Genomic DNA, 46,594 nt, shown 5'->3' with positions numbered 1-46,594 from the left:
GCCGTTAGCTGAATATTTGAAGGGCATGACGACCAGAACCGCGAACCCAGCGCCGACCGACCCGAACAAGCCCAACAGCCGGCCGACGCCAAATGACGAAAAGTTCAGACCGTCGCGGTGACCGCCACAGCCGCCAGCTCACTGGAGTGACTGCCGAACACCCCCACCGTGGAAGGACGCGGAACAAAGCCCGGCAACCCGTCCAGCCCGTCGCTGCCGTCCACCAGCCGCAGCTGCATCGGCCCGCTGCCCGACAGGACCAGGGTGACCTCGATGCCGTCGGTGGGTGGGCCGTGGAAGACGACGCCGAAGCGGTCCTGGCCGGTGAGGAACGGCACGGCGTCGCGGCCTTCTACGGTGGCCTGCTGGACGCGGTGCGAGCCGACCTCGCCGTAGAAGGAGACGAAGCGGACCGGGCGCTGCGAGGCGAGGCGGAAGCGGACGGTGCGGCGGTCGCCGGCGGTGGTGTCGGACAGGACGGTCACCGTCGGAGCGGGCAGCGAAGCCGCCGCCGCGGGGCCGACGGACAGCTTGCCGGCGGGCAGGACCGGGAAGAGGCGGTCGAGGGACTGGTGGTTGCGGACGTACTGCGAGGTCCAGGCGCCCGGCGATTGTTCGAGGCTGACCCATTCGGCGGTGTTGGTGTCGCGGTCCAGGGCATACATGAGGTGGGTCGGCTCGGGGTGCCCGGCGTCCCAGCGGTCGACGACCATGCCGGTGGTGGTGCAGACCAGCGCGACCGCGAGGGCCGCGGCTGCGGGGGCGGCGCCGAGCGGCCGGTGCCGGGTGGCGGAGGCGGGGCGGAACAGGGGCTCGAGCGCGGGCAGGGCGGCGAGGCCGAGCAGCGCGGCGAACAGGGCGGGGGCGGCGCCGGTGGCGAGGCCCAGGGCCGGGAAGAACAGGGCGACGGTCGGGGCGAGGATCAGCACGGCGACACCGGCGCCGGCGGTGAGGAGGGCGGTCGCGAGCCAGGGGCGCGGCACGGAGAGCGCGGCGATGCCGGCCAGGGCGCCGGCCAGGGCGGGCAGCGCGACGAGGTAGGAACCGCCGGGGATGGCGGCGGCGAAGACCAGGCCGAGGACCGCGAGGAGGCCCAGGGCGCCGGTGGCGAGCGGGACCGGGCCGAGCCGGCGGCGGGTCAGGGCATACCAGGTGAGCAGGACGGCGGCGGTGAGGGCGACGACGCCGAAGCGGAACCAGGTGGGCCGGGCCGGGTCGAGCAGCTCCCCATAGCCGGGGCGCAGCGCGACCAGCAGCGCCCACAGCAGCTGGGCGGCGACGGCGACGGCGATGAGCGGCACGAGGGCCAGGCCGAGGCCGGCGAGGGTGCGCGGGACGGAGGTCAGGCCGCGGCGGCGGGCCAGGAACACCAGGGCGGCGACGGCGAGCAGGGCGAGGGCGGCGATCGGCCAGGTGAGCGCGGACGGGTAGCGCAGCAGGAAACCGGCGAACGGGAAGTAGACGGCGTCGCCGGAGGCGGGGCGCAGCAGCGGCGGGAGGTCGGCGCCGCCGAACTCGCGGGCGAGGGCGAGGGCGTTGTCGCCGTGGTGCTGCAGGCTGGCCCGGTCCATCGTCGAGGGCCGGTCGAACGGGCTGTGGTAGACGCTGGACCCGTCGATGTAGGCGGTGTTGAGGCCGGTGAAGCGGGGCTGCGCGAGGAACGGGGTGAAGTCGGTGTCGTTGGACAGCAGCCGGTAGACCTCGACGGCGAGGCTGGTGCCGACGGGGTGCGGGGTGCGGGCATAGACGTCGATGAGGTCGGCGTTGCCGACGGACGTCTGGAACATGACGGCGGGGCCGCTGCTGCCGCGGGCCTCGAAGTTGAGCACGACGGACGGTTTCTGGCCGAGGGGGTGCCGGCTGACGAACGCCTCGGCGCCGCAGAGGCAGGCCTCCTCGGCGTCGGTGAACAGGAACACGATGTCGTTGCGGGGTTGCGCGCCGGTGGTCAGGGCGCGGGCGACCTCGAGCAGGGTGCTGGTGCCGGCGCCGTCGTCGTTGGCGCCGTAGCTGACCTGGACGGAGTCGTAGTGCGCCATCAGGACGACCTGGCCGGTGGAGGCGGAACCGGGCAGGACGGCGACGACGTTGCGGACGTGGGCCATGCCGCCGTCGCCGAACTTGCCCGCGTTGACCCCGACGGTGTCCTGGACCTCGGGCCGCAGCCCGTAGCCGGTGAGGGTGGCCGTGATGTGCTCGCGGACCCGGTCGGCGGCGGGGCTGCCGGTGACGTGGACCTCCTGGCCGATCCGCTCCACGTGGGTGAACGCGCGGGCGGCGGAGAAGTCGCCGGCGGGCGCCGAGGCGGGGCGCGGCGCCGGCGGCTGCACGTCGAAGACGCCGAGGAACGCGAGCACGGCGAGGGCCGCGAGTGCCGCAAGGGCCGCGAGGGGTCGCCGCGGCGGTGCGGCGAAGCTTCGGCCGGACTGAGGGTCGGACAAGGTGTGCCTCCTGTGGGGTGCCCACATTCTGCACGGACCCACCGACAGAAAAGTTCGGGGCCGGAACAGGAAATGTCCCCCGGACGGAGTGCAGTGGGTCATGAACGGGTGCCGGATGGTTGTTGGGGGTCCCACAACCCCCCGGACTGCCTAGCGTCATCGGACATGAGCAACGAACGCACCCCCGCCGCCCAGTCCGTCAACGCCTTCGACGCGAGCTACCTCGCCACCGCCGAGCTCGACGCCCGGTTCTACCTGGACCAGGTCATGGCCATGGTCGGCGTCGACGGCCTGGTCGAGGCCCTCGCGCAGCCGTTCCTGCTGGCGAAGGTCGACCAGCACGCCGCCGCGGTCCGGCAGAGCATCACCGCGGCCGGGAAGGCGATCGACTCGATCTCCCTCGCCGGATACGCCCGCAGCGTCATCGCCGTCCACCAGCGTCACGGCCGGCCGCTGCCGACCCCGGACAGCATCGACTGGACGGACGCGGACTGGACGGTCCTGCGCCTGGTGTCGGTCTGCTCCCTCGCCGACGCGGCCGACGCGTTCTGAGGACAACCGGATGGGCGGCACGCGCGTCGATATCCCATGACCCGTCTGTCGCTGCTCGTCCCGGTCGTCCTGCTCGCCGGCTGCGCCCCGGTCTCCTCAGGGAGCGAGCCACAAACGGCGACAAACACGAGCAAAAGCACAAACACGAGCACAAGCGCATCCGGTACGGCGACAACCCCGGGCTGGACCGTCCCCACGCGGAAGGTCAGCGTCTCGCACGACCCCGCCGTCCCCCCGGTGCCGGTCCTGGTCGAGGTCCGCGCCGGCGACCACGCCGATGAGGGCTACGAGCGGGTCACGTTCGCGTTCCAGGGGCCGCTGCCGTCGTACACCTTCCAAATCGTGCCGCAGGTGACGCGGGACGGCTCCGGAGACCCCGTCACGCTGCCCGGCACGACGTTTCTGAGCATCGTGTTCACGCCCGCCCGGAGTCAGGCCGGCACGGGCCCGCGCGCTGTCGGCTACCGCCGGGTGCGGGGCTACGAGCAGGCCGGCGACTATGAGGGCTACGTCAGCTACGGCATCGGCCTGAACGGCCCGGACGGCGCCACGGTGCAGGTCCGCACCGGTGAGAGCACCCGCGCGGACGGGACGAACGTGGTCGCACTGGACATCAGGGTCTAGCGGCGGCCGCGGCCCGCGGACTCGTTCCAGCGGAAGTGCACGAACAGGCGGCCGAAGTTGTCGGAGTCCTTCTCGACCCGGTGGTAGAGCGCCTTGATCTCACGCTGGTCCAGGAACCGCAGGACCCGCTTCTTGAGCGCTCCCGACCCCTTCCCCGGGATGATCTCCACGAGGGTGGCGCGTTTCGCCACGGCCTCGTTGATGATCCCCTTCAGCGCGCGGTCGATGTCGCCGTTGCGGTTGAAGATGTCGTGGAGGTCGAGCTTCAGCTTCACGCGTCCAGTTTGACACTTCCGGCGACCGGCAGCCCGGCCCGCTTCCAGGCCTGGAAGCCGCCGGCCAGGTCGGTGGCCCGGTGCAGGCCGAGGTCCTGCAGTGCGGCGGCGGCGAGGGAGGACGTGTAGCCCTCGGAACAGAAGACGACGACGGGCAGGTCGTAGCGGTCGGCGATGGGCAGCCGGGCGTCGCTGCGCGGGTCGAACCGCCACTCCAGGACGTTGCGCTCCACGATCAGCGCGCCCGGGATCTCGCCCTCCGCCGCGCGTTGCGCGGCCGGCCGGATGTCGACGAGCACGGCGTCACCGGGCACCTCGTCGGGCGTCAGCCGGACCAGGCGGGCCCGGGCGGCCGCGAGGATGTCGTCGATCGAGCGACCTGTCACCAGTCGGCTCCCGCCTGCTGAATGGACTCGACGCTGAGGCGTCCCTCGTGCAGACGGTAGCGGGTCATGACGGTCAGTGCGGGACCGTACACGTGCACGGTGATGGCGGGGCGGGTGCCGGCGTTGACGACGCGGTGCACGTGGTGGGCACCGAAGCGACGGGCGCTACCCTCCGCCATCGTGGTGTTGCGCAGCGAGCCGTCGTGCACGGTCTGCTCGATGATCTCGCCGGACACGACGGTGAACGCGCCGGCCGAGCCGCCGTGGTCGTGCAGGTCGGTGGCCTGGCCCGGGAGCCAGGTGAGCAGCCACACCTCGTGGTCGTCGGCGGTGTGCAGCTTGCCGTACCAGCGGGTCCGCGGGTTGAAGCGGGGCTCGAACGGCCAGGCCGCGGGGTCCGAGGCGTGCCAGCGGGCGACGGAGAGCAGGTCCGTCCGGGTTGCAACAGTCATCGCAGATTCTCCAGTATTCGCATCTACTTAGTAGGAATTACTATCACACCCGGCCGCCGGGTGCGACGAGGACAGGCGGATGTGCGTGAAATGACAGCGGCGTGCGCCACCCTGGCTGACGACAGATCAAAGGGGGAACGCACCATGAGCTTCGCTTTCCAGGCCACCGGCCTGGTCAAGCGGTTCGGCAGGACCACCGCCCTGGCGGGCGTGGATCTCGCCGCCGAGCCCGGCACCGTGCTCGGGGTTCTCGGACCCAACGGCGCCGGCAAGACGACCGCCGTGCGCATCCTCGCCACCCTGCTGCGCCCCGACGCGGGCACCGCGGTCGTCGGCGGGTACGACGTCGTCAAGCATCCCGCCGCGGTCCGCCGCATCAGCGGGCTGACCGGGCAGTTCGCCTCCGTGGACGAGGACCTGACCGGCACCGAGAACCTGGTCCTCATCGGCCAGCTGCTCGACCTGCGCCGCGGCGAGGCGAAGTCCCGGGCGGCGGGGCTGCTCGCCGACTTCGACCTCACCGAGGCCGCCGACCGGCCGGTCAAGACCTACTCCGGCGGCATGCGGCGGCGCCTCGACCTGGCCGCGAGCCTCGTCGGGCGGCCCGCGATCGTCTACCTCGACGAGCCCACCACCGGCCTGGACCCCGCGAAACGCGAGGACGTCTGGAACATGGTCCGGGCCCAGGTGCGGGAGGGCACCACGGTCCTGCTGACCACGCAGTACCTGGAGGAGGCCGACGCCCTCGCCGACAAGATCTCCGTGATCGACCACGGCAAGGTGATCGCGCACGGCACGCCGGCGCAGCTCAAGCACATCGTCGGTGGCCAGACGATCAGCGTGCGGCCGGCCGACCCGGCGCACCTGGACGCCGTCTCGGTGATCCTGGCCGGCACCACCAAGGGCCAGGTCGAGTCCCGCGGACGCGGGGTGCTCTCGGTGCCGGTCGACGACGCGAAGGTGCTCGGGACCGTGATCCGCCAGCTGGAGCAGGCCGGCATCGACGTCATCGAGCTGTCGCTGCACCTGCCGAGCCTCGACGAGGTGTTCTTCACCCTGACCCGCGGCACCGAGAAGAAGCAGGAGGTGGCGGCGTGACCACGATCACCACGGAGACGCCGATCATCGCGGTGGTGCCGGGCCGGCCGTTCGGCCTGGTCAGGCACAGCCTGGTGATGGCCAGGCGCAGCCTCATCAAGACCATGCGCACCCCCGAGCAGCTGCTGGACGTGACACTGCAGCCGATCATCTTCATCGTGCTGTTCGTGTATCTGCTGGGCGGCGCCATCGCCGGCTCCCGGCACGACTACCTGCAGTTCCTGCTGCCGGCGCTGCTCGTGCAGAACGTGCTGTTCGCGTCGGCGCCGACCGGGGTCAGCCTCAACACCGACATCAAGACGGGGGTCTTCGACCGGTTCCGCAGCCTGCCGATCGGCCGGTCCGCGCCGCTCATCGGCGGCGTGCTCGGCGACATGATCCGCTTCGTGGTGGCGATCGTGGTGATGCTCGGCTTCGGGTACGCCCTGGGGTTCCGCTTCGGCACGAACCCCCTGGCCGTCGTCGCGGCGTGCCTGCTGGTGATGTTCCTGGCGTTCAGCTTCAGCTGGATGTTCGTGCTGCTCGGCATGCTGGTCCGGGAGCCCGGCGCGGTGCAGGGCCTCGGCTTCGTGATCATGTTCCCGTTGACGTTCGGCACCAACGTGCTCGTCCCGACGAACACGCTGCCGGGCTGGCTGCAGGCGTGGGTGAAGGTCAACCCGGTCGCCGACGCGATGCAGGCCGCGCGCGGGCTGATGGTCGGCGGGCCGGTGCTCGACGCGGTGGTCAAGACCCTGCTGTGGTCCGTGGGCATCCTGGCGGTCTTCGCGCCGCTCGCCGTCCGGGCGTACCGCCGCAAGACCTGAGCTCCTAAGGCTGGATGAGCGACATCGCCGCGGCGCGGTCCAGGGCCGCGCCGCGGCGCACGGCGTCGGTGAAGGCGGCGGCGCCGAGGGTGTCCCGCAGCGCCGCGGACTGCGCGAGCAGGTCCGAGTTGGACCGGTCGTCTCCCCCGGCGAACTGCCGGGCCACGCCGAGGATCTCCGCGGCGGTCACCGGCGCGCCGGCGGCCGCCGCGAGCGCCGCCGAGCCGATCGCGACCTGCGCCACGACCGGCATGTCCCGCACCGGCAGGGCCAGGTCGAGGGCCTGGACCAGCCGCCCCCGGGCCGCCTCGGCGTCGCCGCGCCGCAGGTCCAGCTGCGCCATGCCGACCTGGACGATCGCCCGGTACTGCGGCGCGACGAGCGGCGTCTCGGCCTGCCGCCGCCACGCCTCCAGGTAGCAGCGCTCCGCCTCGTCGAGGTCACCGGCGTGCCGGGCCAGCTGGCCGAGCTCCAGCATCGCGTGGGACACGTCCCGCGGCAGCGAGGCCGGGTCGTCGGCGAAGCGGCGCAGCTCGGCCCGGGCGGCCTCGGGGCCGTCGGTGTGGCGGCGCAGGGCCGCGAGGCGGATCCGCTGGTACGCGTCGTTGGTGCGGACCCCCAGCTGCTGATACAGGTCGATCGACTCGGCGAACAGCGCGGTGGCGGTGGTGAAGTCGCCGCGGCGGGCCCGCGCGTCGGCGATCGAGGCGAGCGTCATCGACAGCCCCCACCGCTCGCCGACCTCCCGGAACGCGGCCGCGGCCGCCTCCTGGGCGCGCATCATGCCGTCGAGGTCGCCGTCGTTCTCCCGCAGGTAGCCGAGGATCGCCAGCAGCATCCCCCGCGACCACGGCTCGACCGGCTCGGCGAGCCGGCGCTCGATCGCGGCGGCGCCGCTGGCGCTGTCGTCGCGGAACATCATCACGGCCGGTTCGACCAGCTCGACGAACGGGTGGCCGGTGCCCGGCGGCACCTGCGCGGCGAGGGCGAGGACGTCCTCGAGCATCCCCTCGGCGAACTGGAAGTCGCCGGCGAAGCCGCTGTTGATGACGTAGACGGCCATGACGACCGTGCGCACGTCCAGCGGCACGTCACCGGGGACCGCCAGGATCCGCCCGAGCAGGCCGGCGGCCTCCGCGTGGTTGTCCTCGAACGTCCAGAACCACGCGGACGCGGCCCCGAGCCGGAACGCGGTCACGGTGTCGCCGGTGTCGCAGGCGTGCGCGACCGCGGCGTGCAGGTTCGCCCGCTCCGGGCGCAGGCGGGCCAGCCACTCGACCTGCGCGCCGGTGCGCAGGTGCGGCTCGGCCCGCTCGACGAGGGCCAGGAAGTGCGCCGCGTGCCCGGACCTGACCAGCTCGACCCGGCCGGCGCGGACGAGCTCCTCCAGCGCGAACTCGCGGATCGTCTCCAGCATCCGGTACCGGACGGTGTCCCCGGCGACCACCTGCAGCAGCGAACGGTCGACCAGCAGGTCCAGGAGCGGTTCGACGTCCCGTACACCTGCCACCGCCGCGGCCGCATCGGCGTCGAAGGTGCCCGGGAACACCGCGATGGCCGCGCCGAAGTCCCGCTCCGGCGGCTCGAGCAGGTCCCAGCTCCAGGCCACGACCGCGTGCAGGGTCCGGTGCCGGGGCAGGGCGGTGCGGCTGCCGCCGGTGAGCAGGCGGAACCGGTCGTCGAGGCGGTCCACGAGCTGCTCCGCGGTGAACGAGCGCAGCCTGGCCGCGGCCAGTTCGATGGCCAGGGGCAGCCCGTCGAGGCGGCGGCAGATCTCCGCGGCGGCCGGGGTGACCCGGAACCCGGGCCGCACCGCCTCGGCCCGGTCCCGCAGCAGCTGGACCGCCGGCTCCGGGGCCAGGGGCCCGACCGGGAACAGGCGTTCGCCGAGGATGCCGAGCGGCTCCCGGCTGGTCGCCAGGATGCGCAGCTTCGGGCAGCGGCCCAGCAGGTCCTCGCTGAGCTTCGCGGCGGCCTCGACGACGTGCTCGCAGTTGTCGAGCAGCAGCAGCACGTCGGTGGGGGCGAGGATCTCGGCGAGGCGGCCGGTGACGTCGAGGCGGCGGATCCCGGGCGGCGTCTCGAGCTGCCCGCCGGCGTCCAGGGCGCGCAGGACGGCGGCGGGCACGTCGGCGGCCTCGGTGACCGGGGCGAGCTCGACCAGCCAGGCCGCGTGCGGGTCGCGGGCGGCGACGGTCGTGGCGAGCCGGGTCTTGCCGGCGCCGCCGGGCCCGACGAGGGTGACCAGGCGGCCGTCCAGGACCTGCGTGGCGAGCCGTTCGACGTCCTCGTCGCGGCCGACGAAGCTCGTCAGCGCAGTGCGCAGGTTCCCCCAGGGCCGGCCGGTGGTCGCCAGGTCGGTGAGTGCCAGCAGGTGCGCCTGGCGCAGCTGTGGCGACGGGTCGACGCCGAGCTCCTCGGCGAGCCGGTGCCGGCACTCCTCGAACGCGGCGAGGGCCTCGGCCCGCCGGCCCTCCGCGTGCAGCGCCATGACCAGGTGGGCGGTGAGCCGTTCGCGCAGCGGGTGCGCGGCGGTGAGCTCCCGCAGCCGGGCCACCAGGCCGGGAGCGCGCGGGCCGACGGCCTCGACGTGGTCCTCGACGGCGCCGAGCCGCAGCTCCTCCCAGCGGGCCGCGAGGGCGTCGTCGACGTCGGGGGTCCCCCGCCACAGGTCCAGGGCCGCGGTGAGGAGGGTCGCGGCGCGGGCCGGGTCGCCGTCGCGCAGTGCCCGCCGGCCCTCGCCGGCGAGCCGCTCGAACCGGTGCGCGTCGACGTCGTCGGGGGCGACACCGAGGCGGTACCCGCCGGCGCCGGACTCCAGCGCCGGGTGCCCGTCGAGGGTCTTGCGCAGCCGCGAGACGAGGGACTGCACGGCGTTCGCCGGGTCGGTGGGGGTGGCGTCCGGCCACAGGGCCTCGGCGAGCCGCTCCACGGGGACCAGCCGGCCGGGTTCGCAGGCGAGCCGGACCAGCAGGGTGCGCAGCCGGGCACCGGCGACCTCGACGGGCCGGCCGTCGACGACGACCGTCAACGGCCCCAGGATCCCCACCCGCATGCGCACCACTGTGCCACCCGTCTCGCGACGGGTGGCACAGGTGGGGCACTTGTCAGTACACGCTGACGCCTTAGTACACGCTGACGCCGTAGACGCTGAGCGCCTCGGTGACCGGCTGGAAGTACGTGACGCCGCCGCTGCTGCAGTTGCCGCTGCCGCCGGAGGTCAGGCCCAGCGCCGTGGAGCCGGCGAAGAGCGAGCCGCCGCTGTCACCGGGCTCGGCGCAGACCGTGGTGCGGATCAGGCCGGTGACCTGCCCCTGCGAGTAGGTGACGGTCGCGCCGGTCTGGGTGACCGAGCCGCTGCGCACGCCGGTGGTGGAGCCGCTGCGGCGCACCGACTGCCCGACGGTCGCGTTGGCCGCGCCGGTGATGTCCTGGAACGAGCCGTTGTACAGCGACACGTTGCCGGGGTGCGCGACGCCGGCGGCGTAGCGCACGATGCCGTAGTCGTTGCCGGGGAAGCTCGTGCCGGCCCGGGTGCCGAGGACCGAGCCGCTGCTGGTCGTCCACGTCGAGCCGATGTTGGTACAGTGCCCGGCGGTCAGGAAGTAGTACGTGCTGCCGCTGACCACGTTGAAGCCGAGCGAGCACCGGGAGCCGCCGGAGTAGATGGCCTGCCCGCCGGAGATGGTCGGCTGGAGCGCGCCGGGGAGCCGCTCCAGGCGCGCGGCGCTGCCGAAGGCCGCGACGGTCGCCTCGATGGTCTTGACGTGCTCGGGCGCGACCGTCGGGTCGATGGAGACGACCACCTGGTTGAGCACCGGGTCGACGGCCCAGGCGGTGCCCGGGACGGAGACCTTCGCGCTCAGCGCCGAGGTGACGCGGGCCAGCTCGGCGCCGCTGTGCTTGACCTTGCGGGCGACGGCACCGGTCGACTCGACGCTCTTGGCGGTGTTCGCGTCGGTGACGGTGACGACCATCCGGCCGAGCTGGGCGTCCCAGTAGGAGCCGGCGGTGGCGAGTCCGAGCTGCTCGACGAGCGCGTCGGTGCTGCCGATCGGTGCGGCCTGAGCCGGCGACGGCGTGAGGACCGAACCGGCGACGAGCGTGGTGCCGGCGGCGATGACCACGGCACGACGGAGTATGGACCTTGTGAGTCTCACGTGAGCCTCCCCTATATCGGAGCCGATAAATATCGGCCGCGACCGATGCTGTCATCGGACGGGGGAGGCTCACAAGGCGCCGGGTCCAAATTGCCCCATAGCACCCGTGTCATATCACTAAGCGGCTATCCCTTCTAGGAGGTATGCGCTGATCGGCCGGTACAGGTGCGGCTGGACGTTGTCGTCGATCGGCACCGTGACCGCGACCCGGCCCTCGGCCTCGCCGACGAACAGCGCCGGGTCGTTGCTGTCCGCGAACGACACCACGTCCAGACCCGCCGCGGCCGCCGCACCCGCGAACCCGTGGTCGGCGAAGACCAGGTCCGGCATGGCCGCGTCGTGCGCCTCGAGCTCGTCGAGGATCGCCCGCGTGCCGTCCGGTGTGTGCGTGTGCCACAGCGCGATGCCCCGCTCGGCGGCCATGGCGACGCCGCCGACGTAGCGCAGCGCGAGGGGGAACTCCCGGCCGTCGTAGCGGCCCGGATGCGCGAACGGCACCCCGGCCGCCGGCGTCAGGATCTCGCACCCGGCCGCCCGCAACGCCGCGACGACCGCCAGGTGCACCTCGACGATCCCGGCCGGATGACCGGACGCCACCAGGACCCGCTCCCGCCGCCGCGCCGCGACCCGCAGCCGGTCCCGCATCCGATCGAGGGCCGCCACGGTCTTGTACGGGTCGATCACATCGGTGCCCGTCGACCGCTGCGGGTCGGGGTCGATGCCGACCCGCTCCGCCATCACACCCAGCACCTGCGCCAGTGTCCACGTCTTCAGCGGTGCCAGGCCGAACAGGTAACCCTCGTCGCCCGCGGCGAACGCCGCGGCGTTGCCATGGTTGGAGTCCCGCGTGGTCTCGACATCGCCGGCGAGGAGTGCTTCACGAAGATAACTCACAAGCTCAGGCATGTGACCCATGGTATGCAAGCACCTCTGCGGCGCCGAGGAAAGCGGCCTAAGGTCACAGTCATGGCCGACGTGTATCTCGAGGTGACGGACAAGAAGGTGTTCGCGGCCAGCCTGGACTGGCCGGGCTGGGGCCGCTTCGCGAAGTCCGAGGACGACGCGCTCGCCGCCCTCGCCGACTACGGCACACGGTTCGCGCCGATCGCCGCCGCCGCCGGCTACAGCTTCCCCGCCGCCCCGACGTTCAAGGTCGTCGAACGCCTCCCGGGGACCGCCTCCACCCAGTTCGGCGTCCCCGACGCCCACCCCGACGCCGACCACCGCGCCGTGACGAAGGCCGTCGCCGACCGGCAGAAGAAGCTGCTCACCGCCGCGTGGGAGGCGTTCGCCGGGTTCGCCGCGACCGCGCCCGCGTCGCTGCGCAAGGGTCCGCGCGGCGGCGGCCGGGACCGCGACAAGATGATCGACCACGTCTACGGCGCCGAGGCCGGCTACGGCCGCAAGATCGGGTTCAAGCTCCCCGCGCCGGCGATCGACGACACCGCGGCGATCACCGCCGTGCACGACGAGGTCCTCGCCGTCCTCGGCCGGCCGCACGACGGCGGCCCCCTGGTCGACAACGGCTGGACGTCCCGCTACGCCGCCCGCCGCTACGCGTGGCACGTCCTGGACCACCTGTGGGAGATGCAGGACCGCGCGGAGTAGCCACCTCCCCGTGATCCGGAAGACCTCGGGCACCCCTGGGTACACAGGGTCTTCCGGATCACGGGACAGCGACGGTCAGCCCCGGAGGCCGCGCAGGAGCAGGGCGGTCAGGGTGTCGATGGCCTCGTCGTCGGGGAGGCGCGGCTCCGGCGCGGTCAGGTGCGCGTAGGCGAACATCGCCAGCATCGCCCCCATCGCGTCGGCCACGACCGCCGGGCGGCCCGGCAGCCGGTGCCCGCGGGCCTCCAGGAGCTCCAGGTGCTCGCGGAGGATGCCCGTGTCCTCGGCGAGGCGCGCGCGGGCCTGGCCGCTGAACGGCGCCTCCAGCATCGAGGACTGGAAGAGCGCGACCATCACCGGCAGGTGGGTCCGAAACGTGTGCCAGGCGGCGGCGACGTGGAAGCGCAGCTGCGCCTCGTCGGACAGGTCGTGGTCCGGGTCGTGGTCGGGCAGCGCCTCGTCGGCGGTGTCCTGCATGTCCGCGAAGAGGGCCTGCAGCAGCTCCTCCTTGCTCGCGAAGTGGTCGTAGAACGAGCCGACCGCGCGACCGGCCTCCGCCGTGATGTCACTGATCTTGGTGTTGAGGTAGCCGCGGGTGGCGAACAGATGACGGGCCGCGTCCTTGAGGGCGGCGGACGTCTGGGCCGCCTTCTCCTTGCGCGTTGCCATCGAAATCGCGACCCCCCTCTTGACGTCCGACGGTAGCGCCCGTAAAACTGAATCACAATTCACCGAATGCAGATTCAGTAAAGAGGTGTGGGCATGGAAGCCATGGTCATCGGTGGTGGGGTCGCGGGGCCGGTCGCGGCGATCGCGCTGCGGCGGATCGGCTGGGACGTGACGGTGCACGAGGCATGCCCGGACCCGGCCGGGGACGTCGGGTCGTTCGTGAGCCTCGGCGACAACGGGCTGCGGGCCCTGGAGGCGATCGGGTGCCGCGACGCCGTCGCCGCCCGCGGCACCGAGCTGCCGCTGTTGCGGCTCTGGAGCGGCCGGGGCAGGCAGCTCGGCGAGGCACGCCGGGGGCGGGTCACCCTCATGCGCGGGCACCTGGTCGAGACGCTGCGCGACCTGGCGCAGGAGGCGGGCGCGACCATCGTCACCGGGCGCCGCCTCGTCGACGTCGGCGCCGGCCGCACGGCCACGTTCGCCGACGGGGGCAGCGCGAGCGCCGACCTGGTCATCGGCGCCGACGGCATCCACTCGCGGCTGCGCGGCGTCATCGACCCGGCGGCGCCGGTCGCGGGATACGCGGGCCTGTGGACCGTCGGCGGGCGCTCGGCGCACCAGGTGGCACCCGGCACGTTCCACATCATGTTCGGCGCGAAGGCCACGATGGTCTACGCCCCGACCCCCGGCGGCACCCTGTGGGCCGCCCAGGTGCCGGCACCGAAGCCGCCCGCGCGGACGCCGGAGCGGGACGAGCTCGCGGCGCTGTTCGCCGGGGACCGCGGGCCGGCGGCGGAGCTGATCCGGCGGACCGGGCAGTGGCATCCGCGCACCGTGATGCAGGCGATGCCGGGTGGCGTGCCGCGCTGGCACCGCGACGGCATGGTCCTGCTCGGCGACGCCGCCCACCCGATGGGCGCCGGCCAGGGCGCCAACCTCGCCGTCGAGGACGCCGTGGTCCTCGCCAGATGCCTGCGGGACAACCCGGAAACAGCGCTGGAGCGCTACGAGGAGCTGCGCCGCCCCCGCACCGACCAGATGCTGAAGGTCGCCGGCGCGAACCGGGACGCGAAGGTCTCAGGACCCGTCGCGGCCCGGGTGCGCGACGTCATGATGCCGTTCTTCTTCAAGCGGTTCGCCGAGAAGGGCGGCGCCTGGATGCACGACTACGACGTCGAATGGAACTCGGTCAGCGCGCCGGCCTCCGCGTCGACCTGACGGCGCACCGACGCCGGCAGCGTCTCGAACGGCTCCCAGGACACCACGCCGGCCTTGCTCACCGTCCAGGTGCCGGCGACCTGGCCGTCGACGAGGAACGTGCCGATCGACTGCGGCATCCGCGTGTGGAACACCTTCGTGCGGTGCTCCTCGGGCAGGATCAGGGTCCGCCGGGCGTGCACCAGGAGGGTCGCGTCGTAGGTCGGCAGGAACCGCACCGGTGCCGGGGTCTGCGGGTCGGGCAGCGGCTGGTCCGGCAGGTCGACGAGCTCCCGTCCGCGTTCGTCGCGGAAGCGGCGCAGCTCCATCGTGGACAGGACCTCGGCGATGTCGGTGACGCTCAGGCCGGCCCAGTCGGCGATCTCGGCGCGGTGGGCCGGCCCGAACCCGCCGAGGTAACGGCGCACGAGCAGCTCGCGGCCGGCCTCGACGGTGACGTCCGGCGCGCCGACCCAGTCCTCCGCCAGGCCGAAGAGGTCGGCGCGGCGGCGGGCCCACGTGCCGGACGGCGGCACGCGGACCATGTCGAGATACATGCCGATGCCGCCGCGGACGCCCGCACCGTAGAGCTGGTCGATCTCGGCCCGCCGGACCGGCCGCTGCAGCAGGAGCTCGCGCAGGCCGGCGGCGGCCGCGCTCAGCTCGGCGGGGCCGATGTTGCCGCGGTCGACGCGGTGATACCAGTCGCGCCGGGCGTCCCGGATCCCGATCAGGAACGGCCAGAAGTCCGCCCGGGACACGAGGTGGATGGTGGCCCGCAGGATGGTGGCCTGGACGACCTCGCGGGCCTCCAGGAGCCGGGTCAGCGACTCCCGCTCGAAGCCCTCGATCCGGGTCCACAGCCCGATGTACATGGAGGGCGCATACTGCGCCTGCAGTCCCGCCATCCGCTCCAGCACCGTCGCGGGATCATCCGGCACCCGGGCGATGAGGGCCTGCCGGGCCAGCAGCGCGCGATTGAGGTCCCGCCAGGTCAGTGTCCGCTCCATGCCGACACTCAAGCACAGGGGTACGACACGAATCAGGCGACGTTGCGCAGCGCGGCCTTGACCAGCTCCATGGTGCGGTCGTGGGTCATGCCCCGCTCGCGCAGCAGCCGCCCGCCGGTGCCGCGCTCGTCACGCAGGACGCCCAGCAGGAGGTGCTCGGTGCCGATGTAGTTGTGCTTCATCGACAGCGCCACCCGCAGCGACAGCTCCAGGGCCTTCTTCGCGTCGTTGCCGAACCGGTTGGACAGCTTGGTGCGGCGGAACAGGAACCCGCCGCGGCGGGGTGGCTCGGCCCGCTCCAGGGCGCCCGGCCCGAACGTCTGCTCGACGCTCTCGCGCACCGCGTCCAGGTCGATGCCGATGGAGCGCAGCGCGGCCGCGTCGTCGCCGGCGGCGAGCGTCGCGCGGAGCTCCCCGGCCTCGATGCCGCAGGCACGCAGCACGTCGGCGGCGATCCCGCCGGCACTGAACATCGCCAGCACGAGGTGCTCGGTGCCGACCGTGCGGTGGCCGAGGGCGTCGGCCTCCTCGTGCGCCGTGTGGACCACGGTGCGGGCCCGAGTGGTGAACCGTTCGAACATCACTGCTCTCCCATCTCTGGTATCACGGGGGTCCGGCCGGCGTGCTTCTTGTGCACCGCCTGGCGCGTCACGTCGAGGGCGTCCGCGATCTCCTGCCACGACCAGCCGTGCCGGCGCGCGTTGTCGACCTGGAGGTTCTCGAGTGCGTCGGCGAGGCGGCGCAGCGCGACCGCCGCCCGCAGGCCGATCCGGGGATCGGGGCTGGCCGCGGCGTCCGCGAGATCGCCTGCTTCCGTCATGTGTCAACCGTAGTTGACAGCCTGGCGGGTGTCAACGTTGGTTGACAGTTAGTCTCCGTCGCATGGACGCGCTGCCGGTCATCGACATCTCCGACCCCGCCGTTGCCGCACCCCAGATCGAGGCGGCCTGCCGCCGCAGCGGCTTCTTCTACGTGACCGGCCACGGCGTGCCGGCCGAGCTGACCGGCCGGCTCGACGCCGCCGCCCGCGCCTTCTTCGCGCTGCCCGAGCCGGACAAGCTCGAGATCGCGATGGCCCGCGGCGGGCGGGCCTGGCGCGGGTTCTTCCCGGTCGGCGCCGAGCTGACCTCCGGCGTCCCGGACCGCAAGGAGGGCGTCTACTTCGGCACCGAGCTGGGTCCCGACGCCCCGCAGGTGCGCGCCGGGCTGCCGCTGCACGGCGCCAACCTCTTCCCCCGGCAGGTGCCCGACCTGCGGCCCGCCGTCCTGGAGTACCTGGACCGGCTCACCGGCGTGGCGCAGGCCGTGCTGCGGGGCGTCGCGCTGAGCCTGGGGCTGCCCGGAGACTACTTCGCGACCTCCTACACCGCCGACCCGACGATCCTGTTCCGGATCTTCCACTACCCGCCCGACGACCCGGGCAAGGGCGGCGAGTGGGGCGTCGGCGAGCACACCGACTACGGCCTGCTGACGCTGCTGCTGCAGGACGGCAACGGCGGGCTGCAGGTGCGCACCCCGGACGGCTGGCTCGACGCGCCGCCGATCCCCGGCACCTTCGTGTGCAACATCGGCGACATGCTCGACCGGATGACCGGCGGCTGGTACCGCTCGACCCCGCACCGGGTCCGCAACCTCAGCGGCAACGAGCGGCTGTCGTTCCCGTTCTTCTTCGACCCCGACTTCAACCAGGAGGTCCCGCCGCTGCCCGCGACCGGTCACGCCGGCGGGCAGCGCTGGGACGGACAGGATCTGCGGGCGTTCACCGGCACGTACGGCGAGTATCTGGTCGGAAAGGTGGGCAAGGTGTTTCCTGAGCTCATTGCCGAGACCCGTCACCAAGAGGCACCGAACCTCGGTTAGACCAGGTCAGGGTGCTGGCACGATGACGGGAGCAAACCCGCGGGCGGTGAACTTACCGTTGTTCTCACCACCACCACCGCACCAGGAGGCCCCCGATGACCACCCAGACGCAGACCACGACCCGCAAGCTCACCAACCTCGACAGCGAGCAGGGCATGCTCGTCCTCCTCGCTGTTATCGTGCTGCTCAGCGTCATCGGCGTGATCCTGGTCGGCGGCTGAGCCGGCAACCGAACTCCCAGGTGACTGCGAGGAAACTCCCAAGTGCAATCACGGGCCCCCCTCATACCGTCATGGGGGTATGACCTCCGACGCCTCGCTCGAACAGGAGCTGCGGGACGTGTTCCAACGCCACGAGCATCTCGCCGAGGACCTGAGCCTCGACGACCGGCCGGCCGACGACCCATCGTCGCGCCGGCCGCAGTCGTCTCCACCGGGCACCGGGTCCACGACCCCCAAGAAGGCCAAGACGCTGCGGCGTAGCCGCAAGGACCCGCGATGGGCGCGCGCGCTGGTGGTGCTCGGCGCGCTCATGATGGTGGCGGCGGGCAGCGTGTTCGTGGTGAAGGACGCGGTCATGGGCTACGCCACGCGCAACGTCAAGCAGGAGGACCTGATCGTCCCCGCGGCCGAGCAGCAGGGCAAGCACGTCACGATCAGCGGCGCGAAGAACATCCTGCTCATGGGCATCGACCCGCGACCCGGCCAGGACCCGTCCGAGGCGATCCGCTCCGACTCGATCATCATCCTGCACATCCCGGCGGGCCACGACTCGGCGTACCTGATCTCGATCCCCCGCGACACCTGGGTGAAGATCCCCAGGTTCGACAACGGCAAGAACCGCTACGCGGGCGGCCACGACAAGATCAACGGCGCGTTCGCGATCGGCGGCCTCGGGACCACGGGCAAGGACCAGCGCAAGTTCGGCGTCACGCTGCTCGCCGACACCATCGAGGAGAACTGGGGCATCACCTTCGACGCCGCGGCGATCATCGACTTCACCGGCTTCCAGAACGTGGTCAACGTGCTCGGCGGCGTGGACATGTACGTCGACCAGGAGGTCAAGTCGGTCCACGTCGGCTTCAACGCCAAGGGCGAGGTCAAGACCCCCTACCTCCAGCGCGACAACGGCAGCGGCGGCACCACCCTCATCCCGATCTCCGGCGTCACCCCGCAGACCTACCACGTCGGCTTCCAGCACCTCGAGCCGTGGCAGGCCCTGGACTACGTCCGCCAGCGCGAGACCCTGCCCAACAGCGACTACGACCGGCAGCGGCACCAGCAGCAGTTCATCAAGGCGCTGTTCAAGCAGATCCTGAGCAAGGACGTCCTCACCGACCCCGGCAAGCTCAAGAAGGTCCTCGACGTCATCGGCCAGTCCATGACGATCGACTCCGGTGGCATCGGCCTCGACGACTGGATCTTCGCGATGAAGGGCATCAACGGCGACAACCTGCTCACCGTCAAGACCAACAACGGGACCTTCTACTCCTCCCACGAGAATCCGGGAGCGGAGGCGCTCGACCCGACAACCCTGGAGCTTCTGGCGTCGGTCAAGGCCAACGCCGTGGAAGACTTCATGGCTCAGCACACCAGCCTGATCTCGAGTTAGGACCCGCATGGCCCGCATCGTCGTCACCGGGGCGCACGGCAAGACCGGGCGGGCGGTCGTCACCGACCTGCTCGCCCACGGCCACCACGTCGTCGCGACCGACGCGGTGGGCCGGGCCGGGCACCTCAGCGAGCTCGGCACGCCCATGCTGGTCGCCGACCTGACCGACCACGGCCAGGCGGTCGAGGTCCTGCAGGACGCCGACGCGGTGGTGCACCTGGCCAACATCCCGGCGCCCGGCATGTATCCGCCGGCGGTCACGTTCAACCGGAACTCGACGATGAACTTCAACGTGTTCCACGCCGCGCAGCAGGCCGGGGTCGGGCGGGTCGTGTGGTCCTCCAGCGAGACGACCCTCGGCCTGCCGTTCGACACTCCCCCGCGGTACGCGCCGGTGGACGAGGAGCACTTCCCGTTCCCGACGACGACCTACGCGCTGTCCAAGGTCGTCGGGGAGACCCTGGCCCGGGAGATCTCCGCGTGGAGCGGGATCCCGTTCGTCGGCCTGCGGCTGTCCAACGTGCACACGCCCGAGGAGTACGCCGCGGTCCCCGGGTACTGGGGCGACCCGCACCTGCGCAAGTGGAACCTGTGGGGATACGTCGACGTGCGGGACGTGGCCGCCGCGTGCCGCCTGGCCCTCGACGCCCCGGTGAGCGGGGCGAGCTCGTACGTGATCGCCGCCGCGGACACGATCATGGACCGGCCGTCGGCGGAGCTGATGCGGGAGGTCTTCCCGGACGTGCCGCTGACCCGCGAGCTCGGCGAGTTCGAGACGTTGCTCGGCATCGACCGGGCCCGCGAGGTCCTCGGGTACGCCCCACAGCACTCGTGGCGCACCGAACTGCGGCGCTGACGGTTACACCGGGCTCTCCAGGAGGGCCCGGAGATCGGCGAGGGCGGTCGGGGACGTCGCGACGCCGTGCAGGTCGCACCCGACCCCGGATTCCGACACCAGGACGCCGGGGGTGGCCGGGTGGACCCGGCGCCAGCCGCGTGAGGTCAGCGCCGCCTCCATCACCACGACCACGGACGGGGTCGCGTCGAGATCCTCGGGTTCCGTCGGCGGCTCGGGGTGGGCCGGCCAGTTCGCCGCGACCAGCTCGTCCAGGCGGGTCAGCAGCACCTCCACGACCTCGCCGGGCCCGACCGGCTCGCGGCCCAGGAGCGTGGCGACCTGGTCGTGCACGGCGCGGGCCTGCCGGACGACCCAGCCGGGCCAGGCGGTGGCCGGCACCGCGGCGAACGTGGTCCACTCCGCCGGCGAGCGGCGCAGGACGTGCCGGGCCAGGGTGCGCTCGTCGGCCGCCGTGAGTGGGTCGACGGGCACCAGGTCCGCGGCCCGCAGCGCGAAGTGCCCGGCCGCCAGGGGGGCGATGGCGCCGGCGAGGTTGGGGTGCCGGCTCATCAGCGTGGTCCGCGTGTCCTCGTCGAGGGAGGCCCTGACGGCGCCGGCCCGGATCGCGGCCCGCCAGCCGTCGTGGACGTCCTGGATGGCGGCGGAGGCGTGCTGCCAGACCTGCTCCTCCAGGTCGAAGGCGAGATCGGCGAACTCGAACTCGGCCAGGTCGGCCTTGACCACCGCACGGGCGGCGGTGTGCAGCCCGGACGCGCTGCTGGCGGCCTGGTCGGCCTTGCGTTCCAGGGCGGTGGCGAACTCGCGGGTGGCGCGCAGCACGGCCGCCGCGCGTGGCGGCAGCTCGACCCGGGACGGGTCGGCGGCCTCCTCGTACAGGTCACGCAGCCGCGCCACGAGGTGTGCCCGGCGGTGGTCGACGACGGCGAGCTCGTGCGCGACCAGGGCACGGATCTCGTCGACGGTCAGGCAGTACAGCAGCGGCAGCCCGACGATCAGCAGCCGCCGGCGCCGGCTGGCCCAGGAGCGGACGACGCCGTGGCCGGTCAGCACGACCGCGTCCGGGGCGGCCACGCCGACCCTCGCGGCGACCTCGGTGACCAGGGCGAGCAGATGTCCGGTGACGACGACTCCCTGCGGTGGGGGTTCTGGGGGACGTCCGTAGCGCATCAGGACCCATCTGGCGCGCCACACACTGATCTTGCCGGGCAACGGATCTTCGACGACGGCAACCGACACAGCGAACGATCCTCATGACTGCGGCGGGGCACGTCAACGAGCGCCGTCCATCCGGCCGGGGTGAATCCCGAAAGTCACCCGGATCGGTGCCGATGATGCGGTTGAGGACTCGGGGGTGAGATGTACCAGACGTTCAGTCCGTTGCTGGACGCGCTGAAGGAACGTGGGGCGGATCCGGAAGCGGTCGACCGGGCGGCCGCGGAGGCGGAGGCCACCGGCAGGTCGATCCGGGCCGTGCTCATCAACGACCACATCGTCACCGAGGACCAGCTGACCGAGGCGTCCGCCGACGCGTACGGGATCCAGACGCTGGACCTGGTCGGCTACCCGATCGACCCGGCCGCGATCACCAAGATCCCGATGGCGCTCGTCCTGAAGCACCGGGTGCTCGGTATCGCCCTCAACGAGAGTGAGATCACCGTCGGCATCACCGACCCGGGTGATGTCCTGGCGCTGGATGACGTCCGGGCGGCGACCGGTCTCACGGTGCGGCCGGTGGTGGTGGCCCGCTCCGAACTGCGCAAGATCATCGACCGGTTGAAGCGCGAGGAGAACGACCTCGGCGAGGTCGCGGAGAGCCTGCGGGCGGAGGCGACGCCGACCACCTCGGCCCTGACGACGATCAACGAGGACGCGCCGATCGTCCGGTACGTCAACTCGCTCATCGAACAGGCGATCGTGAACCGCGCGTCCGACCTGCACCTGGAGCCGGGCGAGCACAACATGCGGGTGCGGTACCGCATCGACGGCGTCCTGCACGAGGTGGACACCGTGCCCAGGCACGTGCAGTCGGCGCTCATCTCCCGGCTCAAGATCATGTCGAACGTCGACATCACCGAGCGGCGCGTCCCGCAGAACGGCCGGATCACCGTCGAGATCAACCAGCGGGCGGTGGACCTGCGCACGGCGACCCTGCCGACGGTGTGGGGCGAGAAGATCGTGCTGCGGGTCCTGGACACCAGCGGGATGGATCTGAAGCTGGCCAAGCTCGGCTTCAGCAAGGCCAACGCGGAGCGGTTCGCACACTCCTACAACAAACCGCACGGCATGCTGCTGGTGACCGGACCGACCGGCTCGGGCAAGTCGACGACGCTGTACGCGACGCTCGCCGAGATCAGCAAGCCCACGGTCAACATCATCACCGTCGAGGACCCGGTGGAGTACCGGCTGCCCGGCGTCAACCAGGTGCAGGTGGACCACAAGGCGGGCCTGACGTTCGCGGCGGTGCTGCCGGCGATCCTGCGCTCCGACCCGGACGTGGTGCTCATCGGTGAGGTCCGGGACCGCACGACCGCGCAGCTGGCGGTCGAGGCGGCGCTCACCGGCCACCTGGTGCTGTCGACCCTGCACACCAACGACGCGCCGAGCGCCGTCACCCGGCTCGTCGAGATGGGCATCGAGCCGTTCCTGGTCGGCTCGTCGGTGGACTGCGTCCTCGCCCAGCGCCTCGCCCGCCGGCTGTGCGACTGGTGCCGCACCGAGTACACGCCGAGCGAAGCGGAACTGGTCGGGGCGCGCTGGCCGTTCGACCTGCTCGGCCCGCCCGCCCACCTGTGGCGCCCGGTCGGCTGCCGGTCCTGCGCCAACACCGGCTACCGGGGCCGGATCGCGCTGCACGAGGTCATGCCGGTCTCCGCCGAGATCGAGAAACTGGCGATCGACCGGGCCTCCGCGCACGAGATCCAGGCCGTCGCCCGCACCGAGGGCCTGGTCGACCTGCGCCTGGACGGCCTGGCGAAGGCCGCCGAGGGGCAGACCTCGATCCCCGAAGTGGTCCGCGTGGCGGTGTAACCCTCAACACACCGCAGCGGCTGCCGATGGGCCGCGTGTGGAGACCATGGTGACCAGCGACGAGCGTGCCTCGCTCGACGCGATGCTGGTGTCGCTCGTCCGCGTCGGCGGCTCCGACCTGCACCTCACCGTCGGGGCGCCGCCGACGGTGCGGATCAACGGCGGCCTGCGGTACCTGCCCGGCTACGACGACCTCACCCCCGACGACACGGAGATGCTGGTCCGCGCCGCCGTGCTCAACGAGAGCCAGTGGAAGCACTTCGAGCAGATCCAGGAGCTCGACTTCGCGTACGCGATCGAGGGCGTGTCGCGCTTCCGGGTCAACCTGTATGCCCAGCGCGGCTCGTTCGGCGCGGCGTTCCGGGCGATCCCGCACAACATCAAGCCCCTCGACCAGCTCGGGGTGCCGGAGCAGGTGGCCCGCTTCGCGCACCTGCACCGCGGCCTGGTCCTCGTCACCGGGCCGACCGGCTCGGGCAAGACGACCACCCTCGCGGCGATCCTCGACCTGGCCAACCGCACCCGCTCCTCGCACATCGTGACGATCGAGGACCCGATCGAGTTCCTCCACGAGCACAAGCGGTGCCTGGTGAACCAGCGCGAGGTGGGCGCGGACACCACCTCGTTCTCGATGGCGTTGAAACACGCGCTGCGCCAGGACCCCGACATCATCCTCGTCGGTGAGCTGCGCGACCTGGAGACCACGTCGACGGCGCTGACCGCGGCGGAGACCGGCCACCTGGTCCTCGCGACCCTGCACACGCAGAGCGCGGCGCAGACCGTCGACCGGGTCATCGACATCTTCCCGCCGCACCAGCAGCAGCAGGTCCGCGCGCAGATGTCCAACGCGCTGCAGGGCGTCGTGACGCAGTCCCTCGCGCCGCGCGCCGACGGGCAGGGCCGCACGATCATCACCGAGATCATGTTCGCCACCCCGGCCATCCGGAACCTGATCCGTGAGGGCAAGAACCACCAGATCCCGTCGTTCATGCAGTCCAGCGGCAACGACGGCATGCTCTCGTTCGACCAGCACCTGGCCGAACGGGTCCGCCAGCAGCTCGTCACGTACGAGACGGCGCTGGAGCTGTGTCACTCGGCGGAGGAGTTCCGCCGTCTCGCCGGTCGGATGTGAAGCAGATGGTTGCTACCAAGACGTACGACTACCAGTCGATCGACCAGGCCGGGAAGCGCGGCAAGGGCAAGATCGAGGCCTCCAACGAGCTCGTCGCCGCGCAGCTGCTGCGCCAGCAGGGGCTGACCCCCCTCGCGATCACCAGCGCCGACTCGCTGATGAAGCGCGACATCGCCATCCCCGGGCTCGGTGACCGGACCACGCTCAAGGACCTGTCGGTGTTCTCCCGGCAGTTCGCGACGATGACCCAGTCCGGCATGTCGCTGCTGCGCTCCCTGGCGGTGCTGGAGGAGCAGGCGCAGAAGCCGTCGCTGAAGAAGGCGGTCGGTGAGGTCCGGCTCGACATCGAGGGCGGCACGTCGCTGTCCGGTGCGCTCGGCAAGCACCCCAAGGTGTTCCCGACCCTGATGGTGGCGATGATCCGGGCCGGCGAGACCGGCGGCTTCCTCGACAGCGCCCTGGACCGCATCGCGACGAACTTCGAGAAGGACGCGCACCTGCGCGGGAAGATCAAGAGCGCCCTCACGTACCCGGTGATCGTGCTCGTCTTCACCGTCGTGATGATCAGCGCGGTGCTCATCTTCATCGTGCCGATCTTCGAGAAGATGTTCAAACAACTCGGCGGGGAGCTCCCCCTGCCGACCCGCATCATCGTCAACGCCAGCCACACCCTGTACTGGCTGGGGCCCCTCGTCATCGGGTTGATCGTGGTGGTCACGGTGACGCTGCGCAAGGCCGCGGCGGCGAACCCCGCGGTGCGGCTGGCGCTGGACAAGCTGAAGCTGAGACTGCCGGTCTTCGGGCCGCTGTTCACGAAGATCGCGCTGAGCCGCTTCTCCCGCAACCTCGGCACCCTGCTCGGCGTCGGCGTGCCGGTCCTGCAGGCCCTGGACGTCGTCGGCGCCACCACGGGCAACGCCGTCATCAGCAACGCCATGGCCGACCTGCAGAACGCGGTCCGCGAGGGCCAGCCCATGTCCTCGCAGCTCGGCTCGCACAAGATCTTCCCATCGATGGTCGTGCAGATGGTCGAGGTCGGCGAAGAAAGCGGCCAAATCAGTCAGATGCTGGAAAAGGTTGCCGATTTCTACGACCGAGAGGTGGACAGCGCGGCCGACGCACTGACCGCGTCCATCGAACCGATCATGGTGCTCGTCATGGGTGGCGTGGTCGGCGGAATGATCATCTGCCTCTATCTGCCGATGTTCTCGATCTACCAGAACATCCAGAGCAACTGAATGAAGGAAGAACGTCGGTGAACGTGACTGGCGCAAGGCAGCGGAGCCTCGCCACAACCCCAACCCATGCAGGAGCAGGAGGCTCACCCATGACAGAAACGCTGCGCAGGATGCAGAAGAAGCGTGCCGCCGGAGAAAGCGGCTTCACGCTCGTCGAGCTCCTCGTCGTCGTCGTGATCATCGGCGTACTTGTCGCGATCGCAGTCCCCATGTACCTGAACTACCGTAAGGGCGCGTCGAACAAGTCCGCCGAGTCCGATGTGCGCGCCGCGGTCAGCGCCATCGAGCAGTTCTACACCGAGAACGGCAACACCTACCCGGCGAACACCAAGTCCCCCAAGGCCGGCGAGAACATCGTGTTCGACAGCAACCCGACCGGCGCCGTGAAGCAGACCGGGACCGTGTCACCCGGGAACATCCTCGCGTACCGGCTCATCAACGCGAGCACCTACCGGATCTGCGGCCGCAACGAGGAGGGCAAGGTGAACTACGTCTACACCAGCGCCACCGGCGGCTCGGTGAAGAAGTGGGGCACCGACGAGACGAAGACCGCGCAGGACTGCGCGGACTCGGACACCTGATCCCACCTGATCGACGGTGTGGCGGCCCGCGCTGACGCGGGCCGCCACACCCGGCTCAACCCCCGTATCGCATCGCAGGAAGGAGCACGCAGATGCTGTTCGCGCTCGTCGGCGTGCTCGGCCTGGCGATCGGGTCGTTCCTCAACGTCGTCATCCACCGCGTCCCCCGCGGCGAGTCGCTCCTGCGACCGGCCTCGCACTGTCCACAGTGCACGGCGCCGGTCCGGCCGTGGCACAACGTCCCCGTCGCCGGCTGGCTGCTGCTGCGGGGCCGCTGCGCCGACTGCGCCGCCCCGATCAGCGTCCGCTACCCCCTGGTGGAGCTCGGCACGGCGGCGCTGTTCGTCGCCGTCGCCGCCCGGTTCGGCTGGTCGGCGTCGCTGCCCGCATGGCTGTACTTCGCGGCGATCGCGGTCGCCCTCGCGCTCATCGACCTCGACGTGCTGCGCCTGCCCAACGCGATCGTGCTGCCGTCGTATCTCGTGGTCCCGGCGCTGTTCCTCCCCGCCGTGGTGCTGGAGCGGGACTGGTCCGCGGGGCTGCGTGGACTGGTCGGGATGGCCGTCCTGTTCAGCTTCTATCTGGTGCTGTCGCTGGTGTACCCGGGCGGCATGGGCTTCGGCGACGTCAAGCTCGCGGGCGTGCTCGGGCTCTACCTCGGCTGGCTCGGCTGGGCGCCCCTGGCCGTCGGCACCCTCGCCGCGTTCCTGCTCGGCGGGATCGCCGGGGTCGCGCTGATGGCCGGTGGCCGGGCCGGCCGCAAGACCGCGCTGCCGTTCGGCCCGTCGATGCTCGCCGGGGCGCTGATCGCGCTGTTCGCGGCGGCGCCGATCACCGACTGGTACACCTCCATCCTCCTGCCCGCCTGACGGTCTTATCTAAGGAGCACGATGGCTGCCGTCAACCTGATCGGACTGGACATCGGCACGGTGTCCATCCGCGCGGCGGAGACCAGCAACAGCAAGGACGGGCCGGTCATCAGCAACTTCGGCCACATCCTGCTGCCGCCCGGGGTCGTGCTCAACGGCGCCGTGCAGGACGAGGCGGCCGTCACCGGCGCGCTGAAGCAACTGTGGTCGACGTTCAAGTTCCGCAGCCGCAAGGTCGCGCTCGGCGTCACCCACCAGCAGATCGTCGTGCGCGAGACCACGGTGGCCAACCTGCCGGCCAAGGAGATGCGCAAGGCGCTGCCCTTCCAGGTCCGCGACGCGCTGCCCCTGGCGCCGGAGAAGTCCCTCATCGACTTCTACCCCCTGGAGGAGCCCAGCGGCGACACCGTGCGCGGGCTGCTCATCGCCGCGCCCAAGGAGCCGGTCCTCGCCGCGATCAGGGCCGTCGAGGCGGCGAAGCTGCACGTGGTCCGGGTGGACCTGGCCTCCTTCGCGCTGCTGCGCGCCGCGTCCCGGCTCGACGAGCAGGTCGAGGCCCTGGTCGACATCGGCGCCCACGCGACCAGCGTCATCGTCCACCACGACGGCGAACCGCTCATCGTGCGGACCATCCCCCGCGGCGGCAACGAGATCACCAAGACCATCGCCGACCGGCTCGACGTGCCGGTCGAGCAGGCCGAGGAGCTCAAGTGCCGCATCGGCCTGCGCACCGACACCGACGGGCAGACCGCGTCGGCGCTCAAGGACGCGGTCCGGCCGCTCATCAACGAGATCGGCAGCTCGTTCGCGTACCTCACCGCCGCCGGGCGGCAGGCCCGGGTCAGCCGGCTCGCGCTGTCCGGGGGCGGTTCGATGCTCCCCGGCCTCCTCGAGGCGTTGCACGCCCAGCTGCACGTGGAGGTGATCGCGGTCGACCCCATCATGCGGGTCCGCGGCCTGCGGCGGGTCCGGCACGGCAGCCTCGAACAGATCCGCGCCTCGGCGGCGGTGTCGGTCGGACTGACCCTGGGAGCGGCGTCGTGACCGGCCAGACCCCCGGCACCTGGTGGGAGGACGAGCCGGAACGCAAGCTGACCGGCATCGTCCTGCCCTCCTGGGGCGACGACTCCGACGACTCCGACGACCGTGACAACCGCGGCGACCGCGGCGACCGCGGCGACCGCGGCGACCGTGACAACCGCGGCGACCGACCGGCGGACGATGCCTGGAACCGGTCGCCGGAGCAGACCTGGGACCGGCCGGTCGACCAGGCTTGGGAACGGCCGGCGGACGAGCAGTGGGCCGGCCGGTCCGTCGACCCGCTCAACGACCCACTGACCGGTCCTCTCGACGACCCGCTGACCGGCCCGCTCGACGGTGGCTGGCGGCGGGAGGCCCCCCTCGCCGCCGAGCCGCAGCAGCGGCTCGTGCCCGTCGTGCCGTCGGGGCCGCCGCCGATGTGGCCGCCCGCCGACCTGGCGCCCGTGGACCAGCCGCACGCGCGGGTCGACCTGCCGCCGCTGCCGGAGCCCGACCCCGGTGCGCAGAACGCCCTCGTCTCGCAGTCGGCGAAGGCGGAGACGGCCGCGCCCCGGCGGGAGTTCCCCCGCTACATCGCCGGCGAACTCGTCCTGCCCGGCGCCGAACCTTCCCCCACCGCCGTCCAGCCGCAGAACGCCACCGCCGAGCTCAGGACGCCGGCCCCGCAGTCCTGGACGCCGGCACCGCAGTCCTGGACGCCCGACGCAGCCGCACCACCGCGGTCCTGGACGCCCGACGCGGCCACGCCATCGCGGTCCTGGACACCCGACCCGGCCACACCACCGCAGAGCTGGACGCCCGACCCGGCCACACCACCGCAGAGCTGGACGCCCGACCCGGCCGCACCACCGCAGAGCTGGACGCCCGACGCAGCCACACCACCGCAGTCCTGGACAGCCGACCCGGCACTGCCGCAGACCCAGGCGGCCGTGACGTGGGCGCCGCAGCCGACCATGCCCGCGCCGGCCGCCGACCGGCACGCCACCCCCCGGCCGGCCCCGCTGCCGCCCGCCGCACCGCCGGACGAGCCGCCGGCACCCGTGTCGCTGCCGGGCGTCCAGTTCACCGCGCCGCCCCGGCCACCCAGGCCGGCCCCGCAGGCCGAGCCCGCTCCCGCCGAGACCCGGACCATGCCACCGGCCACCATCCCACCGGAACCCGCGACCCGGACCATGCCACCGGCCACGATGCCCTCGACCCGGATGCCACCGGCCGCGATGCCGCCGGGACCCACACCGGCCGCCGCGGGCCAGGCAACCGCCGCACCACACCCGGCCGCACCACACACGGGCGCAGAACACACGGGCGCGGCGCATCCGGGCGCGGCGCATCCGGCGCCGCCGTACCCGGTGCCGCTGCCGCCCGGGGTGCCCGAGGCCAGCGTCCCGCCGCCGCCTCGACCGGCACCGCCGTCCATCCCGCCCACCGGCCACACGATGCAGCCCGCGACCATGCCGCCCGCCACGATGCCGCCCGCGGCCGGGACGGGCCCGGCCGGGCCTGGTCAGGCCGGGCCGCCGTCCGCCGGAGGGGCCGCCGGCGCGGTGACCGCGATGCAGCCCGCCGTGCCCGCCGTCGTGCACGCGACGCACCAGAGTGTGCCGAGTGCCCCGGCGCAAGGGACCGGAGCGGATCGGCAGGCGGTGCCCGTACCGGCGAAACGGACCAAGGAGGCAACGCCGCATCCCGCGTTCCCGGAGGCGACCGCGCGCACGATGCGCATCCTGCCGATCGCGGCCGACCTGCTGCCGTTGGAGATCACGGACCTGCGGCGGCTGCGGATGGTGCGGCGGCTCGTAATCACCGGCGTGGCGGTGTGCCTGGCGCTGCTGTTCGGCTGGTACATGGTCGCCGACGGCAACACCGACCAGGCGCAGTCGGAGCTCACCGCCGCGCAGGACAGCCGGCGGGACCTGAACCGCAAGAAGGCGACGTACACCGAGCTGGAGGCGACCCGCCAGCAGATCAAGGACATCACGACCCAGCTCGGGATCGTGATGGAGCGGGACCTGTCCTGGTCGGCGCTGCTCACCTCGCTGCAGAAGGCGGCGCCGAAGGGCGTCGCCGTGACGAGCGTGACGGGCGCGCTGAGCGTGCAGGACACGAAGGTCGCCACCGGCGACGTGATCGGCACCATCACCCTCGCCGGCACGGCACCGTCGAAGGACGAGGTCGCGGCCTACGTCGACACCCTCGGCACCGTCAAGGGCCTGGACAACCCGTTCCCGTCGGACACGACCCAGAGCGACAAGGTCCTGAACTTCACCATCCGGGTCGACGTCACCAAGGCGGCGCTCGGCGGGCGGTTCGCGTCGCCCAGCGCGGTCCCGAGCGCGTCAGGAGGCAAGTGATGCGACCCGAACGGCTCTGGATCCTGGGCGGCGCGTTCACCGCCGTCATCCTGCTGGTGGCCGGCTACTACCTCGCCATCCAGCCGCGGTATCAGGAGGCCGACGACCTGCGGACCCTGGCCAACGACACCACCGTCGACGTGGCGAAGCTGCGCAGCCAGATCGCGGACCTGGACAAGGAGAACAAGCGCCTCAACGAGTACACCGCGCAGGTGAAGGAGGACCTCGCCGCGCTGCCGGAGACGGACTCGGTGGCGGCGCTGCTGCGCGAGGTGCAGGTCGCCGGCGACCTGACCGGGGTCACCGTCAGCGGGGTCAGCGTCGGCGGCGCGACCGACCTCACCGTCGCCGGGCCGCTGACGGTGCACACGCTGCCGATCAGCCTCACCGCCTCCGGGCCCGCCGCGAAGATCAACCCGTTCCTCGACCAGCTGCAGAAGGTGCAGCCCCGGGCGCTGCTCGTCGGAGCCGTGAACGCCGCGACCACCGACGGCAAGACCTCCCTGTCCCTGACCATCCAGGCGTTCTACGCCACCGGGAAGTAGCGGCGCCATGCGACGGATCCCCCCTTCCGACGCCGGGTTCAGCCTGGTCGAGACGCTCACGTCGATCGCGATCATCGGCGTGGTGATGACCGCGCTGACCACGTTCTTCGTGTCCACCACCACGACGCTCAACACGCAGCGCGGCCTGCAGACCGCGGTCCGGCTCGCCCACGACGGCGTGGACCTGGTCAAGTCGCTGCCCGGCGCGAGCATCGTCGCCGGTCGCGGCGGGCTGGACGCGGCGAGGCAGCTCGACGAGCTCAAGGCCGGCACCATCCCCGGCCTCAAGCTGCCCAGCCTGGCGAACCTGCTGGCCACGATGAAGCCGGCGTTCGACTCCAACCTGGGCGTTCTCGCCGCCAGCGTGGCGCCGGCGCTGCCGGTCGTGCCGGAGCTGGTGACGGTCAACAACGCGGGGTTCAAGCGGTACTGGTTCGTCGGCTCCTGCAACATGCCGCTCGGCAACGACCTGACCGCGGTGGCGGCGGACAAGCTCGGCGTCTGCAGCCTGCTGTCGCTGCCGGGCATCCTGGTGCCGTTCTACCGGGTGATCGTCGCCGTCACGTGGAACAACGACCGGGGCTGCGCGAACACCGGCGGGGTCTGCTCCTACGTGACGCAGACCATGGTCAGCGCGATGGGAGAGGACCCGATCTTCAACCCGAGCATCACGGTCACGCCGCCGCTGCCGGACAACCCCGGCAACCAGACGGACGAGGTGACGGTGCCGATGGTGAAGCCGCTCACGCTGACCGCGACGACCGCGTATCCGCCGCTGGCCTGGACCGTGGAGGGGCTGCCGCCGGGCCTGTCGTACACCACCGCGGGTGTGATCACCGGAACCCCGACGACCGCGGGCTCCTACATCGTGCGCATCGTCGCCACGGACGCCATGTCGACCAACGACGCGTCGTTCACCTGGACGGTGGCCGCGCTGCCGGCGCTCGCACCGACCGCACAGACCTGGGATCCCGGCACGGCAGTCGCCTATCAGGTGCCGATGACCGGCGGGATCGCCCCGAACACGTGGACGGCGACCGGCCTGCCCGCCGGGCTGGTGATCAACCCGACCACCGGCGTCATCTCCAGCACGAAGACGCCGATGGCGGCGGCGGCCAACTCGTCGGTGAAGGTGACGGTGGTCGACGCCAACAAGAAGACCACCAACGCGACGTTCCAGTGGAACTGGAAGGTGGCGGTGCAGTTCCCGAACCCGTCGACGCCGATCGCCCTGACGAAGGGCACGTACTACTCCGGGCAGGTCATGGGGTACGGCGGCGCCGCTCCCTACACGTGGGCGGCGGACAACATGCCGACCGGGCTGGCGATCGACAGCGCGGGGACGGTCAGCGGCACCATGAACGGCACGACCCGGTACCTGGTGACCCTGAAGATCACCGACAAGAACGGCGTGACCAACTCGACCCTGGTGCCGGTCAACGTCAGCACCACCACCGGGCTGCGGGTGACCTCACCGTCGTTCGTCGAGACGGCGATCTGGAAACCGGACCTGACGAGCGTCAAGGGCACGGCGATCAGCTACCCGACCCTGGCCGCGACCGGCGGGACCGGCACCGTCACCTGGGCCCAGACCGGGCTGCCGGGCGGTGTGACGCTCAGCGGCACCAAGATCTCCGGCACGCCGACGACTGCCGGCACCTACCCGGTCACCCTGACCGCGACCGACGGCGGCGGCGCCAAATCGGTCTTCATGTTCGTCTGGACGGTGACCACATGAACCTGCGGATGATGATGACGCGGCTGCGCCGCGACGACGGCGTCACCCTCGCCGAGATGGCCGTGACGACCAGCATCATGTCGGCGGTGATGGCCATCTTCACCACCGGCGTGGTGCAGCTGTTCCAGGCCGGCAACAACAACGAGCTGGTCGCGATGACCCAGTCGCAGCTCAACACGGCGTTCATCCGGCTGGACCGCAACCTGCGCTACGCGGCGGGGATCAGCGAGCAACACAGCGACGCGGCCGGCAACATGTTCGTGGAGTACCTCAACACCGAGGTGTCGGCGGGCGAGAAGCCGGAGTGCGCGCAGCTGGAGCTGAACCGTGCCACCAGGGTGCTGCGCCGCCAGGTGTGGCCGCAGACGACGAAACTGCCCGGCAACTGGGTCGTCCTGGCCAGCGAGCTCAACATCGAGAAGAGCTCGTTCAAGCTGCTGGTGCCGGAGCCGGGGTCGAACACCGGCTTCCAGCGGCTGAAGCTCACCCTGGTGGTGGCCAGCAACCCGGGTCGCGGGCAGACCGAGGCGAAGACCGAGATCACGTTCACCGCGCTGAACACCGACCGGCTCACCAAGGCCGACGACGTCTGCCCGGAGGCGCGAGCATGAGCTGGTTCAGGCGGTTGCGGGACGAGCGGGGCTCGCTGCCCCTCGCCATGATGCTGACCCTGGTCGGGACGTCGCTGTCCACGCTGATGCTGCCGGTCGTGATCACCCAGCTGCGGGACACCGCGGAGACGGTCGACCGGGCGAAGGCGCTGCACGCCGCCCAGGCGGGCATCGACATCGTGATGGGCGGGATCCGCGGGTCGCTCGGCAGCATCGCCAACCTGGTCTGCATCCCCGCCCTCGATCCGCTGCGCGGCACGGTCAGCGCCGCGGTGTCCGGGGTGAGCTCCGTCCTGCCCGGCCGCTACGAGGTCTCGGTCGAATACCAGGACGCCACGCGCACGCCGATCCCGTGCGCGACGAAGCTGTCGAAGCTGCTGACGGTGCCGGCCTTCGCCGTCATCACCGCGCGGGGCACCGACAAGGCGGGCAAGTCCACCGACAAGATCGACCCCAAGGACCGGCAGACCCGCACGCTGAGCGCCACCTACGTCTTCCGGTTCACCAACGAGAACGTCAACGGCGGCCTGCTGCGCCTGTACGGCGGGGCGTACTGCCTGGACGCCGGCTCCGGCTCGCCCGCGGTCGGCACGATCGTCGCCACCCAGCCGTGCAACACCGGCAGCTCGCGGCAGTCGTTCGCCTACACGAAGGACCTGACGCTGCGGCTGGTCTCCTCGATCACCGCGAAGAACCCGCAGGGCATGTGCATCGACTCGGGCGCGGACCCGGTCTCCGGCGGGCTGCTGCAGTTCCAGATCTGCGGCGTCAGCCCGCTCATCCCGTACTACCAGCGCTGGAGCCTCAACGACAGCTCCAACTTCCGCAGCACTGCGAACAACGGCATCGATCTCGGCGCCTTCTGCATGCACGCGAAGGCCGGCGCCACCAAGGGCGCGTTCATGGAGCTCACCTCGTGCGGCGGAGCGGCGGACAACACCCGCACGTTCGCGCCGGACGCGACCGTGGGCGCCGGCGCCGCCGACGCGCCCAACCAGCTGGTCAACTTCCAGCAGTTCGGCCGGTGCGTCGACGTGACCAACTTCAACGTGACGCTCGGGTTCCTCATCGTGTGGCCGTGCAAGCAGGCACCGGTCATCACCGGCGTCGGCTGGAACCAGCGCTTCGTGGTGCCGGTCACGCCGAAGGAGGAGGGGAAGATCACCGGCCAGATCACCACGTATGACAGCACGAACAAGAAGACCTACTGCCTGACGACGTTCACGCCGGGCGGCACCTCGCACTTCGTGACGATGCAGGCGTGCCCGACACTGCTGTCCACGGCGGCGGAGGTGAAGGCCACCCAGTGGGACATCTCCTACAAGATCCCCAACTCCTACGACACGAGCTACATCATCGTCGACACCAACGGCCGGTGCCTGAGCCCGACGAACCTCGACGACAAGAAGCTGCCCCCCGACGACATCTTCAAGGGCAGCACGGTGGTCAGCAAGCTCACCACCGCCCTGTGCGACGGCAGCAAGCTGCAGAAGTGGAACGCGCCGCCGAACATCGCGAAACCGATACCCCTGAAGGACATCGGGGAGAAATAGCGATCCCGTAGGGGATCGCCCGGCCCGGGCCCGCCCCACAGTTCAGGGTCCGGTCCGTGTTTCGCCTGGATGGCGTGCGGCCTCGCAATGACGAGGCTGAACGTCATGACCATCACCTGGGAGAAACCCGCGCTGCAGCGGGTCGGCATCGGCCGGCAGGTCGGCATCGTCGCGGCGGCGGTCGCCGCGTACTTCGGGGTCCGCGGCGCCACGGAGGCCGCGACGGACCGCGCCCTGGCCAACGCCGGGACCGTCGTGGACTTCGAACGGTCCGTCGGGCTGTTCCACGAGGCGTGGCTGCAGTCGACCTTCGCCGGTACCCCCGCCGTCGCGACGTTCTTCAACTGGATCTACATCTGGGGGCACTGGCCGGTCATCGTCGCCACCCTGGTCTGGCTGGCCCGCACCAACCCGAGGATCTACTTCCGCACCCGCAACGCGATGCTGGTCTCCGGCGGGATCGGGCTGGTCATCTTCACGCTGTTCCCGCTGGCCCCGCCACGGCTGGCCGGGCTCGGCCTGACCGACACCGTGACGCAGTCCTCCGACGCGTACCGGGTGCTGCAGCCGACGATGTTCACCAACCAGTACGCCGCGATGCCGAGCCTGCACGTCGGCTGGGACCTGCTCATCGGCCTGGCGATCCTGGCGGCGGCCCAGGGGGCCCGGGGTCCGCTGCTGCGGGCGTTCGGCGCGGCGATGCCCGTGCTGATGGTGGCGGCCGTGGTGCTGACCGCGAACCACTACATCATCGACGCGATCGTGGGTGCGACCCTCACCGCGACCTGCTGGTTCGTCCTGCGGGCCCGGGAGACGCAACGGCTCGACGGCTATGCCGGATGGGACGGCCTGCGCCTGCGTTAGGGCCTACGCTTTGCACATGGAACACCTCGATCTGGAACATCTCGGGTTCCCGGCGGATGTGATCCCGCTGCAGTATCAGGCGCTCCTGCTGTCCGACGACCGCCGGATGTCGGCGTTCGCCGACGCGGTCGCGCACGCCGTGCGGCCCGGGACCCGGGTCCTGGACCTCGGCTGCGGGACCGGCGTCCTGTCCTACTTCGCCGCCCGGGCCGGCGGGACCGTCACCGCGATCGAGCGGGAGCCGCGGGTCTTCGCCACCGCCCAGGCGGCGTTGCGGGCCACGGTCGGCGACGCCGTCACCGTCCTGCACGCCGACGCCCGCGACTACCTGCCGGAGGAGCCGGTCGACGTGGTGCTCTGCGAGATGCTGCACGTGGGGCTGCTCCGCGAGCGGCAGATCGAGGTCATCAACAGCTTCAAACGCCGCTATCTGCGCCACATCGGCGGCCCGCTGCCACGGTTCGTCCCCGAGGCGTGCGTGCAGGCGATCCAGCCGGTCGAGCAGGACTTCACCTACTTCGGCTATACGGTGCCGGCGCCGGTGTTCCAGCTGCCGGAGAGCCTCCAGCCGCGCACCGTCGAGGCCGCCCCGCCGCAGGTGTTCCAGCAGTTCTTCTACGCCGACCCGCTGCCGCACCACTGCACCGGCGACCTGCGGTTCGTCGCGGAGCGCCCGGCCCTGGTCAACGCCGTGCGGGTGGTGACGAAGAACCTGCTGTCCCTGCTGTACGAGCCGCCCGGCAGCATCGACTGGACCATGAACTACCTGGTGGTGCCGCTGCGCGAGCCGGTCGAGGTGCTCACCGGCGACGAGGTGCGGATCCGGTTCGACTACTGCCCCGGCGACGAGATCACCGTCCTCGCCGACAGCCTGACCGCGGGGACGCCGGCCAGGGCAACCCGTTGATGGTTCGCTGGTTCATGGTCCTGGCCGCGTTCTCCGCGCTGGGTGTCCTCTGGTATCTCATCGCCGCGCGCCGCTCCCCCGACCGCCGGCGCACCTTCGGCCTGGTGGCTTCGGTGTCCGGCACGCTGCCGTGGATCTGGATGATCCTGACCCCGTCGTCCGCGGACCGGCGGATCCAGCTCGACCCCGTCGCCGGCCTGGGCGGTGTGCTGTCCGGCGGATTCGGTACCGCCACCGTCCAGATCGTGGGCAACCTGCTGGTGTTCGCCGCGTTCGGCGCGTTCGCCCCGCTGCGCTGGCGGCTGCGGCTGTGGCAGGTGCTGCTCCTCGCGGCGCTCGGCTCGGCCACCGTGGAGGTGCTGCAGTACGTGCTGGACCTCGGCCGGGTCAGCGCCACCGACGACATCCTGATCAACACGCTGGGCGCGGGGCTGGCCTACGGGGCCGGGCGACTCGCGCCGTCACGAGGCCTTGATGTGGAACCGCTCGTCGGTCGCGAGGGCGGCGAGCCGGTCCTCGGGCAGGGGTAGCGCCGCCAGGGACCTGGCCCCGCCGTCCGGGCGTTCGTCCGCCTTCGCCTGGGCGAGGAACACCACGGTGCACAGCAGGAACGCCGTGCCGCGTATCGTGCCCGACCGCGCGGCGAGGTACTCGGCGAACGCCGTGTCCCGATCCGTCATGCGGTGCTCACGGTGCCGGCCCCCGGTTCGGTCGCGCGGGACCTCGAGAGTTTCCCGGCTCCGTTATCTTCAGCCCATGTGGTACAGGTTGGTGATCGGCGGGTTGGCGATCGTGGGCGGGCTCGCCATCACCGGCGTGGCCCCGGGTGACTCGTCGCGGGCGACGATCGAGCACTGCTACGTCATGGACAGTGGCCACCCGGAGACCCGGTCCACGAAATGCACCGGCCACTGGTCGCGGTTCGGCGCCACCTTCACCGGCGAGATCCTCGGTGTCGAGGTCGTCCCGTTCTGGCCGGCGATCCCGCCGTATGCGGGGGCCGGCGAGTGGGGCGAGGTGGCGGTCCCCGACGACGACACCGTGCGGGTCGTGCCGGCCCTGGCGGTGCCGGGCCTGGCGACCGTGACCCCCTGGATGGTGTGGACCGTCCGGGTGGCGCTGGTCGTCGAGGCCGTGTTCTGGACCGTGCCGCTGGTCCACCTCGTGCGGTCGCGACGACGGAAACCCGTCACGGCCTGACGGGCGGCCAGTGCGCGGACGTCCCGATACAGTCGGTAGGTGACTACGGACAACCCGTTCTTCGCCGCGAGTGACCTGCCCTACCAGTTGCCGCCCTTCGACCGCATCGAGACGGGGCACTATCTGCCCGCGTTCGAGCGGGGCATGGCCGAGCAACGCGCCGAGGTCGAGGCCATCGCCACCCTGCCCGAGCCGCCGACCTTCGAGAACACCCTGGTGGCGCTGGAGCGCTCGGGCCGCGTGCTGCAGCGCGTGTCGGCCGCGTTCTTCAACGTCACCAGCTCCGACACCAGCCCCGACCTGCAGCAGATCGAGTCGCAGGTGGTGCCGCTGCTGTCCGCGCACGGCGACGCCATCATGCTCGACCGGCGGCTCTTCGCCCGCATCGAGCAGCTGTACGCCGAGCGTGACACCCTCGCCCTGGACGGCGAGGCGGCCTGGCTGCTCGAGCGGTATCACACCGAGTTCGTCCGCGCCGGGGCGCGGCTGTCCGAGGCGGAGCACGTCCGGCTGCGGGAGCTCAACGCCGAGCTCGCGGCCCTGGCCACGGAGTTCGGCAACAACGTCCGCGACGAGATGAAGGCCAGCGCCGTCGTCGTGCAGGACGCCGAGGACCTGGCCGGGCTGTCCGCCGACGCGGTCGCCGCGGCCGAGGTCGCCGCCCGCGACCGGGGCCTCGCCGACGGCTATGCGCTGAACCTGATCCTGCCGACCGCCCAGCCGGCCCTGGCCGCGCTGCACAACCGGACGGTCCGGGAGCGGCTGCACACCGCCTCCGTCGGGCGCGGCTCCAGCGGCGGCGAGCACGACACCACCGCCTCCGTGCTGCGCATCGTGCGCCTGCGGGCGGAGCGGGCGCGGCTGCTCGGCTTCGAGCACCACGCGGCCTACAACATCGCCGACAACACCGCCCGCAGCGTCGGGGCCGTCCAGGAGATGCTGGCGAAGCTGGCCCCGGCCGCGGTCGCCAACGCCCGGATCGAGGCCGAGGACCTGCAGGAGGCGATCGGCGAGGCGTTCCCCCTCGAGCCGTGGGACTGGGCGTACTACACCGAGCAGATCCGCCGGGACCGCTATGCGATCGACGAGACGGAGCTGCGGCCCTGGTTCGAACTGGAGCGGGTGCTGCGCGACGGGGTCTTCTTCGCCGCCGGCCGGCTGTATGGCATCCGGTTCGAGGAGCGGCCGGACCTCCCCGCGTATCACCCCGACGCCCGCGTCTTCGAGGTCTTCGACCGGGACGGCGGCCCGCTCGGCCTGTTCATCGGCGACTTCTTCACCCGCCCGTCGAAGCGCGGCGGTGCCTGGGCCAACGCCCTCGTCCCGCAGTCGCGGCTGTTCGGCACGGCCCCGGTCGTCGTCAACAACCTCAACGTCAACCGGGCCCCGGCCGGCGAGCCGACGCTGCTCACCCTCGACGAGGTCCGGACCCTGTTCCACGAGTTCGGTCACGCGCTGCACACCCTCTTCTCGCAGGTGCACTTCCCGAAGTTCGCCGGCACCCGGGTCCCGCGCGACTTCGTCGAGTATCCGTCGCAGGTCAACGAGGTGTGGATGCTCTGGCCGGAGGTCCTGGCCAACTACGCCACGCACCACCGGACCGGTGAGCCGCTCCCTCAGGAGATCGTCGACCGGCTCCAGGCGGCGGAGCAGTTCAACAAGGGCTTCGCGACCACGGAGTACCTGGCCGCGACGCTGCTCGACCTGGCCTGGCACACGCTGACCGTCGAGGAGGCGGCGGCGGTCACCGACGTCCTCGCCTTCGAGGCCGCGGCCCTGGAGCGCGCGGGCGTCGCGGTGCCGTTCGTGCCGCCGCGGTACCGGACCGCGTACTTCGCGCACATCTTCAGTGGCGCCGCGTACAGCGCCGGCTACTACTCCTACATCTGGAGCGAGGTGCTCGACGCCGACACCGTCGACTGGCTCACCGAACAGGGCGGGCTGCGCCGGGAGCTCGGGGACACGTTCCGTGACGGCCTGCTCGCCAAGGGCGGCAGCGCCGACTCGATGGAGGTCTATCGGGCCTTCCGCGGTCGCGATCCGTTGATCGAGCCACTACTCAAGCGACGTGGGTTGATCAGCGTTCCTTAGGTTTTGTTAAGACGTCTTCCGGTCGGGGCGCCGCGTCCATAAGCTGTCGCGGTGCGTGGCGCCACCCCCCGGCGTAGGCGCGCTGCCGCACGTCGCCTGCATTTCAGCAGGATGGCGTTGCTTGCCGCGGTCAGCCTCGTCGCCTCATTGATCAGCGTCGGTGTCTCGTGGGCGATCTTCCCCAACGAGCCGGCGGCGGTCACCGACGACACCTCCTTCGACGCGGCCAAGTTCTACGAGACACACGCCCGGGCCAACGCGGCCCGCGGGGTCGAGCTGGCCTCGGCGCCCGGCGCGTCGCTGGTCCCGAAGCCGGTCGCCGGGCTCACCCAGGCGGCGACCAACAACGCGTACATCGTCATCGAGGTCGGCCGGCAGCTGGGCCTGCCCGAGCGGGCGTACGTCGTGGCGATCGCGACGGCGCTGCAGGAGACGTACCTCAAGAACCTGGCCAATCCGAAGGTCCCGGCGTCACTGAAGCTGCCGCATGAGGGCACCGGGACCAACTACGACTCGCTCGGCATCTTCCAGCAGCGGGTCAGCATCTGGGGCACGGTCGAGCAGCTGATGGACCCGGCGTTCGCGTCGGCGAAGTTCTACGCGAAGCTGATGAAGGTCTCCGGCTGGCAGTCGATGAGCGTCACCGGCGCCGCCCAGGCCGTGCAACGCAGCGCCTTCGCCAGCGCGTACGCCAAACACGCCACGACGGCCCAGAAGATCGTGGACAGCCTTACCGACTAGCTTTCCCGTGATCCGGTAGACCTTGCGTACCCCTGGGTGCCCAAGGTCTACCGGATCACGAAACGCGGGACTGGTCCAACCAGTTGATGTGTGAGACAGTCGCCGCGTGACATTGACGCCGGCACCCCGCAGCTCCGTGTCCGACCACGTCTTCGCGCAGCTGCGCGACGCCGTCCTCAGCGGCGCCTACGCGCCCGACGCCCCGCTGCCGAGCGAGCGGGAGCTCGCCGCGACGTTCGAGGTGAACCGGCACGCCGTGCGCGAGGCGCTGCGCCGGCTGCAGCAGCTCGGCCTGGTCAAGGTCAGCCAGGGCGGCGCGACCAGGGTCCTGGACTGGCGGGTGCACGCCGGCCTCGACCTTGCGATGTCCAGCGGCGACATCCTGCCGGTCAGCACCCTCGTGCGCGACATGATGGAGATGCGTGCCTGCCTGGGAGCCGACGCGGCCAGGTTGTGCGCGCTCCGCGGCACCCCCGCCGCAAAGGAAACCGTCATCGCCTCGGTCGACGCGCTCGCCGCCGCCGCCCCCGACCTGGACCGCATGGGCGAGGCGAACGTCGCGCTGTGGCGGGCCGTCGTGGCGGGCAGCGGCAACACCGCGTACCTCCTGGCCTTCAACAGCCTCGTCAGCGGCGCGCTCGCCGTCGGTCACGTCCCGCCCACCCTGCGCACCGCCGAGCTGCTCGACGTCGCCGGCCACCGCCGGCTCGCCGCGCACATCGCCGCCGGCGCCTCCGCCGAGGCCTTCGCCGAGGCCCAGACCCTGCTCACCGCCCCCATATCGGACCGGAAGGAAACCCGAGCATGATCCCCGCCGTGCTCTACGCCGTGCCCGCGTTCCTGCTGCTCATCGTCATGGAGGCGATCTCCTACCGCTTCCTGCCCGACGACGACGAGCGCGGCTACGAGGTCCGCGACACCAGCACCAGCCTCTCCATGGGCCTCGGCAGCCAGGTGATCGGCGTGCCGTGGAAGATCCTCGTCGCGCTCGCCTTCGCCGGCCTGTACGTCCTCACCCCGCTGAAGCTCGACCCGCACAGCCCGTGGACCTGGGCGCTGCTGTTCTTCGCCGACGACTTCGCCTACTACTGGTTCCACCGCCTGCACCACGAGATCCGGCTCTTCTGGGCCGGTCACGTCGTGCACCACTCCAGCGTCTTCTTCAACCTGTCCACGGCGCTGCGGCAGAGCTGGACCCCGATGACCAGCACCCCGTTCTGGCTGTTCCTGCCCCTGCTGGGCATCCCGCCGTGGATGGTGTTCCTGCAGCAGTCGATCAGCCTCGCCTACCAGTTCTTCCTGCACAGCGAGCGGGTCAACCGCCTGTGGCCGCCGCTCGAGTGGTTCTTCAACACCCCGTCACACCACCGCGTCCACCACGGCGCCAACCCCGAATACCTGGACCGCAACTACGGCGGCATCCTCATCATCTGGGACCGCCTCTTCCGCACGTTCGAACCCGAGCAGGCCCGCGTCCGCTACGGCCTGACGAAGAACATCGGCACCTACAACCCCCTGCGCGTCGCCACCCACGAGTACCGCGACATCTGGCGTGACGTGCGGTCGGCGTCCACCTGGCGGGACCGCCTGCGCTTCGTGTTCGGCCGCCCCGGCTGGCAGCCCTCATGAGCCTGCCCCTGCGGCTCTTCGCCGTCGCCGCCGCTGTCGAGCTCACGGGTGTCGCGCTGGCCTGGCACCCGTTGCAGTGGATCGCCAAGCCGCTCCTTGCCCCGTTGCTGCTCTGGTACCTCTACCGCAAGGCCGGCATGTCCCTACGGCCCGACCGAGACCACGGCCTGAGCGTCCTCGTCGGGTGGGGTCTGGTCTTCGCCTTCGCGGGCGACGTCGCCCTGCTCGTGCCGGGCTCCGTGCCCTTCCTGCTGGGCATGGCCTGCTTCCTGGGCACCCAGATCTGCTTCCTGCTCGCCTTCCGCCGCCGCGCTCCCCTGCTGCTGCCCGCGGCGATCGGCTACGGCGTGTTGTGGGCGGCGCTCAACGTCCTGCTGTGGCCGTCACTGGGTGCGTTGCGTGTCCCGATTCTGGTGTACAGCCTGGCGTTGAGCGCCATGGCCGCCGCCGCGGCGGGCGTGTCCCGGGTGGTCGCCCTGGGCGCCGCGCTGTTCCTGCTCTCGGATCTGCTGATCGGCCTGGGCGCCGCCGACCTGGACTTCCCCGGCCGCGACCTGGTCGTCATGACCACGTACATCGCCGCGCTCCTGCTCATCACCACCGGCAGCGCCACCCCGCGCACTGCTCATGATCCGGTCGAGTTCGCGCACCTGTGACTGCCCGAGGTCTCCGGGATCATGAGCGATAGGAGCGCGTCAGGCGAGCGGGCCGGTGTACGAGGCGCGTAGCCGGAGCCTGGTCGGGTGGGCGTACTCCTCCATGGCGTGGGCGAGCCAGCCCGCGGTGCGGGCGACGGCGAAGATCGCCTCGCCGGCGCCGCGGGGCATGCCGGCGAGGGTGGTCAGCAGGCCGAGAGCGAAGTCGACGTTGACGTGCGGGAGGTGGCGGCGGCCCGCCTCGGCGAGGATCGCGTCGGCGACGGCGAGCGCCGGATGCGGCACGCCGACCCGGCCGGCGCGGACCGGGGCAGCGACCGTGCCGGTGACCACCGACGTGACCGGACCGGTGATCCCCGAGGCGACCGGACCGGTGATCCCCGAGGCGACCGGGCCGGTGATCCCCGAGGCGACCGGACTGGTGACTGCCGCAGCGACCGGGTCGATGGCCGCCGCGACGACCGGGTCCGCAGATGGCGGGGCGGAGGCGGACGGATCGGGACGGGTCGCGGCGCGGATGCGGTCGAGGAGCGCCGTGGCGCGGGCGTCGCCGGACTTGTAGACGGCGTGGCCGAAGCCCGGGATGCGTTCGCCGCGGCGGAGCCGCTGGCCCATCACGGCGCCGGCCAGGGACGGGTCGGTGGCCTCGGCGAGCATCGCCTCGACGCCGAGGGAGGCGCCGCCGTGCAGGGCGCCGCTGGTGACGCCGAGGCCGGCCGCGACGACGGCATAGGGGTCGGCGCGCACCGAGGCGGCGACCCTGGCGGCGAGGGTCGACGCGGCCAGCTCATGGTCGGCGAGCAGCACCATCGCGAACCGCAGCACGTCGGCGAGCGCGGGATCGGCGTCGGGCGCGGCAAGCTTCTCCCACAGCCGCCACGCGATCGCACCCCCGCCGCCCGCCGCACCCCCGCCGTCGGCCGCGGATCCGGTGCCGACCGCGGATCCGGCGCCGGGAACGGCACCGGTGCCGGGAACGGCGACGGCGGACGGGTTGGGCAGCGCGTCGATGAGGCCGGCGATCAGGGACCGGCCGGTGCGGATGACCGCCTCCGGGTCCAGGGTCAGGCGGACCGGGTCGGCGGCGGCGAGCGTCGTGGTGATGACCTGGAGCCGCTCCAGGGGCAGCACTCCCGGTGGGAGCCGGTCCTGTGCCGCGCGGGCCGCCGCCACCGCGACCGGATCCGCGACCCACCCGGCGGCACCGGCCGCCGGGTCGCCGGTCCACAGCCAGGTGGCGGCCGCCTCGAAGGTGGCCGTCGCGGCGAGGTCGATGGCGTCGCGGCCGCGGTAGTACGCGCGGTCCGGGCCGAGCAGGGTCACCGCCGACTCGATCACCAGCTCCGACGCGGCGCCGGGGCGGTGGCGGGGGCGGCCGCGCAGGGCGAGGCGCTCGATCTCCTCCGAGTCGAACACGCTCCGGCCGTCATCGCCCTTACGACGGGCCAGGACACCGCGGCTGACATACGCATAGAGGGTGGCGGGTTTCACACCGAGCCGCCGGGACGCCTCGTCCGCCCCGATCCACCTGCCCACCAGCGCCTCCTACTTGATTTTCGTCAACATTGACACATCATGCGGCGTACGGTCAACCTCGAAGGCATGCCACAGATTCACTTCCTCGACGTCACCAACCGTGACGGGGTCCAGACCGCTCGGACCGGGCTGTCGAAGTTCGGCAAGACGATGGTCAATTTCTACCTGGCCAAGCTGGGTGTCGCCCAGTCGGAGATCGGCTTCCCGTTCCTGTTCCACGAGGTGCCGTACGTGCGGGCGCAGCTCGCCCTGCAGCAGGCCGGCGCGTTCCACGACCTGCGGCTGTCAGGCTGGTGCCGGGCCGTCCAGGGCGACGTCGAGAAGGCCGCGCCGCTGGGCCTGGAGCACTACAACCTGTCGATCTCGACGTCGGATCAGATGCTGCGGGGGAAGTTCCGGGGCCGGCTCGACCGCGCCGCCGTCATCCGGGAGATGGTTGCCGCGGTGCGGGCGGCGAAGCAGGCCGGCGTCCGGACGGTCGGGGTCAACGCCGAGGACGGGTCGCGGACCGACGACGGGTTCCTCACCGAGTTCGCGATCGCCGCCCGTGCGGCGGGTGCCGACCGGGTCCGGTACTGCGACACCATCGGCGGCGACACCCCCGGCCGGATCGGGGAACGGTTCGCCGCCCTCGCGACGGCGACCGGGATGCCGGTGGAGACGCACTGCCACAACGACCTCGGCATGGCCGTCGCCAACTCCCTCGCGGGCGCGTTCGGCGACCTGGCCGCGGGGCAGGACGCGTGGATCAACACGTGCGTCAACGGGATCGGCGAGCGGTCCGGCAACGCGGACCTGATCTCCACCATCCTGGCGCTGCGGCACGGCTTCGGCGTGCCCGAAAACGCCATCGGCGACCCGATCGACCTGACCTGGGCGCGCCGGTTCGCGGCCTGGGCGTCCTACGCGTTCGGCCAGCCGCTGCCGCAGCACCAGCCGGGCGTCGGGGTCAACGCGTTCGCGCACGAGTCGGGCATCCACGCCGACGGGGCGCTCAAGGACCATCGCAACTACGAGCTGTACGACGACGACACCCTCGGCCCGTTCCCCGCCGACCGGCACGCCAGGAACGGCCGGCTGGTGCTCACCGGCGAGTACGGCGGCCTCGCCGGCTTCCGGCACGTCATGGACGACCTCGGTGTCGACGTCAAGGACGAGGACCTGGCGTTCAAGCTCGTCCAGCTGTGCAACGCGGCGACGGGACGGCCGCTGACCGACGACGAGCTGCGGCTGATCGCCACGTATCCGGACGAGCTGGCGCTGCTCTATCCGGGGTACACGAGCTAGAGCATGCCGTGTTCGATGATCCACTCGTATGACGCGGTCTCCTCGTAGGAGAACTCCAGGGCGACGACGACGGCGAAGCGGCGGTCGATCTGGTAGCCGGTGTACCGGTGGACGGCGCACTCCATCCAGACCGGGATGCGCGACGCCGGGTTGGCCAGGACGGCATGCTTGCCGCAGCGGTGCTCCATGGGCGGCAACGCTAACGACGGCACCGTGGATACATCAGCCTGCTGCCTGATACTCCATATGGTGTACGAGACGGTGCCTCCGCGCGGACGACGACCTGGCCCGGTGCCACGCCTAGCGTTCGACGGCATGACGAAACCGCAGATGGTCGCCGCGTTCGCCGCGGTCACGTTCATCGCCGTGCTCAGCGGCAGCGGGGGCGACCTCGCCGCCGGGGCACTGCCCCTCGCGACCTGGCTCGCGGCGCTGGTGTGGGCGCAGGTCAAGTGGCCGCTCACCGGCCTGGTCACCGGGATCTGCAGCGTCGTGGCGATGCGGGTCGCCGAGCTCACCACCGGCGGCTGGTTGTGGCCGGTGACGCTGCTGTACGTGTCGGTGGTCATCGGCCCGCGCCCACGGCTGCGGCTGGTCGTCGGGATCGCGGCCGTGCACGCCGTGTGGGCGTTCACCCTGGAGTGGGCGGTGCTGCAGCACAGCGCGAGCCGGGCGCTCGCCGGCGTCGGCCCGGACGTGCTGTGGCTGATCGCGGCGCTCGCGGTGACGATCGCGATCGGCAACTGGCGGCGCTGGATGCACACGGCCATCCAGCAGCAGCACGCCGAGTTCCAGCAGCAGCACGCCGAGATCGAGCAGCAGCGCGCCGAGGAGCGGCTGCGGGTCGCCCGGGAGGTGCACGACACGGTGGCGCACACCCTCGCGGTCGTCGGGGTGCACCTCAACGTGGCCGCGGACGCCCTGGACACGGCGCCGGACGAGGCCCGCGCGGCGCTGCGGGTGGCGCAGGACGTGCGGCGCAAGGCGATGGGCGACCTGTCCTCGCTCGTCGGGGTGCTCCGCGACGACCGCCGGCCGACCGCCGAACCGCTCGACCTGGAGGCGCTCGTGTCGCAGGTCCGTGCCGCGGGGCTGGACGCGCACCTGCACGTCGAGGGTGCCGGCGCGGCGCTGCCGGTGCGCACGGCGGTCGGCCTCATCGTCCGTGAGGCGCTCACCAACACCGTGCGGCACGCCGCGGCGCGGACCGTCACGGTCACCGTCCACTACGGACCGACGACCGAGGTCACGGTCGCCGACGACGGCCAGGGCTCCACCGCGCCGGAAGGGCACGGGCTGACCGGGATGCGGGAGCGGGTCGAGGCGTTGGGCGGCTCGCTGACGACGGACGGTGCCGGTGGCTTCGCCGTGCACGCGACAATTCCGTCA

47 protein-coding genes are annotated in these 46,594 nt (G+C 71.6%); 32 read left to right on the top strand and 15 right to left on the bottom strand.

Annotation, left to right across the window (positions count from 1 at the left end; all coding sequences use genetic code 11):
• Window positions 1-104: 104 nt before the first annotated feature.
• The gene (locus tag Dsi01nite_RS20315) at window positions 105-2,441 is read right to left on the bottom strand and encodes a M28 family peptidase (RefSeq protein ID WP_308442071.1); all 2,337 of its coding nucleotides are present in this window, start codon (window positions 2,439-2,441) and stop codon (window positions 105-107) included.
• A 165-nt stretch (window positions 2,442-2,606) separates the two neighbouring features.
• Here Dsi01nite_RS20315 and Dsi01nite_RS20310 point away from each other — a divergent pair, with 165 nt between their 5' ends.
• Both Dsi01nite_RS20310 and Dsi01nite_RS20305 read left to right on the top strand, forming a co-directional pair.
• Window positions 2,607-2,993 (top strand): DUF6401 family natural product biosynthesis protein, encoded by a 387-nt coding sequence (locus tag Dsi01nite_RS20310; protein ID WP_239136030.1) that lies wholly within the window; start codon window positions 2,607-2,609, stop codon window positions 2,991-2,993.
• 237 nt (window positions 2,994-3,230) lie between these two features.
• On the top strand, window positions 3,231-3,617 hold the full coding sequence (locus Dsi01nite_RS20305; protein WP_203847775.1) for an AMIN-like domain-containing (lipo)protein: 387 nt from the start codon (window positions 3,231-3,233) through the stop codon (window positions 3,615-3,617).
• On the opposite strand, the gene Dsi01nite_RS20300 is transcribed toward Dsi01nite_RS20305, so the two are convergent.
• From Dsi01nite_RS20300 to Dsi01nite_RS20290, 3 genes are read right to left on the bottom strand one after another with little or no spacing between them, the layout of a single operon-like run.
• Window positions 3,614-3,892, bottom strand: a complete 279-nt coding sequence (locus Dsi01nite_RS20300) for a Smr/MutS family protein (protein WP_203847774.1) — start codon at window positions 3,890-3,892, stop codon at window positions 3,614-3,616. The genes Dsi01nite_RS20305 and Dsi01nite_RS20300 overlap by 4 nt on opposite strands.
• The gene (locus Dsi01nite_RS20295) at window positions 3,889-4,281 is read right to left on the bottom strand and encodes a rhodanese-like domain-containing protein (RefSeq protein WP_203847781.1); all 393 of its coding nucleotides are present in this window, start codon (window positions 4,279-4,281) and stop codon (window positions 3,889-3,891) included. Before Dsi01nite_RS20295 ends, Dsi01nite_RS20300 begins: the two co-directional genes overlap by 4 nt.
• The gene (locus Dsi01nite_RS20290) at window positions 4,275-4,730 is read right to left on the bottom strand and encodes a cysteine dioxygenase (protein WP_203847773.1); all 456 of its coding nucleotides are present in this window, start codon (window positions 4,728-4,730) and stop codon (window positions 4,275-4,277) included. Before Dsi01nite_RS20290 ends, Dsi01nite_RS20295 begins: the two co-directional genes overlap by 7 nt.
• 144 nt (window positions 4,731-4,874) lie before the next feature.
• On the opposite strand from Dsi01nite_RS20290, the gene Dsi01nite_RS20285 reads away from it, so the two are divergent.
• Together Dsi01nite_RS20285 and Dsi01nite_RS20280 are read left to right on the top strand one after the other, a co-directional pair.
• The gene (locus Dsi01nite_RS20285) at window positions 4,875-5,828 is read left to right on the top strand and encodes an ATP-binding cassette domain-containing protein (RefSeq protein ID WP_203847772.1); all 954 of its coding nucleotides are present in this window, start codon (window positions 4,875-4,877) and stop codon (window positions 5,826-5,828) included.
• Window positions 5,825-6,634 (top strand): ABC transporter permease, encoded by an 810-nt coding sequence (locus tag Dsi01nite_RS20280; RefSeq protein WP_239136028.1) that lies wholly within the window; start codon window positions 5,825-5,827, stop codon window positions 6,632-6,634. The genes Dsi01nite_RS20285 and Dsi01nite_RS20280 overlap by 4 nt, the downstream gene beginning before the upstream one ends.
• A 4-nt stretch (window positions 6,635-6,638) precedes the next feature.
• Here the strand turns inward: Dsi01nite_RS20280 and Dsi01nite_RS20275 are convergent, their stop codons facing one another.
• The 3 genes from Dsi01nite_RS20275 to Dsi01nite_RS20265 all read right to left on the bottom strand — a co-directional run bounded on the left by Dsi01nite_RS20275 (window position 6,639) and on the right by Dsi01nite_RS20265 (window position 11,700).
• Window positions 6,639-9,689, bottom strand: coding sequence for an AfsR/SARP family transcriptional regulator (locus Dsi01nite_RS20275; RefSeq protein WP_203847771.1), 3,051 nt, complete (start codon window positions 9,687-9,689; stop codon window positions 6,639-6,641).
• Between the two features lie 70 nt (window positions 9,690-9,759).
• Window positions 9,760-10,794 carry a S1 family peptidase gene (locus Dsi01nite_RS20270; RefSeq protein WP_203847770.1) on the bottom strand — a complete coding sequence of 345 codons (1,035 nt, stop codon included), beginning with the start codon at window positions 10,792-10,794 and terminating at the stop codon, window positions 9,760-9,762.
• A gap of 117 nt (window positions 10,795-10,911) precedes the next feature.
• Complete coding sequence (locus Dsi01nite_RS20265) at window positions 10,912-11,700, bottom strand: phosphatase (RefSeq protein WP_203847769.1); 789 nt, start codon at window positions 11,698-11,700, stop codon at window positions 10,912-10,914.
• Between the two features lie 60 nt (window positions 11,701-11,760).
• On the opposite strand from Dsi01nite_RS20265, the gene Dsi01nite_RS20260 reads away from it, so the two are divergent.
• The gene (locus tag Dsi01nite_RS20260) at window positions 11,761-12,402 is read left to right on the top strand and encodes a hypothetical protein (protein WP_203847768.1); all 642 of its coding nucleotides are present in this window, start codon (window positions 11,761-11,763) and stop codon (window positions 12,400-12,402) included.
• A gap of 75 nt (window positions 12,403-12,477) precedes the next feature.
• Here Dsi01nite_RS20260 and Dsi01nite_RS20255 read toward each other — a convergent pair whose 3' ends face one another.
• Window positions 12,478-13,071, bottom strand: coding sequence for a TetR/AcrR family transcriptional regulator (locus Dsi01nite_RS20255; RefSeq protein WP_203847767.1), 594 nt, complete (start codon window positions 13,069-13,071; stop codon window positions 12,478-12,480).
• A 93-nt stretch (window positions 13,072-13,164) separates the two neighbouring features.
• On the opposite strand from Dsi01nite_RS20255, the gene Dsi01nite_RS20250 reads away from it, so the two are divergent.
• Window positions 13,165-14,289 (top strand): FAD-dependent oxidoreductase, encoded by a 1,125-nt coding sequence (locus Dsi01nite_RS20250; RefSeq protein ID WP_203847766.1) that lies wholly within the window; start codon window positions 13,165-13,167, stop codon window positions 14,287-14,289.
• On the opposite strand, the gene Dsi01nite_RS20245 is transcribed toward Dsi01nite_RS20250, so the two are convergent.
• The 3 genes from Dsi01nite_RS20245 to Dsi01nite_RS20235 are packed head-to-tail and all read right to left on the bottom strand — an operon-like array spanning window position 14,238 to window position 16,098.
• Window positions 14,238-15,278: a winged helix DNA-binding domain-containing protein gene (locus Dsi01nite_RS20245; RefSeq protein ID WP_203847765.1), complete on the bottom strand. Its 1,041-nt coding sequence runs from the start codon at window positions 15,276-15,278 to the stop codon at window positions 14,238-14,240. The genes Dsi01nite_RS20250 and Dsi01nite_RS20245 overlap by 52 nt on opposite strands.
• Before the next feature lie 32 nt (window positions 15,279-15,310).
• Window positions 15,311-15,859: a Clp protease N-terminal domain-containing protein gene (locus tag Dsi01nite_RS20240; RefSeq protein WP_203847764.1), complete on the bottom strand. Its 549-nt coding sequence runs from the start codon at window positions 15,857-15,859 to the stop codon at window positions 15,311-15,313.
• Entirely contained in the window at window positions 15,859-16,098 is a 240-nt protein-coding gene (locus Dsi01nite_RS20235) for a helix-turn-helix domain-containing protein (RefSeq protein ID WP_203847763.1), read from the bottom strand. The genes Dsi01nite_RS20240 and Dsi01nite_RS20235 overlap by 1 nt, the downstream gene beginning before the upstream one ends.
• A gap of 62 nt (window positions 16,099-16,160) precedes the next feature.
• On the opposite strand from Dsi01nite_RS20235, the gene Dsi01nite_RS20230 reads away from it, so the two are divergent.
• From Dsi01nite_RS20230 to Dsi01nite_RS20220, 4 genes are all read left to right on the top strand, one after another.
• On the top strand, window positions 16,161-17,138 hold the full coding sequence (locus Dsi01nite_RS20230) for an isopenicillin N synthase family dioxygenase (RefSeq protein ID WP_203847762.1): 978 nt from the start codon (window positions 16,161-16,163) through the stop codon (window positions 17,136-17,138).
• Window positions 17,139-17,233: 95 nt separating this feature from the next.
• Complete coding sequence (locus Dsi01nite_RS58375) at window positions 17,234-17,359, top strand: hypothetical protein (protein WP_275423399.1); 126 nt, start codon at window positions 17,234-17,236, stop codon at window positions 17,357-17,359.
• Between the two features lie 79 nt (window positions 17,360-17,438).
• Window positions 17,439-18,749, top strand: coding sequence for an LCP family glycopolymer transferase (locus Dsi01nite_RS20225; RefSeq protein ID WP_239136027.1), 1,311 nt, complete (start codon window positions 17,439-17,441; stop codon window positions 18,747-18,749).
• Between the two features lie 7 nt (window positions 18,750-18,756).
• Window positions 18,757-19,605 (top strand): NAD-dependent epimerase/dehydratase family protein, encoded by an 849-nt coding sequence (locus Dsi01nite_RS20220; RefSeq protein ID WP_203847761.1) that lies wholly within the window; start codon window positions 18,757-18,759, stop codon window positions 19,603-19,605.
• Window positions 19,606-19,608: 3 nt separating this feature from the next.
• On the opposite strand, the gene Dsi01nite_RS20215 is transcribed toward Dsi01nite_RS20220, so the two are convergent.
• The gene (locus Dsi01nite_RS20215) at window positions 19,609-20,844 is read right to left on the bottom strand and encodes a M48 family metalloprotease (RefSeq protein WP_203847760.1); all 1,236 of its coding nucleotides are present in this window, start codon (window positions 20,842-20,844) and stop codon (window positions 19,609-19,611) included.
• A 120-nt stretch (window positions 20,845-20,964) separates the two neighbouring features.
• Here Dsi01nite_RS20215 and Dsi01nite_RS20210 point away from each other — a divergent pair, with 120 nt between their 5' ends.
• The 14 genes from Dsi01nite_RS20210 to Dsi01nite_RS20140 all read left to right on the top strand — a co-directional run bounded on the left by Dsi01nite_RS20210 (window position 20,965) and on the right by Dsi01nite_RS20140 (window position 36,595).
• A complete protein-coding gene (locus Dsi01nite_RS20210) occupies window positions 20,965-22,635 on the top strand; it encodes a GspE/PulE family protein (RefSeq protein ID WP_203847759.1) in 1,671 nt (556 codons plus the stop codon).
• A gap of 46 nt (window positions 22,636-22,681) precedes the next feature.
• Window positions 22,682-23,767: a type IV pilus twitching motility protein PilT gene (locus Dsi01nite_RS20205; RefSeq protein ID WP_239136032.1), complete on the top strand. Its 1,086-nt coding sequence runs from the start codon at window positions 22,682-22,684 to the stop codon at window positions 23,765-23,767.
• Window positions 23,768-23,772: 5 nt separating this feature from the next.
• Window positions 23,773-25,005 (top strand): type II secretion system F family protein, encoded by a 1,233-nt coding sequence (locus Dsi01nite_RS20200; RefSeq protein ID WP_203847758.1) that lies wholly within the window; start codon window positions 23,773-23,775, stop codon window positions 25,003-25,005.
• 89 nt (window positions 25,006-25,094) lie between these two features.
• A complete protein-coding gene (locus Dsi01nite_RS20195) occupies window positions 25,095-25,586 on the top strand; it encodes a prepilin-type N-terminal cleavage/methylation domain-containing protein (RefSeq protein WP_203847757.1) in 492 nt (163 codons plus the stop codon).
• A 92-nt stretch (window positions 25,587-25,678) separates the two neighbouring features.
• Window positions 25,679-26,455, top strand: coding sequence for a prepilin peptidase (locus Dsi01nite_RS20190; protein WP_203847756.1), 777 nt, complete (start codon window positions 25,679-25,681; stop codon window positions 26,453-26,455).
• 21 nt (window positions 26,456-26,476) lie between these two features.
• A complete protein-coding gene (pilM, locus tag Dsi01nite_RS20185) occupies window positions 26,477-27,499 on the top strand; it encodes a type IV pilus assembly protein PilM (RefSeq protein ID WP_203847755.1) in 1,023 nt (340 codons plus the stop codon).
• Entirely contained in the window at window positions 27,496-29,847 is a 2,352-nt protein-coding gene (locus Dsi01nite_RS58370) for a PilN domain-containing protein (RefSeq protein ID WP_203847754.1), read from the top strand. Before pilM ends, Dsi01nite_RS58370 begins: the two co-directional genes overlap by 4 nt.
• On the top strand, window positions 29,847-30,392 hold the full coding sequence (locus tag Dsi01nite_RS20175) for a type 4a pilus biogenesis protein PilO (protein WP_203847753.1): 546 nt from the start codon (window positions 29,847-29,849) through the stop codon (window positions 30,390-30,392). The genes Dsi01nite_RS58370 and Dsi01nite_RS20175 overlap by 1 nt, the downstream gene beginning before the upstream one ends.
• A gap of 7 nt (window positions 30,393-30,399) precedes the next feature.
• Window positions 30,400-32,130, top strand: a complete 1,731-nt coding sequence (locus Dsi01nite_RS57425) for an Ig domain-containing protein (RefSeq protein WP_239136026.1) — start codon at window positions 30,400-30,402, stop codon at window positions 32,128-32,130.
• Window positions 32,127-32,741, top strand: a complete 615-nt coding sequence (locus tag Dsi01nite_RS20160; RefSeq protein ID WP_203847752.1) for a hypothetical protein — start codon at window positions 32,127-32,129, stop codon at window positions 32,739-32,741. Before Dsi01nite_RS57425 ends, Dsi01nite_RS20160 begins: the two co-directional genes overlap by 4 nt.
• Window positions 32,738-34,294 carry a hypothetical protein gene (locus Dsi01nite_RS20155; protein WP_203847751.1) on the top strand — a complete coding sequence of 519 codons (1,557 nt, stop codon included), beginning with the start codon at window positions 32,738-32,740 and terminating at the stop codon, window positions 34,292-34,294. The genes Dsi01nite_RS20160 and Dsi01nite_RS20155 overlap by 4 nt, the downstream gene beginning before the upstream one ends.
• 105 nt (window positions 34,295-34,399) lie before the next feature.
• Complete coding sequence (locus Dsi01nite_RS20150; protein WP_203847750.1) at window positions 34,400-35,158, top strand: phosphatase PAP2 family protein; 759 nt, start codon at window positions 34,400-34,402, stop codon at window positions 35,156-35,158.
• 16 nt (window positions 35,159-35,174) lie between these two features.
• The gene (locus Dsi01nite_RS20145; RefSeq protein ID WP_203847749.1) at window positions 35,175-36,065 is read left to right on the top strand and encodes a methyltransferase domain-containing protein; all 891 of its coding nucleotides are present in this window, start codon (window positions 35,175-35,177) and stop codon (window positions 36,063-36,065) included.
• Complete coding sequence (locus Dsi01nite_RS20140) at window positions 36,065-36,595, top strand: VanZ family protein (protein WP_203847748.1); 531 nt, start codon at window positions 36,065-36,067, stop codon at window positions 36,593-36,595. The genes Dsi01nite_RS20145 and Dsi01nite_RS20140 overlap by 1 nt, the downstream gene beginning before the upstream one ends.
• Here the strand turns inward: Dsi01nite_RS20140 and Dsi01nite_RS57420 are convergent.
• Window positions 36,527-36,745: a hypothetical protein gene (locus tag Dsi01nite_RS57420; protein WP_239136025.1), complete on the bottom strand. Its 219-nt coding sequence runs from the start codon at window positions 36,743-36,745 to the stop codon at window positions 36,527-36,529. The two genes, Dsi01nite_RS20140 and Dsi01nite_RS57420, sit on opposite strands and share 69 nt — an antisense overlap.
• Window positions 36,746-36,821: 76 nt before the next feature.
• Here Dsi01nite_RS57420 and Dsi01nite_RS20130 point away from each other — a divergent pair, with 76 nt between their 5' ends.
• The 6 genes from Dsi01nite_RS20130 (at window position 36,822) to Dsi01nite_RS20105 (ending at window position 42,382) form a co-directional block, all read left to right on the top strand.
• Window positions 36,822-37,265, top strand: coding sequence for a hypothetical protein (locus Dsi01nite_RS20130; protein ID WP_203847747.1), 444 nt, complete (start codon window positions 36,822-36,824; stop codon window positions 37,263-37,265).
• 39 nt (window positions 37,266-37,304) lie between these two features.
• Window positions 37,305-39,356: a M3 family metallopeptidase gene (locus Dsi01nite_RS20125; protein ID WP_203847746.1), complete on the top strand. Its 2,052-nt coding sequence runs from the start codon at window positions 37,305-37,307 to the stop codon at window positions 39,354-39,356.
• Between the two features lie 111 nt (window positions 39,357-39,467).
• Window positions 39,468-40,097: a hypothetical protein gene (locus Dsi01nite_RS20120; protein ID WP_203847745.1), complete on the top strand. Its 630-nt coding sequence runs from the start codon at window positions 39,468-39,470 to the stop codon at window positions 40,095-40,097.
• Window positions 40,098-40,203: 106 nt separating this feature from the next.
• On the top strand, window positions 40,204-40,905 hold the full coding sequence (locus tag Dsi01nite_RS20115) for a FadR/GntR family transcriptional regulator (protein ID WP_203847744.1): 702 nt from the start codon (window positions 40,204-40,206) through the stop codon (window positions 40,903-40,905).
• Window positions 40,902-41,726, top strand: coding sequence for a sterol desaturase family protein (locus Dsi01nite_RS20110; protein ID WP_203847743.1), 825 nt, complete (start codon window positions 40,902-40,904; stop codon window positions 41,724-41,726). Before Dsi01nite_RS20115 ends, Dsi01nite_RS20110 begins: the two co-directional genes overlap by 4 nt.
• Window positions 41,723-42,382 (top strand): lysoplasmalogenase, encoded by a 660-nt coding sequence (locus Dsi01nite_RS20105; RefSeq protein WP_203847742.1) that lies wholly within the window; start codon window positions 41,723-41,725, stop codon window positions 42,380-42,382. The genes Dsi01nite_RS20110 and Dsi01nite_RS20105 overlap by 4 nt, the downstream gene beginning before the upstream one ends.
• Before the next feature lie 39 nt (window positions 42,383-42,421).
• Here Dsi01nite_RS20105 and Dsi01nite_RS20100 read toward each other — a convergent pair whose 3' ends face one another.
• Entirely contained in the window at window positions 42,422-43,918 is a 1,497-nt protein-coding gene (locus tag Dsi01nite_RS20100; RefSeq protein WP_203847741.1) for a citrate/2-methylcitrate synthase, read from the bottom strand.
• 66 nt (window positions 43,919-43,984) lie between these two features.
• Between Dsi01nite_RS20100 and Dsi01nite_RS20095 the strand changes: the two genes are divergently transcribed.
• On the top strand, window positions 43,985-45,205 hold the full coding sequence (locus Dsi01nite_RS20095; RefSeq protein WP_203847740.1) for a LeuA family protein: 1,221 nt from the start codon (window positions 43,985-43,987) through the stop codon (window positions 45,203-45,205).
• Here the strand turns inward: Dsi01nite_RS20095 and Dsi01nite_RS20090 are convergent.
• Window positions 45,202-45,393 carry a hypothetical protein gene (locus tag Dsi01nite_RS20090; protein ID WP_203847739.1) on the bottom strand — a complete coding sequence of 64 codons (192 nt, stop codon included), beginning with the start codon at window positions 45,391-45,393 and terminating at the stop codon, window positions 45,202-45,204. The two genes, Dsi01nite_RS20095 and Dsi01nite_RS20090, sit on opposite strands and share 4 nt — an antisense overlap.
• Window positions 45,394-45,520: 127 nt before the next feature.
• Between Dsi01nite_RS20090 and Dsi01nite_RS20085 the strand changes: the two genes are divergently transcribed.
• A partial coding sequence (locus Dsi01nite_RS20085; RefSeq protein ID WP_203847738.1) for a sensor histidine kinase occupies window positions 45,521-46,594 on the top strand: 1,074 nt, incomplete at its 3' end.

The organism is Dactylosporangium siamense (genome assembly GCF_016862795.1).
Lineage (GTDB): Bacteria > Actinomycetota > Actinomycetes > Mycobacteriales > Micromonosporaceae > Dactylosporangium > Dactylosporangium siamense.
Note: the sequence above shows the minus strand (reverse complement) of the source record. Positions and strands in the feature narration are given on the sequence as shown.

Excerpts from the sequence above, each read along its gene's own strand:
- Dsi01nite_RS57420 (WP_239136025.1), bottom strand. The coding sequence starts at position 36,745 with ATGACGGATCGGGACACGGCGTTCGCCGAGTACCTCGCCGCGCGGTCG.
- Dsi01nite_RS20190 (WP_203847756.1), top strand. The coding sequence starts at position 25,679 with ATGCTGTTCGCGCTCGTCGGCGTGCTCGGCCTGGCGATCGGGTCGTTC.
- Dsi01nite_RS20310 (WP_239136030.1), top strand. The coding sequence starts at position 2,607 with ATGAGCAACGAACGCACCCCCGCCGCCCAGTCCGTCAACGCCTTCGAC.
- Dsi01nite_RS20290 (WP_203847773.1), bottom strand. The coding sequence starts at position 4,730 with ATGACTGTTGCAACCCGGACGGACCTGCTCTCCGTCGCCCGCTGGCAC.
- Dsi01nite_RS20120 (WP_203847745.1), top strand. The coding sequence starts at position 39,468 with ATGGCGTTGCTTGCCGCGGTCAGCCTCGTCGCCTCATTGATCAGCGTC.
- Dsi01nite_RS20155 (WP_203847751.1), top strand. The coding sequence starts at position 32,738 with ATGAGCTGGTTCAGGCGGTTGCGGGACGAGCGGGGCTCGCTGCCCCTC.
- Dsi01nite_RS20265 (WP_203847769.1), bottom strand. The coding sequence starts at position 11,700 with ATGCCTGAGCTTGTGAGTTATCTTCGTGAAGCACTCCTCGCCGGCGAT.
- Dsi01nite_RS20130 (WP_203847747.1), top strand. The coding sequence starts at position 36,822 with ATGTGGTACAGGTTGGTGATCGGCGGGTTGGCGATCGTGGGCGGGCTC.
- Dsi01nite_RS20195 (WP_203847757.1), top strand. The coding sequence starts at position 25,095 with ATGACAGAAACGCTGCGCAGGATGCAGAAGAAGCGTGCCGCCGGAGAA.
- Dsi01nite_RS20260 (WP_203847768.1), top strand. The coding sequence starts at position 11,761 with ATGGCCGACGTGTATCTCGAGGTGACGGACAAGAAGGTGTTCGCGGCC.
- Dsi01nite_RS20235 (WP_203847763.1), bottom strand. The coding sequence starts at position 16,098 with ATGACGGAAGCAGGCGATCTCGCGGACGCCGCGGCCAGCCCCGATCCC.
- Dsi01nite_RS20240 (WP_203847764.1), bottom strand. The coding sequence starts at position 15,859 with ATGTTCGAACGGTTCACCACTCGGGCCCGCACCGTGGTCCACACGGCG.
- Dsi01nite_RS20210 (WP_203847759.1), top strand. The coding sequence starts at position 20,965 with ATGTACCAGACGTTCAGTCCGTTGCTGGACGCGCTGAAGGAACGTGGG.
- Dsi01nite_RS20250 (WP_203847766.1), top strand. The coding sequence starts at position 13,165 with ATGGAAGCCATGGTCATCGGTGGTGGGGTCGCGGGGCCGGTCGCGGCG.
- Dsi01nite_RS20110 (WP_203847743.1), top strand. The coding sequence starts at position 40,902 with ATGATCCCCGCCGTGCTCTACGCCGTGCCCGCGTTCCTGCTGCTCATC.
- Dsi01nite_RS20145 (WP_203847749.1), top strand. The coding sequence starts at position 35,175 with ATGGAACACCTCGATCTGGAACATCTCGGGTTCCCGGCGGATGTGATC.
- Dsi01nite_RS20220 (WP_203847761.1), top strand. The coding sequence starts at position 18,757 with ATGGCCCGCATCGTCGTCACCGGGGCGCACGGCAAGACCGGGCGGGCG.
- Dsi01nite_RS20150 (WP_203847750.1), top strand. The coding sequence starts at position 34,400 with ATGACCATCACCTGGGAGAAACCCGCGCTGCAGCGGGTCGGCATCGGC.
- Dsi01nite_RS20175 (WP_203847753.1), top strand. The coding sequence starts at position 29,847 with ATGCGACCCGAACGGCTCTGGATCCTGGGCGGCGCGTTCACCGCCGTC.
- Dsi01nite_RS20225 (WP_239136027.1), top strand. The coding sequence starts at position 17,439 with ATGACCTCCGACGCCTCGCTCGAACAGGAGCTGCGGGACGTGTTCCAA.
- Dsi01nite_RS20200 (WP_203847758.1), top strand. The coding sequence starts at position 23,773 with ATGGTTGCTACCAAGACGTACGACTACCAGTCGATCGACCAGGCCGGG.
- Dsi01nite_RS20230 (WP_203847762.1), top strand. The coding sequence starts at position 16,161 with ATGGACGCGCTGCCGGTCATCGACATCTCCGACCCCGCCGTTGCCGCA.
- pilM (WP_203847755.1), top strand. The coding sequence starts at position 26,477 with ATGGCTGCCGTCAACCTGATCGGACTGGACATCGGCACGGTGTCCATC.
- Dsi01nite_RS20090 (WP_203847739.1), bottom strand. The coding sequence starts at position 45,393 with ATGGAGCACCGCTGCGGCAAGCATGCCGTCCTGGCCAACCCGGCGTCG.
- Dsi01nite_RS20140 (WP_203847748.1), top strand. The coding sequence starts at position 36,065 with ATGGTTCGCTGGTTCATGGTCCTGGCCGCGTTCTCCGCGCTGGGTGTC.
- Dsi01nite_RS20095 (WP_203847740.1), top strand. The coding sequence starts at position 43,985 with ATGCCACAGATTCACTTCCTCGACGTCACCAACCGTGACGGGGTCCAG.
- Dsi01nite_RS20105 (WP_203847742.1), top strand. The coding sequence starts at position 41,723 with ATGAGCCTGCCCCTGCGGCTCTTCGCCGTCGCCGCCGCTGTCGAGCTC.
- Dsi01nite_RS20255 (WP_203847767.1), bottom strand. The coding sequence starts at position 13,071 with ATGGCAACGCGCAAGGAGAAGGCGGCCCAGACGTCCGCCGCCCTCAAG.
- Dsi01nite_RS20285 (WP_203847772.1), top strand. The coding sequence starts at position 4,875 with ATGAGCTTCGCTTTCCAGGCCACCGGCCTGGTCAAGCGGTTCGGCAGG.
- Dsi01nite_RS20275 (WP_203847771.1), bottom strand. The coding sequence starts at position 9,689 with ATGCGGGTGGGGATCCTGGGGCCGTTGACGGTCGTCGTCGACGGCCGG.
- Dsi01nite_RS20160 (WP_203847752.1), top strand. The coding sequence starts at position 32,127 with ATGAACCTGCGGATGATGATGACGCGGCTGCGCCGCGACGACGGCGTC.
- Dsi01nite_RS57425 (WP_239136026.1), top strand. The coding sequence starts at position 30,400 with ATGCGACGGATCCCCCCTTCCGACGCCGGGTTCAGCCTGGTCGAGACG.
- Dsi01nite_RS58375 (WP_275423399.1), top strand. The coding sequence starts at position 17,234 with ATGACCACCCAGACGCAGACCACGACCCGCAAGCTCACCAACCTCGAC.
- Dsi01nite_RS20205 (WP_239136032.1), top strand. The coding sequence starts at position 22,682 with ATGGTGACCAGCGACGAGCGTGCCTCGCTCGACGCGATGCTGGTGTCG.
- Dsi01nite_RS20245 (WP_203847765.1), bottom strand. The coding sequence starts at position 15,278 with ATGGAGCGGACACTGACCTGGCGGGACCTCAATCGCGCGCTGCTGGCC.